Raw genomic sequence first — 42639 nt, forward strand, 5'->3', positions numbered from 1 at the left:
GGGCATCGAGTGCGTGTCGTCCACCACGCTCATCGCGAACCTCATCGAGGAGGAGGCCCTCCTCGGCAGCGTGTCGGTCGTCTCGTCGCTCACCCACGGCAACGTGGCTCTCGCCGAGGTGGTCGTGCCGCGCATGCGCCGCTTCTCCAACGAGGATGGCGTGCTCATCGAGGAGATCCCCCTGCCGGCCAACGCCCTCATCGCGGCGGTGGCCAACGGCAGCGATGTGGAGGTCGCCAGCGCCGAGACCTTGCTGTTCCCCGGCGACAAGGCTATCGTCATCGCCGATGAGGACGTGCTCGACGACGTGCGCCAGGCGTTTCGGAGCCTGTAGGTGCCTGCTTGCCAGCGACATAGGACGCCGGGCGCGGGAGCGTCCCCCGTTCGGCAGGCGGCACGCGCCCTCGTCGCGGCCTGCGCTCTTGCCATGGTGTGCGCCTTGGGGCTGCCGCACGCGGCGTGGGCGGCCGATTACCGGTGCGCCGAGGTGGATCTGGTGGCCCATGTGGAAACCGACGGCGCGGTGTCTATCGTCGACCAGCGCATCTTCGAGTTCGAGGGCTCCGAGCGCGAGACGCTCAAGTGGCTCTACGAAGGCTTCCCGGACGACTCCTCGCTCACGGTGGAGCGGGTGCGTATGGCGCCGGTGGACGCGGACGGCGCGCTCACCGAGGAGTGGATCGACCTTCCCGAGACCACCTTCCAGCTGGCCTGGCGCGACGGCGGCGGCCCCGAGGGCGACGCCTGGGCCTACGACCGCTTCCAGCACCGGCTCTACGCCTTCGTGGAGAACCTGCCCGGGCGGGTGGTGTTCGAGGTGGCCTATCGGGTGGAGGGCGCCGTGGTGGCCTACGACGATGCGGCCGATTTCCAGTGGCTCTACGTGCCGCGCGACTACGCTGTGGCCCTCGACAACGTGACGGCCGAGGTGGTGCTGCCCGTGGGCGCCGACGATACGGTGCGCCCGGGCGACAACGTGTACGCCTGGGGCCACGGGCCGGCCGACGGCAGCGTGGACATCGCGCTGGACGGTTCGGTCACCTTCACCGACCCGGAGGTGCAGCCCTCCCTGTTCGCCGAGGCCCGCGTGCTGTTTCCCGTGGAGTGGCTTGGCAACCTGAGCGACGAGGCGCGCCTGGCGAACCAGGGCAACCCCCAGTACTACTGGACGCCCAACTACGAGGCGGAATGGGTCGACCGCGACGCGTACCGCTCGATCATCCGCCTGCGGCTCGTTATCGGGCTTTTGGCCGTGGCCGCCCTCGTGCTCGTCGGCGCGCTTGTCGTCTACGCCCGCTGGGGGCGCGAGCGGCCGCCGGCCTTCACCGACGACTACTGGGACGGCCTGCCCGACGAGCGCTTGGCGCCGGCGGTGATGGGCCGCCTGTGGCGGTGGAACCACGAGAGCCCCGACGACATGGTGGCCACGGTGCTCGACATGGTGCGCCGGGGCGCCCTCACCGTGCGCCGCGACGACGACGGCCGGCCCCGCGCCCTCGTGCTGCTGCCCGACCTGACGGTCACGGCAGCCGGTCCCGCTGCGGGCCCGGCGGCGCCGGCCGCGGACGCCGCCGCGGCCGGCGATGCGGCATCTGCCGGAGATACCGCCGCGGCCGATGCCGACGATGCCGCCGCAGCCGAGGGCGCCGCCGCGCGCTCCGACGCCGAGTCGGCGCTCGACGGCGCCACGCTGCGGCTGCTGCGCACCCTGGCCGAGGGCGCCGAGGAGGTATCGGTGGAGCAGCTCGCCGCCTTCGCCCGCGCCAACCCGGCGGAGTTCCTCAGGGCCGAGCAGGCCTGGCAGCTGAGCCTCACCGCCCTGGTGGAGCCCTACGGCTTCTTCGACGGCGGTTCGCGCCGCGCCCAGCGGGTGGTGCTCGTATCCGCGGCCCTCCTGGCGGTGCTGGGCGTTGCGGCCGTCTTCACGCTCGGCTGGCTGCCGGGCGCCCTCGTGCTCGCCGCTGCCGCGGCCACGGCCGTGCTCGGCAACTACACCATGCGCCGCTCCGTGGAGGGCAACGACATCGTGGCCCACGCTAAGGCCCTGCGCAACTGGCTGCGCGACGGCGGCGTGCGCGACGAGCCCTACCGCCCCGAGCTCGTCATCTACGCCTACCTGTTCGGCGTTCCCGAATACGCCGAGGAAACGGGCGCCACGGTCACGGGCCAGCCCGTCGCCGCCGGTGCTATCATTCCCGTAACCCCGGCGGCCGTCCTGGGCTACCTGGCGCCGCGGCTCTCCCGCGCCCTCGGCGATGCCCTGCGGGCGGCCCACCACCGCGCCGAGGTGTCCTAGCCGCCCCCGCCTGGCGACGCCACGCCGCCTTCGACCCTTCGAGAGAGGAAGCCCCATGAAAGAGAAGTCCTTCGAGCCCGGCCGCGACAACATCGTGCTCATCGGCATGCCCGGCGCCGGCAAGTCCACGTTGGGCATCGTGCTGGCGAAGATCCTCTGCATGAATTTCGTCGACGCCGACCTGCTTATCCAGCAGTCCTGCGACAAGTCGCTCCAGCGGCTCATCGACACGCTGGGCCCCGACGCCTTCCTCGAGATCGAGAACCAGGTGCTCTCCGAGATGAGCTTCGAGCACTCCGTCATCGCCACAGGCGGCTCGGCCATCTACAGCGAGGCGGCCATGGAGCACCTGGGCCAGATCGGCCGCGTGGTGTACCTGAAGATCAGCTTCGAGGAGCTGAAGGCGCGCCTGGCCGACTTCTCCGAGCGCGGCGTGGTCATGAAGGGCGGCATCGGCATGAGCCTGCGCGACCTGTACGACGAGCGCCTGCCGCTGTACGAGAAGTACGCCGACATCACCGTGGACGTGAACGACCTTTCCATCACCGCCGCCGCCCGCAAGGTAGCCGCCGCCCTGAAGTAGGCCTCGCTTCTGCGTCGTGGCTGCTTCCCTTTCGAGTCGCGGCCGCTTCTCGCTATCAGCCTGTTTGTGGGGAGGGGTTAGGGGTGTCGTCGCGCGAGAGAGCTTGGATGAGCTCGGCTTTGCTGTGGACGCCCATCTTCTTGTAGGCGTTCTCGATATGGAACTTCACGGTTCTCTCCGATAGAAAGAGCAGCGCGGCTGCCGAGGCTCGCGTGTGACCCTCGAGGATAAGCCCCACTACTTCCTTCTCCCGTTCGGAGAGCCCATATTCATCCATGCGCCTCAGCCGCTGGTCGCGCGGGCTCTCGGGGTCGGTTTCGGGCTGAGCGGGGCTTCCTTCGACCTCCGCAGAGGTGCTCTTTTCCGTGCTCGGCCCTCCGCCTGCACGGGCAGGTGCGCTGCTGGCCGCGCCGGGATCTTTTTCCGACTCCAGGAAGAGCCTGACGCCCGGCTCCCACAGGATGGGGGTGTAGCTGCGCGACAGGCCGGGGAGAAGCAGGAGCTCGCACGAAAGCAGCGGGGCCACGATGTAGACGACCTGCAGGATGCACGGCGCCGTGGATTGGATGATCATATCGGCGGCGATGGCCGCGAAAATGGCCACGGCTACGGTGATGGCCATGGCCTTCTTGGTGGTCGCGCGAAGCGAGAAATACAGCGAGAGAAGCACCGCGGCCGCGCAGAAGGACACCAGCGGCACGGTAACGGGGATGAGGACATCGTAATTGCTCGGGTTGAGGAGCGCGATCTGCGCAAGGCAGAGCACCGATCCCCCGAGGGAGGCGCCCCCGACAATTTCGGCCTCCGCGACGCCGCGCCTCGTCGCCGGCATCAAATCGAATACCAAGAGGGCGACTATCAGCCCGAGACACTGCAACAGCACGATGCTCAGAAGGCCGGCGCTCAGCAGATCGTACTGGCCCAGAGCAAACGAACTGCCGAAAAGCCAGAGGAACACGGTGGCTAGGGCGAGGCAGTTACAGATGCTGGGAAAACAAGATTGTGGAGTTGTTCGCTTGCAATTCATCAGCCCATAGTGTAGCAGATTTATTCACAAGTAAGAATAATTTCTTGATCACGTCGGCTCTCTGAACTGGCGAAACTTGAAACTGTCCATTATGGACAGGCGTAAATTATATTCATCTGAGTATAATGCATTGCCAAGATGCAACCATTCTGTAGTGAAACGGTTGCCCCGCAGCGCAGTGCCGCGTAGCGGGGTGTCTCACGCGTTTGGTAGACGTTGGAATGCGCAGCGCGGTGGAAGCGCGCTAGGAAGCAAGCAAGGAGAAAGGAAGCGACATGGCACATGTGCGCGGAGGGTTGAGAAGATCGCGGGAGGAGGTGAAGCACCAACTCGTCCGCACGGGATGCGCGGCTGCGGCCTTGGTATCGCCGAGGCTCTTGCGCGTGTTCCTCGCGGCGTTGCTGTGCTTCTCCCTGGTTCCCCTGTCGGCCCTGCCCGAGAAAGCCTATGCGGCGACCCAGGAGACCTACTATTCCCACGGGACCATATCCCAGACGGCCCTGAACTCCGAAGGCGCCGATCTGGGTACCGACATTACGCTGAACGTCGGCGAGTCCGTCGATATCGAGATCTACCCTTACCAGCATGTGCAGTATAAAGGCTGCAATATGGCTAGGTGCATGGAGTATGGGTGCGACGACGTCGACCCGATGTACACCGGAGGCAAGTGCTTTACGGAGGGCCTCGGCTGCTCTTGCGACCAAACCCCCGTCGTGCGCACTGCGAACGTAAGCACCGAGGTAAGCGGCGAAGCCGATGTCGTGTCTGTGGGCGAGGTGCGCTACGACGCCCTTACCGCGAGCGCGAACACCTTGGGCCACATGTCGAAGGCCAGCATGGCCGTGAGCGCCGTGAAGGCCGGCACCACCTCCGTTACCGTGACCACGGCCATGAAGAACGCTGTTAACGACGAAGTGTCCATGTGGAATCCGTGCACCAAGACCTACCGCATCACGGTGGTCGACCCCGCCGCCGAGGGCGGCGCGGGCGAAGGTGACGGCGACACCGGCGACGGCTCCGGCGATTCCGGCGACGAGGGCGACGCCGACGACGGGGAGGATGACAGATCCGTCATCGCCGGCGATTGCGAGATAACCGAGGGCGGCACTTATTCCTTTGCTTCCAACCTCACCAGCGCCACCGTTTCCGTCAAGACCACCGATCCGGTGGAATTTGTCGGCAACGGCATCGGCGGCGGCGCCATCAACTACGTCACCATCGACAGCGTCGTCGCGGGTGCCGACATCACGCTTAACGGCGTGGTGATGTACAACGCGAACGATCATGCTGCCAACTCCCTGAGCTTCACGGGCGCTGGCAACACGCTCACGCTGAAGGGGCAGAACCAGCTGCAGGTGTGCTATAACAACGGCGACGACAAGGCGCTGGTTCACGTTCCCAAGGGTGCGTCGCTCACTATCAACGGCGATGGCGAGCTGTACATGATGAAGCACTCCTACGGTGCTGCCGGCATCGGCGGCGACCAGGGCGAAGCGTGTGGCGATATCACGCTGAACGGCCCTCGCGTTTACGCCACGGGCGTGAACGGCGGCTGCATTATCGGAGGCGACAGCACGACGCAGCAATCCGGCAAGTTCTCCTTGAACGCCGGCGAGCTCGCCGTGCATCCCGCGAGCGGCCAGCCGGCGCTCTGCGGCTTCAGCCAGGTGGCCCTCAACGGCGGCGTCCTGAGCGTCGTGATGGGAGACGGCTCCAGCACGAACGTGGCTCCGGCCATCTGCGGCTACGACAACAAGGGCGCAGGCACCCTCGTCTTCAACGGCGGACTGGTGCGCATGCAGCCCGCAAGCAACTTCGATGTGGCATCCGTCGACAACGGCGGCAACGCGACCAAGCCACTGTTCATCAACCCGGCGGAGGTCGCCGGTGCTGCTGACGCCTACCAGATCAGCCTCGACGGCAAGCAGGTCTACTCGGGCGACATGGTGGTCTCCTTGCACAAGGGTTCTGCCGACGATGCCTTCGCCACCAACCCGAATACCTGGTCGAAGGCACTGAGCACGGAATACTACCTGCTCGTCACGCCTGAGAGCCACACCATCGATGTGAACGGAACGACGCTCTACGTTGCCTATGAAGAGGGCACCGGCTTCACCACCAGCACCGAACCGCCCGCATCTGACGAACCGGGGGACCCGGCATTGGTGGACGGCGCGTACGTTCTGACCGACCAGGCCGACCTCGTCTGGTTCGCGGCCAAGGCCCAGGAGGTTCCGACGGCGAGCGCCGTGCTGGCCAACGACATCGCCCTGGAGGACGGCGTCCTCCCGAATCTGGCGCCGATCGCCGCGAACGTGTCGAACGCCGAAAAGGGCTTCGCGGGCACACTCGATGGCGCGGGCCATGCGATCCTGGGCGTCGCGGGCTTCGCGAACGCAGCCTATCCGGGCCTGGTGGGCGTCCTCTCCGGTGGCACCGTCAAGGACCTGGCCATCAAGGGCGCGGGAGAGCCCGTCACTGTCGCAGGCACGGCGGGCGTGTTCGTGATCAACTCCTACGGCGGCGCCATCGAGGGCTGCACCAACGAGGTCTCCCTCTCAGGCGCCAAATCCATGGCCGGCATCCTCTACAGCGCGAACAGGGACACCAAGGTCACCGGCTGCGTCAACAAGGGGAGTCTGCGGAGCACGTACACAAGCGGACTCGTTGGCGGCATCGTCGCGACCAACGCGGTCACCACGGCCGACCAGGCCCTCATGATCGAACGCTGCGTGAACGAGGGCGACGTGTCCGCCGCGTATATGGGCGGCGGCATCGTGGGCAAGAACGGCGGGGTGCTCGCTGTCTCCGAGAGCTGCAACCTGGGCTCCGTCTCCGACAGTTCCAAGCGCACCTCCAACCAGGTGATGCACATCGGTGGCATCGTCGGCTGCCAGCAGTCGACCAGGGCCACGTCCATCACGGACTGCTACAACGCAGGCGACATCAGCGTGGCGCTCTCCACTTCGACGATGGCCATCGCCGGCGGCATCATCGGGTATGCGCAGACGGGCAGCCCTGTCGTCACGGACTGCTTCACCACGGGAGCGGTGAACACGTTCGACGGGTTCGCCGGCGCGTCGGGCACGTTCACTGGCAAGGCGCAGAACGCCAACATGGCACCCGCTGCGGAGAACTCCTACTACCTCGCGGGTGTCGGGAACGGCGCGATGGCCGGGGCCGACCTGGAGGGTGCTTCCGCCGTCTCCGCGGAAGAGCTCCTTTACCTTGCGGGCGCCCTGGGCGATCCGTTCGTGAACGACGCCGTCACGGGCCACCCGGTCTTCTCCTGGCAGCCCCACGAGGAGCCCGGCTCTTCCGAGGGAATGGATCCCGGCGTCAATGTGACCACGAGCTCCCTGCGCTTGCGCCACAACGGCAACGGCGACGATGAGCCGAGCTGGGCGAACATCGGCCTCGAGGGCGCCACGCCCGAATGGGCCGCCGCGGTCACGGGCATCAAGGTGACCTCCGCCGCCGACGAGTCCTATTCGGTGCGGGTCGCCCGCGCCGATGCGGCGGGGACCAAGCCCGCGGGCGGCCTGTTCTCCTTCAACAGCGACGAGGCCCCCACCCGGATCTCGATCGGGCGCAACGCGTCCAACCCGGTGTTCGTGGTGAACCCCGGCGAGGGCGAGCCGTTCGACGTGGCGGGCATGCGCGGCACCACCACCTACCCGCAGTCGCAGGTCTACACCGTGACCGTCGAGGCGGAGGGCTACGAGCCGGTGACCGCGGACATCACCTTCTACACCGGCTCCTCCGACACCTTTACCATCTGGATCGTGGAGGAAGGCGAGGACGAGCCCATGGAGGTCGCGGTCCTCTCTGCGGAGGACATCGCGGACATGTCCTCGTTCGCCAACGGCTCCTCCCAATGCGGCATGACCGGCTTCAGGACCTTCTCCGCCGTGGGCGCGCCGGTGGCCGACCTCCTCGATTCCGTCGGCATCGAGTACAGCGAGGACGACGCCTTCAAGCTGCAGACCACCGACAACTTCGGCTCCACGTTCACCTACGACCAGCTGTTCGGCGAGCGCTACTTCCTGCAGTCGGTCTACGACGACCCGGAGGTGGCCGAGGTGTACAACCGCCTGGCCTCCGACGCCTCCGCCGGCTCGGACACCGAGCTGCGCCGCCTCCTGGCGAGCAAGGCCAAGGAGGCCGGCACCGTCGCGCGCCCGATGATCTCGGCCAACTACGCCGAGACCATGATCTCGGGCGAGCAGGTGGGCAACACGCCCGTCCCCACGGAGGGGAACACCTTCGTCGACGCCCTCACCGGCGCCGAGAACCAGTACCGCTTCACCTACGGCATCGCGCTCGTGCAGGAGGACGAGACCGTCACCTTCGTCACGGGCGACGGCGCCACCGAGGTGGCCCCGCAGAAGGTCAAGAGCCACCTCATGACCTCCACGGAGAACACCACCATCAAGTCCACCTACTGGAACAACGGCATCATCATCTACCGCGGCCAGGGTTCTGCGCCTGCGGAGAGCGACGCGGCCGACGCCATCGCGAAGCCGGCCGACCCCACCCGCGAGGGCTACGAGTTCGCGGGCTGGTACGCCGACGAGGCCTGCACCGATGGCAACGAGTTCGACTTCGAGGCCAACGACGGCACCGTGGACGAGGACACCACCCTCTACGCCAAGTGGGTCGAGGTCGAGAAGACGCCCGATTACGGCACGCTTCAGATCGCCGTCGATAACGGCAACGAGGGGTACCAGTACGTGGCCACGTCTATGGGGCGCAACCCGGCGGCCCAGGTTGGCTTCGGCCTCGTGCCGAGCTTCGTGGGAGGCACCGAGGAGGCCGACAACGCCGCGCGCAAGCAGGCCATGACCGATTGGGCCGCTGCGGTGACGTCGGTGACGGTTGCTCCGGTGAGCGCTGAAGGCACCGTTGCGGGCGACGCCATCGAGCTGACTGCCAAGGAGCTGAGCGAGTGGGTTTCCGAGCTTCGCGACCCTGCCACCGATGTGCTGCCCTACTACAGCCTCACCGCGCCGGCCACTACCGGCAAGGTAACCATCAACGTACCCATCCAGCTGTTCGGCGCGACCAGCACCGATGCCTACAAGTCGCTGCAGCTGACCATTAAGGCCGACGGCTACGACGACGTGGAAGGCGTCATGAACTACCGCCACATCGGCGCCTCCGAGCTGACCGTCCGCGTGAAGGACGCCGCCGACGGCGCGGTGACCAAGTCGATCACCCTGTCCGAGGAAGACCTCAAGGCGCTGCCGGTGCAGCACGAGATCGAGACCTCCGCCAACTGCGGCATGGCGGGCCTGCGCTCCTACATGGCCGAGGGCGTGTACCTGACCGACGTGCTGAAGGCCGCGGGCATCAACTTCACCGAGGGTATGGATATCTACATCCGCACGACCGATATGGCCACCACCAACGACGGCAATGGCGGCACCGAGGATGCCTACATGGGCTCGGCATGCTTCGACTATGCCACGCTCATGGGCGTGGAGCGCTACCACTACCCGGCGATGTGGGACGCCACGCCCCGCGACGAGCTGGACGGCAAGAGCATCTACGAGATGCTGGCCGCCGACCGGGGCGCCTGGAAGTATGGCGCTAACGACACGCTGGCCGCCCTGATCGGCGAGAGCGCCCAGAAGGTGGAGAGCCCGGTTATCGCCTGGGCTTGGAACGAGGGCATTGTGGCCTGGGATGGCACGAACCCGGCTGCCCAGGACTGGGGCGAGAACACCTACAACCCCTACACGTCGCACGAGACCTTCCGCTTCCTGTTCGGTATGAAGCGCAACGCCGACGGCAGCATCGCCGACGACAACACCACGTTCAGCAACACCTACGGCGTGTTCGGCATCGACATCATCGCCAACGGCAACTCCACCGAGCTGCCCGACGAGCCGGTTGATCCCGACGAGCCCGTCAACCCGGACGATCCGGACGAACCCGTCAACCCGGACGATCCCGACGAGCCCGTTACCCCTGAGAATCCGGACGAGCCTGCCGGCCCCGAGGATCCGACCGATCCCGAAAAGCCCGCTGCCCCGGGTCAACCGGCCGGCCCGACCGATCCGGACAAGGGTGACGAGGGGGATGCCAAGGATCCCACGCCGACGCCGGCCCCCAACGGATCTCAGAACATCGTTTACAACTACTACACGACCAACAACAACACGACGAACAGCACGACCAACAACAGCACGACCAATACGACGACCAATAGCACGACGAGCCGCACGAGCGGCGGGGGCGGCCTCGTGACGGCCGCTCCCACGGTGGCGCTCCCGCTGGCCGACACCGCCCCCGCGGCCGACGAGCTTGCGCAGGGTGCCGAGAGCATTCCCGAGGCCCCCGCGACGAGCGACGCGGTGGCAAGCCGGCCGGAGAAGTCCGACCGCGAGTCTGCCATCGCTGACGACGAGGCCCCGCTGACGTCCACGGACGCCGGTGCCGCCTTGGGCGCCTCCTGGATAGACTGGTGGCCGCTGTACGTGGCTCTGGTGTGCGCGGCTGCCATCGCGCTGCTGGGAGTGCTGCTCATGCGCCGGAAGCAGCGGCAGCGGGAAGACCAGGCGTAACCGCCTGGCACGAAGAGATGCGCGGGCGGGGCGCAGTCCCGCCCGCCATAGCGGGTACGCGAATCGCAACCGGAAGGGACGGCGTCTCTTCCGGTTGCGTGTCACATTGCTTGAGAAGGGTGAGGTGAGTGGAAATGGCCAAGCGGCCGCAGAGAGGGACCGCTCTCGCTTTGGCGCCTTTGGTGCTGGCGCTTGTCGTCAGCCTGGCGCCGACGAGCGCGTGGGCCTATTTCAACCGGGGAAGCGTGGGCGTGAGCGTGGGCGTTGCGGCGCTTACGCTCTCGGCGGGGGAGACGGCGGACGTCACCGTGTCGCTCACGCCGGCCTCCGACGACCAGACCGAGGGCTGCGGCATGCCGAAGTGCCCGCAGAGCTGCGCCAGCACGTGTACCGACGAACTCGGTCAATGCCGTTGCGCCGGCGCCGACCTTACCACGTACTACCCCAGCGCCAAAGCCGTATCGAGCAACTCCAACGTTGCCATGGCCGTCTGCGATGCGGGGCAGGTGCGCATATACGGACGATCGGAGGGAACCGCCACCATTACCGTGGTGGGGTCGTTGCGCCAGTTCAATGATGGCGAGGCTGCCATCGAGGTGAAGGTGGAAGGCGGTGATGCGGCGGCGGCCGAGAGCGCTGCTCCCGCCGAGTTCTCCGCTATGCCCGAGACGGCCGACCTGAGCATCGACGATCGGCAGGATTACGTCGAGAAGACGGCGATGGGCCGCCCCATATGTTTCGTTCGCATCGGCGGCAGCGAGCAGCCCGATGCCGTCTTGGCGTCATTGGCGGGGGTTGATGGCGAGGCGACCTTCTGGGAAGGCGACACGCTGCACCAGCCGGATTACTCGGTCACCATTTTGGGAACCGATTGCGGCGAGCAGGACGCGCGGCAGCTGGGCGGCCTGTCGACCGACAACTTCGCCTTGCAGGTGACGACGATGGCAGAAGGCCCGCTCATGCAGTCGCTGACGGGGCTCGACGAGTTCGTCGTAGTGGGCTTCGCGGAGGACGCGGTGCTGCCCTGCGCCGCGACCGTGTACGCGAAGGCCCAGGGCGCCATCGCCGACGAGGCAGCCGTGGCCCTCTACCGCTACGACGAGGGAGCCAAGCAGTTCGAGCGCGCGGACGCCTCGGCCGAGGTCGTTGGCGGATATGTGAAATTCCAAACGGCCGAACCGGGCCAGTACGTGGTATCGACCCACGATCTGACCGCCGAGGCCAACCGGGCCGTTAGCGTCGGGGTTGGCGCATCCGATGACGCAGGAGCCTCCGCAGTGAACGTCGGGGGCGTGGTGGCGGCTGCGGCAGCGGCCGTGGTCGTCGCGGTGGCCGCCGTGGCGCTGGTGCGCCGAAGCAAGAGGAAGGGACGCTCATGAGCAGGGAAGCAAGGCGCGCACGTGCGCGGATGGGACGCAAGGTCGCGATGGGCCTGCTGGCGATCGTCATGGCCGTGGGGCTGCTACCCGCCACCGCCCAGACGGCCCATGCGTACTTCAACTTCGGAACCGTGGGCGTGTCGCTCGGGTCGAGCAGCGTGTCCGTGCTGAAGGGGGCTTCCGCCGAGGTGAGCGTTTCGGTGACCCCCTCTTCTGACGACCAGACGCGCGGCTGCGGCATGGCGAAGTGTCCGCAGGTGTGCTCGAGCGAGGGAGCTATCGAGGCCGGGTACAACTGCTTCGACACCAACGGGCAGTGCACCTGCGCCGGCGCCGAGTACTCCACGTACTATCCGTCGTTGTCGGCCTCTTCGAGCAACTCCGGCATCGCCACCGCCTCCATCAGCGGATCGACCCTGGTCATTACCGGGAAGAGCGAGGGCGTAGCCACCATCACCGTTAACGCATCGCTGCGCCAGTGGACGAGCGCCTCGGCCACTATCCAGGTAACCGTCAAGGGCAACTCCACGACGGTGGAGGGCGCCGGATCCGGCGGCTCCTCGTCTTCCGAGTCGGGCGCATCGGGCTCCTCGGGTGCGAACGCGGGCGCCAGCACCGGCCCTTCCGGCCCTTCCGGCTCCTCCGCCGGCGGCGACGCAACGGGCGCCTCCAATGCCAGTGGCGCATCGGGCGCTTCCGGCGGCAGTACGGGGACGTCCACCAGCAGCACGAGCTCGTCGAGCACGACGGATGACGCCAGCACAACCGGTACCACGAGCGTGACGGCACCCATCATCGACAGCATTCCCGAAGAGGCCGTATACACCGAGTCGCGCGACGACGCGCCCAACGAGCAGGTTATCGAGACGGTCGCCGGCACGGTGTACGTAGCCGAGTGCAACGCGTACCTGGACGCCACGGCTATGCTGGCGAAGGCGAAGGGGACGAGCGATCAGGTGGTTCTTTGGTCGGGCGTGTCATCCACCCAGCCAGACTACTCCTGGACCTTCTACGGCGAGGACATTCCCGACAACATCGAGGAGCTGTCCTTCGACCCCACCATTGCCATCTCCAAGATGGGGACGGGCTACGTCGCCAACCTCATGGCCCAGGCGCAGGACGGCATCGTGATGGACTTCACCCACGAGGGCGAGTTGCCGTGCAAGGCCTCGCTGTACGTGAACGTCGATGCCGCCTTCAACGATGGGCAGAAGGTCTCGCTGTACTGCTACGACGATGAGGCCCGCGTGTTCGATCCCGTGCTCGGCGACATCGAGGTCATCGGCGGTTATGCCACGTTCCTCATCGATCACTGCTCCACATGGGCGTTCTCGACCGACGCCCTTGACAGCTATGCCCAAAACGAGGTGAACACCCCGGGCGCGGCCCGCGGGACGAGCCTCTCGGTTTCCGAGACGCCCTCATGGGTGGTGCCCCTTTCGGCTGGCATCATCGTCGTGGCCGCGGTCGCTCTGGCGGCTCTGCTGATGGTGAACCGCCGCCGCGCGACTGCCGGCGCCCCCGGCACTGGAGAGGCGTCGCCGGCCGCGGAGGCGGCCGGGGCGGGGGATCACGAGTCGACCGAGGAGGTGGGCCGGTGAGGCGCGTCCGCACCTATCGCGGGGCGGCTCTGATCACCTGCGCGTTGGCGCTCGCGACCCTGCTGTCGCTTCCGCTGGGCGCCCCGGGGCTTGCCTGGGCCATGGGGGGCCATGCGACTTCGGAGATGGCGGACTCTGCGATGGCCTCCATGGACATGGAGGAGGGCTCGGGGGCCTGCTGCACCGTTGAGGAAGACCCTGATGCCGAGCAGCTCGGCCTCATGCCGCACCTCTTCCGGCTGACCGGCTGGACAAGCGAGGCCGAGGACGGGCTGCCCCTGGAGGGGGTGGGAGCGTTCTTCCCCAGCTTGCTTTCCTGCACCACCACGCCCCAGGCGATCCAGGTGGGCAAGGAGTGCAGTATGGTGGATGTGTGCGGCTTCGACCCCTGCACCTGCGGAAAGCCGGACGCCTGGGGGCATTGCGCCTGCGGAGGCTTCCAGGAAGAGACGCCCGTGGTGACGATCTCCGTGGACGATCCGGATATCGCGCGCGTCCAGGAGGCCTTCGGCGCCACCTGGCTTATGCCGGTGAGCCCGGGCGTCACCACGGTCTCCATCGAGGCGTCGCTTACGCATTACCGCACGGCCACCTACGAGTTTCAGGTGGAGGTGGCCCCCTTCGGGCCCGTGGACGTCTTGTTCATCGTGGCCGGCCTCGTGGTGGCCGCGGCGCTGTGCGGCGGGGCGGTGCTGGGAGCGCGCGCCCTCGTGCGCCTCGGGCATCAGATGGTGCGCAGCCGGAAGATGTGGGCCGCCCGCGGCCGAGAGCTGAAGAAGGAGTTTCCCTTGACCTGGAACGCCAAGCTCAACGAGGAGCGCAACCGCGAGACGACGAGGCGCAAGCGGCAGCGTCGCCGCGTGGCATCGCCCTTCCTGCACGATCTGCTGTTCTCCTTCAGGCAGGCGGCGGCTGTGCTGGTGGCCGGCCTCGTCCTGTTCGCGGTGCTGGTGCCCGTGTCCACCTCGGTGGTGAGTGACGTGTCGGTGTTCAACGTGAACTACACCCATGAGCAGCTGAAGTACCAGTTCTACGCCCAAGATTTGGCCGGCCTCATCAACGCGGCCGCCGTCGCCTTCGGGGCGGTGCTCGCCGTAGCGCTCTTCCGCTTCGTTCTCCAGAAGCGCTCGACGACGGCCTTCTTCTCGGTGGGCCTCTCGCGCGTGAAGCTGTTCCTTTCGCGCGCCATCGCGGGCATCGTGTGCATCGCGGCGGCCATCGGGCTGCCCTTCGCCGCGTCACTGCTGCTGAATGGCATCTCGCTGGGGCTGTACGACGGGTGCGTGGCCGAATGGGCGTTCACGACGGTGGGCTATATGCTGGTGGCAGCCTGCTCCTTCGCACTGGCCTCCGTTGCCTGCGTGTGCGCCGGCACCCTGTTCGAGAGTGTCATCTTCGCCACGGCGCTTCTGCTGGGCGTGACCGCCGTGCTGTGGAGCGTGGGGGAGGTGGCCCGGCTGCTGCTCGTGGGCAACGCCCAGGGCGCCTTCCTGTACGGCCAGGCGATCGAGGTGGCGCCGTCGCTGCTGGACGGCCTTTCCGCGATGAACCCGGTGCTGTTCTTCCAGGATTTGGGCGCCGAGCACCAGTTCTTTATGGCGCTGCACCCCGTGTACTACCCTGAGTTGGGCCCGTGGTGGCTGCTGGGCGTGTGGGCGTGCGTGGTGCTCGCCCTAGGGGCCGGGGCTCTGGTGCTGTTCTGCCGGCGTCCGGGCGAGCAGGCCGAGATGGCGGGCAAGTCGCCCGTGCTCTCGCTTTTCTCGGTGGCCATGGCGGGGCTCGCGCTGTTTGGCTGCGCCATCGCCCTGCTGGGTGCGGTGGACCCGTCCGTGGCCGTTGTGGTCGGCTTCGCGCTGTTTGCCCTGGTGTCACTGGTGCTCCTGTTCGGTCCCCTGCGCGGGCGCACGCCGCGCCCGGTCACCCTCGGCTGCGTGGGCGGCGAGCTGGTTGCCATGGGCTGCGTGGTAGCCGTGGTGAGCGCCGGGGCGTTCGGGTATGCCGGCAACATTCCCGTCACCGACGAAGTGGAGGCGGTGGAGTTCTCCTACGACGGCTCGCCGAGCTACCTGGTCAGCGGGTTCTCGGGTATATCGGGCGGCAACGCCTACTACTACACGTCGAGCCGGGTCTACACCGATGCCTCCTCGGTGGACACGGTGCGCTCGATTCACGAGCAGCTGATCGGCACCGCACGCCAAGCGCGCGAGACCGATTTCATCGACTTCGATCAGACCGTCGTGCCCTATGACATCGTGATCCGCTACCGTCTGAAGAGCGGCGGCGAGGTCGTTCGCTACTACGACCAGGCGAGCGTGGGCGAGCTTGCGGCCATGCTGTCCCTCGACAACGACGAGCAGATCCACCAGTTGGAAAGCGCCGTCATCACGGGCAGCGCCGAGGGTATCTCCGACGAGGCGCTGGCTTCTTTGGCCGCCTCGCCGTCGATGCCGGCGTACGCGTCGGGGGCTATCTACGCGGCAGACGGCATCCTCAACCGTATTGTGCCGGTGACGACGGACGACATCGGGAGGGCCGAGCTCCTGAGCGCCATGGCGAGCGATCTTTCGCGCCTGCCGGCCAGCGAGCGATACTTCCCGACCCAGCCCGTGCGCGCCGCGGTCATGTTCACCTTGTCTCCCGAGCTGGACGTGGCGTCGTTCGGCTACTCGTTCAGCAACGCCGTGTCCTACGTCACCGACGAGTGGACCGAGACGGTGGCATGGCTCGAGGAGGCCGGCGTTCTGGATCAGCTCGCCGAATCGGTCGACCCGCGCGCTATCGAGAAGCTCACCTTCCAGCTGGACGACCCCTATGCGTCCATCAACAAGGTGACCCAACCGCAGAGTCGTTTCTTCATGGGCTATCGCAGCGGCGAGGCCGACCAGTACTGGGTAACCCAGGACTACGGCGCGCTGAAGACCTACACCGACCAGGCGAGCATCGAGGCGGTGCTTCCCAAGCTGCGGCTCGGCTACTTCATGGACGGCGGCTATCTGGTAGAGGCGAAACTGCGCGGCATCGATTCCTACGTCTATTTCTACCTGCCCGCAGCCGACGTGCCCGACGACTTCTAGGAGCGGGGCGGGCCGCGGCTGCGGCAGGACGACCATGCAATGCGACGAGAAAGGCCGGTATGATTCAGGCAACGGGCATAGGCAAGCGCTTCGGAGCGCACCAGGTGCTGGACGATATCTCGCTCACGGCCCCCAACGGGCAGGTGTACGGGCTTGTCGGCTACAACGGAGCCGGGAAGACCACGCTGTTGAAGATCATAGCGGGCGTGTACCGCCCCGACGCCGGCACGGTGCTGATCGACGGCGTTGACATGCACGCCGACAGCGTGAGCCACGACTCGCTGTTCATCGTGGCCGACGAGCCGTTCTTCTTATCCCAGGCAGATCCCGAGACGATGCGCGCGTTCTACCGCGGCTACTACCCGCTGTGGTCGGACGAGGTGTACGAGCGCCTGCTCGGGCTGTTCGACCTGGATCCACATGCGAAGATCGCGGGCTTCTCGAAGGGCATGCAGCGCCAGCTGGGAATCCTGCTCGGGTTCGCCACGGGCGTGAAGACCATGCTCCTGGACGAGAGCTTCGACGGCCTCGATCTTTCCAAGCGAAACCTGCTGAAGCGCCTGCTGAGGCAGTACGCGCGCGAGCGCGATGCGAGCGTGGTCCTGTCGTCGCACAACCTGCGCGAGCTGGAGGACGCAGTGGACAACCTGGGCATGATCAAGGGCGCTCGCCTCGTGTTCAACGGCAGCGTGGCGGAGGTGCACGAGCAGTACCCCGATGCGTCGCTCGAGGAGATCTTTCTCAGCGAGGGAACGGGGCGGGAAGAGAGCATCGATGGCATTTTCTCGTAGGTTGCGCCGGAAGGGGGCGGTCCTTGCCGCCGTGGCCCTTGCCGGCGCCTTGGCCCTGGGCGGGGTGCCCGCGGCGTTCGCGGAGAGCTTCGTCGAGGAGGTTCCCGACGGCGTGCTCTCCATTGTAGGCGTGAGAACCGAGGCTCTCGGGGAGGCGCGCGAGGCGGCGGCGGGCGAGGAGCTGCGCCTCGGCTGGTTCTGCGCGCGCGAGATGACGGTGGACACCGATCCGGCCACGGCCGAGCTCGGGGTGAGCTGCGGCATGGACTGGATGTGCGGCCTAGACCCGTGTTTGTGCGGGTCGTCCGACAGGTGGGGATCGTGCTCGTGCAACGGCCTGGAGGAGCGCGCGCCAGAGGTGGCGTGCACGTCGTCGGACGAGTCGGTGCTCCGCGTGGAGGCCGAGAGCGGCCGCATTCGGCTTGTGCCCGTCGGCGACGGCGAGGCGGTGCTGTCGCTTGAGGCGTCGATGAGCCATCATACGCCGGCGAGCGCGGAGGTGCGGGTGCGCGTCGGCGGCATGGAGGCGGCGGAATGGGCCTGGGCGTCCTTAGCTGCGGCTGCGATTGCGGTTGCAGGAGCCTGCGCGGCGCTCATAGCCCGGCAGGTGCGGAAAAGGGCCGCTGAGGCACCGGCGGCGGCCGGCGGGAAGGGGGATGACGATGAGTGACCGACCGGCGGCGTCCTTTCGCGGGCGCCCAGCCGTTTCACCGCGCAGCGCGGGGACGGCTGTGGGGCTGGTGCTGGCGTTTGCGTTTGCCCTGGCCCTCGGCGGCTGCGCGGGCGCGAAGGTGACCGATACGTCGCCGACGATGGTCGCGGCGTCGTTTTCGGCGTCGAGCTCTCAGTCCGAGGCGACGCAGAGGGCCGAGATCAGGCTCGACTTCGATCAGCCCGTCACTGTGGACCAGAACGTCCTGGACGACTTCGAGCTGCTGGTGAACGGTGCGGCGCCCGATCCGTCCACGGTGGCGGTGGAGGCGCGCGGCGACGCCACCGGCATCACCATTGCCATGCGTCCGAGCCCGGAGGCGAAGGGCGTGGGGGCCGGCGCGTACTTCGCCCTGTACCAGGCCGACGTATCGCTCGCGTCCAAAGACGCGGGAGGCGCGCTGCCCTCCATCAGGGGGGCCGATGGGTCGGCCGCCGTCATGGCCGATGTCGTTCGCGGGGTATTTCCCAGCGGCGCGGTGCTGGAGGTGACCGACCAGACGGCGGGCGACGCGGCTGCCGGACGGTGCGCCGCCGCCACGTTCGTCATCACCTCGCCGGCCACCATCCGGGCGATCACCTGGTTCTCGCCGGACGGCGGCCAGACGAAGGTGCTGAAGCACAACCACACGTTTGCCAGCCAGACGGCCCAGGAGTTCGCCGCCGATCTAGCGAAGGCGGTGAACTCCTGCTCGGGCGCGGGGGTTGTGGCGACGGCCCGGGGAGATGAGGTGACCTTGCGCGCCTCGTCTCCTGTGGACGGACAGGTGCTCGAGCCCATATTTGTGGAGGGCATCGGGCAGACCACGGGCGCCTTCGACGCGAGCGATGCGGAAGGGTTCCGCTGATGGCGGCGCTTCGATGGCCGGGGCCGTGCTCGGGGCGCGTAGTGCCCGAATCGGAAGGCCGTCCGGCTGCGTCCGGCAGCGCCGAGGCGGTTCGGGCGGCCGTGGGGCGGCAGCGGGCGCGGAACGCGGCCGTGGTCGCGGGGCTCGCGCTACTGCTGGCCGCCATGGTGGCTCTCTCGCTGGCCCTCGGGCGCTACGAGGTGGACTTCGGCAGCGTGGCTGCGGCCGTGGCGGCTCTCGCCAACCCCGACGCGCCGGCGGCCGAGGAGGCGATGCGTCACGCCGGCGTGCTCTTCACGCTGCGCCTTCCCCGGGTGCTTGCGGCGCTGCTGGTGGGCACGGCGCTGTCGGCTGCAGGCTGCGCGTACCAGGGCATATTCAAGAATCCCATGGTGTCTCCCGATCTTCTGGGAGCATCGGCCGGCGCCTGCTTCGGCGCGGCCGTGGGCATTCTGCTCTCCTTCGGCGGCCTGGGTATGGAGATCAGCGCCTTCGCCTGCGGGGTTATCGCCGTGGCGGCCAGCTGGGGACTTTCGTCGGTGCTCGCGCGCCGGGTGGGGAACATTCTGGTGCTCGTGCTCTCGGGCCTGGTGATCGGCCAGCTCTTCCAGGCGTTCACCTCGGCGGTGAAGTTTCTGGCTGATCCGAACTCGCAGCTTCCCGAGATCACGTTCTGGCTCATGGGCGGCCTTTCGAATGCCGACGAGTTCGACGTGGTCGCCCTGGCGGTCGCCCTCGCCGTGGGGTTGGCAGGGCTTTTCGCCCTGCGCTGGCGCATAAACGTCATGGCTCTCGGCGACGAGGAGGCGGCCTCGCTGGGGGTGAGCGTGAAGCGCACGCGCTTGGCGGTAGTCGGGTTCGCGACGCTGCTCACCTCGGCCTCGGTCGCCGTCGCGGGGATGGTCGGTTGGGTGGGGCTCATCATTCCCCACCTGGCGCGGTTTCTGGTCGGCCCCGATCATCGGGTCCTCCTGCCCGCCTCGGTGCTGCTGGGAGGGTCGTTCCTGCTGGCGGTGGATGACGTGTGCCGCTGCATCTACACCACGGAGATTCCCCTGTCCATCCTGACCGCCATTATCGGCGCGCCCCTGTTCGTGTACCTGGTCTGGCGGCAGAGGGGGCAGCGATGAGCGCCGCCCGCGCCTGCGTGTCCGGCACCTCGTGCGCCCCGGATGCGCGCGGTCCTCTGCTGGCCGTGAGGGAAGTGGCCTGCGGCTACGAGGGCGCCGCGGTGCTCCAGGACGTGTCGTTCCAGCTCGAGGCCGGGACGTCCACCGTGCTGCTCGGCCCCAACGGCGTCGGCAAGACGACGCTCTTCAAGACCATCCTGGGCTTTCTGCCGCGGCTGGGCGGGGAGATACTCGTCGACGGCCGCAGCGTCGACGAATGGGGACGCCGCGAGCTCGCGTGCCTGGTGGCCTACGTGCCGCAGGCCCACGACACGGCCTTCGGGTTTACCGTGCACGACCTCATCCTCATGGGGCGCACGCCGCATCTGGCGGGGGCCGCCGCGCCCTCGCGCGACGACGAGCGGGCGGCTAGCGCCATGATCGAGCAGATGGGCCTGGGTCATTTGGCCCAGCGGCCCTGCACGTCGCTCTCGGGAGGCGAGCTGCAGATGGCGCTCATCGCCCGGGCGCTGGTGCAGCGCCCGCGCATCTTGATGATGGACGAGCCGTGCGCGAACCTGGACGTGGGCAATCAGGCGATCGTGCTCTCGAAGGTTCGAGAGCTGGCGGATGCCGGGCTGTGCGTGCTCGTGACGTCGCACGATCCCAACCACGCGCTCGTTCTGGGCGATCGCGCCATCGGCGTGTTTCGCGGCGGCGAGGTCCAGAGCGGCCCGGTGGCCGAGATGCTGACCTGCTCGGTATTGGAGCGGCTGTACGGCGTGCCCGTGGGCATGGGCCGGGTGCACGGCATGGACGGCCGCAGCGCGCCGGTATGCGCCCCGCTGATCGGCAGCCCAGCCCCGGTGCGCGCGGGCGGGGAAATCGAGGCGAACAGAGGAGGGAACCTATGATCGATACGATGGCGGCCCCGGGCGCCCCCCTTTCCCGGCGGCTCTTCCTGAAGGGGGTGGGCGCCTGGGCGGTGGCGTCGCTTATGGCGGGGGCTTCTGCCTCGCTTGCCGGCTGCGATTTCAGGTCGTGGTCTGCCGCAACGGTGGAGGTGGAGGACATGCTCGGCCGCAGGGTGGCCGTTCCCGAGGTATGCGCCCGCGTGTTCTGCACGAACCCCATCGGCACCGCGAACGTGTACATGTTGTGCCCCGACAGGCTGGCGGGATGGAACTTCAAGCCCGCGGGCGATAACCAGAAGTACCTGGAGGCGTCATCGCTTGAGCTGCCGTCGCTGGGCGTGTGGATGGGCGCGGGGGCGGTGCCGAACGCCGAGGAGGTGGCGGCCCAGAGCCCCGATGTGCTGCTCTGCTTCTGGACGTGCGACGAGGTGGGGGGCACCATGGCCGACGATATAGCGCAGACGACCCGGATCCCCACCCTCCTGATCGACTACGATATCCGCTCGACGCCCGCGTCGTTCCGCTATCTGGGGCGTCTGCTCGGATGCGAGGAGCGCGCCGAGCTGCTCGCATCCTACTGCGAGGACAAGCTCGCGCAGATCGCGCGCATTGCCGAGACGGTGCCCGAGCAGAATCGCAAGAGCATCTTCTTGGCCCAGGGCGCCGACGGCCTGACGACAGACCCGGTGGGTTCGATGCATGTGCAGGACGCCCTGGACATCATAGGCGTGACGAACGTCGCGGACATGCCGGGCACCGAGGGCCAGGGCATGGGCATGCCCACGGTGAACCTCGAGCAGGTGGTGGCATGGAACCCCGACGCCGTGCTCGTGGCCGAGTTCAACATGTCGGATGCGGAGAGCTCCGATATCTACCATGGCCTGTGCCAGGACGTCCACTGGGCAAACGTGCCCTGCGTGGCCGCCGGCGAGGTGTATCGCATACCCCAAGGGCCCTTCTCGTGGTTCGGACGGCCCCCCTCCGCCGCTCGGCTGCTCGGCTGCACGTGGCTTCTGAAGGTCCTCTACCCCGACCAGGCGGTATCTGTCGACATGCGGAGGGAAGTGGAGGACTTCTATGCCCTGTTCTACGGGTTCACCGATTTCGATGACGACCTCATGGAGCGGTTGTTGGGCCCAGCCGAGGGCATGGGCTGACGGTGTTGCCCGCGCGGACTTCCGGCTCTGCGCAGACTTGAGGGAAAACGCGGCCGCTGCGTTGGAAGCGGCAGGGGGAGCTCCCCCGGTAAGAGCGAGAAACAGAAACGAGGAGACGCAATGAACTACGTAAGATTTTCGGACGCGCGCATCGATCAGATCATCCAGGAGGATCTGCCCTATATCGACCTGACCACCCTGGTGTGCGGCATCGGCGACATCCCGGGCCGTATCGAGTACTTCACCCGGGAAGACTGCGTGCTCGTGGGCGCGCAGGAGGTGTCGCGCATAGCCGAGAAGCTGGGGGCGCGGACAATTTCATGCACCCCGTCCGGCACGGCGGTGAAGGCGGGGGACGTCTACGCTGCCTTCGAGGGCACGGCTGAGCAGCTGCATGCCATGTGGAAGGTCTGCCTGAACGTGTTCGACCACCTCTCGGGCATCGCCACGAAGACGCGGGGTATGGTGGACGCCGTTCACGCCGTGAATCCGCGCTGCGAGGTGTTCACGACGCGCAAGAGCATGCCCGGCGCCAAGGATCTCACGTTGAAGGCCATCCTGTGCGGGGGCGCCTACCCCCATCGCCTGGGACTTTCCGAGACGGTCATCGTGTTCTCGCACCATCGGACGTTCCTCGGCGGGTTCGACGGTTTCGTGGAGGCCCTCCCGCAGATTCGCACGAAGTGCATCGAGAAGAAGCTGTATGTGGAGGCGAACCCCGAGGAGGCCGTCGTCCTGGCGAAGACGGGCCTGGTGGACGGCATCCAGCTGGACAAGCAGACCCCCGAGCTTCTCAGCGATCTGGTGCGCACGTTGCGCAGCATCGATCCGCGTCTGACTCTCGTGGCCGCCGGCGGCATCAATCCCCAGAACGCCGCCAACTACGCCGATACGGGGGTGGACGGCCTGGTGACCACGGCGCTGTTCACGGCCAAGCCGATCGACATGAGCGTGCGCATGCAGAAACTCTAGGACGGCCGCGCGTTCGCGCGGGGCGTAGGCAAAATATCCTTCCAACCTCGCAGGGCTTTAGTTGCCTGTAGTGTAGAATACGGGTCATGAATGGCGCGCCGGTAGGGGCCGGCGCGCGGTGTCCAAGAGGCCGTTTTCCTATCGCGAATCTTGCGTGTCGCGGGCAGCGTGTCCGCGACGGTAGCCCGCAGGAGGGCGCCGGCGCGCGCCGTGCTCGATTCGCGCGCAGAAAGACGTGCCCCGACTGGGAAGGCATGCCGGCCGCAGGGGCCGCGCGCCTTTCGGAAAGGAAGGGTCCATGACCGAACTGAATGACCTGCTCGTCGCCTGGACGGGCGAGATCGACTCCTTCATGTACACCTACATCCTGGTGATCCTGCTGGTGTTCGTGGGCATCTACTTCACCATCCGCACCAAGGGCGTGCAGATCCGCTACATCAAGGACATGTTCACCCAGCTCACCGAGAAGAAGCACGTCGAGGGGCAGAAGTCCATCTCGTCGTTCCAGGCCCTCATGGTGTCCACTGCCTCGCGCGTGGGCACGGGCAACATCGCCGGCATCGCCACGGCTGTGGCCACCGGCGGCCCGGGCGCCATCTTCTGGATGTGGCTCATGGCGCTCATCGGCGCGGCGTCGGCCTTCATTGAGTCCACCCTGGCCCAGATCTACAAGATCCGCGGCAAGGAGGGCGAGTTCCGCGGCGGCCCGGCCTACTACATCCAGCAGGGCCTGGGGCAGCGCTGGCTTGGCATCATCTTCGCCTGGGCGCTCATCCTGTGCTTCGCCTTCGGCTTCAACGGGCTGCAGGCCTTCAACATGACCTCGGCTCTCGAGTACTACATTCCTGACTACGCCACCAACGGCACGGCCATCGGTGTGGGCATTGTGCTCATCGTGTTCACCGCCTTCGTCATCTTCGGCGGCGCGAAGCGCATCTCCATCATCACCTCCATTATCGTGCCCATCATGGCCATCGCCTACATCGTGCTGGCCGTGTGGACCACGGTGACCAACCTGGGTGAGCTGCCGGCCGTGTTCGGCACCATCTTCCAGTCGGCCTTCAACTTCCAGTCCATCGCCGGCGGCTTCGCGGGCTCGGTGGTCATGCTCGGCATCAAGCGCGGTCTGTTCTCCAACGAGGCCGGCATGGGCTCGGCGCCGAACGCCGCCGCCACCGCCAGCGTGTCGCACCCGGTGAAGCAGGGCCTCGTGCAAAGCCTGTCGGTGTACATCGACACGCTGCTCATCTGCACCTGCTCGGCCATGATGGTCATGATCTTCTGGGTGCAGGATCCCACCGCCGCCCAGGCCCTGAACGGCATGCCGCTCGTGCAGCTGGCCGTGGCGAACTCCGTGGGCGAGGTGGGCATCCACTTCATCACCTTCGCCATCTTTGCCTTCGCGTTCTCCAGCCTCATCGGCAACTACTTCTACGCCGAGACCAACTTCCGCTATATCTTCAAGAACACGAAGTGGGGCATGGTGGTCTTCCGCGTGCTGTGCCTGGCCGCCATCTTCTACGGCTGTGTGAACAGCTTCGATCTGGCCTGGAACCTGGCCGACATCTTCATGGGCTTCATGGCCATCATCAACCTTGTGGCCATCCTGCTTCTGGGCAAGTGGGCCCTCGCGGCGCTCGACGACTACACCCGTCAGCGCAAGGCGGGCAAGGACCCGGTGTTCTTGGCCTCCAGCGTGCCCGGCATGCCGGCGTGCGAGTGCTGGACCACCGAGGATCTGCCGAGCTACGGCGAGAATCCAGTTGAGGAGTACATCGAGGAAGCCGCCAACTTCGAGACCGAGGGCCTGAAGTAAGCTCGCTCTGGGCCGTATCCCCGCGACGGGATCCGAAGCGCCCGCATTCCGCGAGAAGGTCCGAAGTGGCCGCATCCCGCGGTCGCATCCCGCGGCAGGCCTGAAGTGGCCGCAGCCCGCGGCCGCGGCCCGTGAGAAGGCCTGAAGTGGCCGCAGCCCGCGGTCGCATTCTGCGGCAGGCCTGAATCGGGCTCTTCGCTCGAGCGAAGATACGTTTTCTGACCCTTGAGGGGCCGCTGGACGGCGCGAAAGCCGTTCGGCGGCCCCTTTTCGCGTCTCCGCGTGAGCGGACATGCGGTTTTTGACCCGGGGAGCCTCTTGACGTGCCGCAAGGGGCGTGCCCGGGGCCAGTTTGCGCTGCTTCGCTCAACCGGACGCGCGGTTTTTGGCCAGGAACGGGCGAAAACGTGTCGTAAGGGCGCACTCGGGGTCGGCTTGCGCTGCTTCGCTCAACCGAACACGCGGTTTTTGGCCAGGGGAACGTGAAAGCGTGCCGCAAGGGACGTGCTCGGGGCAAGTTTGCGCGTCTCCGCGCGAGCGAACATGCGGTTTTTGGCCAGGAAAGCGGAAAAGCGGCTGCTCATCCCCTGGGGCGGGGTGGCGTGCTATACTTTTTCCGAACTAAGACGAGGGGCGCAAACCCGGCAGTACTCGTGCTGCGAGCCTGGGGAGGCGGGGCGCCCGTTAAGAAGGCCGAGGGATGCCATGATCGATATTCCGAGCCCGGCTGTTGCCATTGTGGGGCGGCACAATTCCGGGAAGACGACGCTCATCGAGCGGCTCATCGCTGAGCTGGTGGACCGGGGCTACGACGTGGGCTCCATCAAGCACCACTCCCATCGCGGCTTCGACATCGACTACCCGGGCAAGGACTCCTACCGCCATCGCGCCGCCGGGGCCTCTGAGACGGTCATTGCCGCGCCGGGCCAGGTGGCGCGCATGAAGACCATCGAGGGCGAGGTGGAGTGCAGCGAGCTGGTGCGATCGATGCCCGGCCACGACATCGTGGTGGTGGAGGGCTACCGCAAAAGCGGGCTTCCCACCATCGAGATCATGCGCCAGGCCAACGCCGCCGACGCCCACACCGCCGAGGTGTTCCTAGCCGCTGCCCAGGCGGGTGAGCCCCTCGGCGCCGACCACGTGCAGCTCGGCCGTGCCGAGAGCCCCTTCGCCGCCGACGAGCGCGAGAAGATGCCGACGGCTGCTACGGTGGCCGTGGTCACCGACATTCCCGCTGCCCGCGAGGCGGCGGCCCTCTACGGTATCCCGGCCATCGGCCTGGAGGACACGGCGGCGCTGGCCGACTTCCTGGCCGAGCGCTACGTGCGCCCGCGGGTGTCGGTGGTCATCCAGGCCGGCGGCGAGTCACGGCGCATGGGCCGCTCGAAGGCTACGGTGCCCTTCGCGGGGCGTCCCCTCATCTGCCGGATCGTGGAGCGACTGGCCCCCGTGGCCGACGAGCTCATCATCACCACCAACGAGGCGCCAAACCTCGAATTCCTGCACGAGATGTATCCCGACCTGGGAATCCGCCTCGTGCCCGACGCCTACAACGAGCGCGGGGCGCTGCCGGGCATGTACACGGCGCTCTCGGCGGCCCGCAACCCCTACGTGGCCGTGGTGGCCTGCGACATGGTGTTCGCCAGCGCGCGGCTCGTAGTGGCCGAGGCGCTCGCCATGCACGAGAGCGGCGCCGATGTGGTCACCCCCCACAACAAGCACGGTTTCGAGCCCCTGCACGCGATGTACCGCAAGGACACCTGCGCGCCGGTGGTGCATCGCCGCGCCGAGGAGGGGGAGAAGCGCGTGCAGAGCTTCTTCTCCGACCCCGCGATCACCGTGCTGCCCTTCGCCCAGGAGCGCGTGCTGGAGGTGGAGCCGCGCGGCGGCTGCTTCATCAACGCCAACACTCCCGAGGACTTGGCGCGCATCGAAGAATCTTATCTGGGAGAATAGCCGAGAGGACGAACGCCCCATGCCCAACTTGAACGACATCATGGAGATGGTGGACGCCCTGGAGACCAAGGCGGTCATCACGGTGCCCACCCGCTGCGTGGCCGTGCGCAACCGGCACTCCACCTGCCAGAAGTGCATCGACGCCTGCCTGGCCGACGCCATCCACATCGAGAAGAACGAGCTCGAGATAGACGCCGGCGCCTGCGTGGCCTGCGGCGCGTGCATCGCCGTGTGCCCCACGAGCGCGCTCATCTCGGTGGATCCCATGGAAGAGGAGCTGGCCGCCGCCGTGGCCGCCACCACCCCTGCCGCCGACGGCGTGACGGTCATCGCCTGCGCCCGCAAGGCGGCCCGCCAGGTAGGCGACCCCGACAAGTACGCCGTGGTGCCGTGCCTCGCGCGCATGGACGAGCAGCTCGTCGTGGAGCTGGCGGCCCGCGGCATCACCGACATCCAGCTGGTGGACGGGGTGTGCTCCACCTGCAAGTACCGCGGCGCCGTGCCGGCCATGGACGACACCGTGGCCTCGGCCCGCGAGCTTCTGGCCGCGGTGGGCTCCGACGCCGTCATTACGCGCACCTCCGAGTTCCCCGAGGCCGTGCGCGTGGCCGACCTGCAGAAGGCCGTGGGCGCGGCGCGGCGCGAGTTCTTCACCTCCACGGGCCACTACGCCAAGGACGTGGCGAAGTCGGCCGCCGAGAAGATGGTCAATGACAAGCTCAAGCAGCTGAAGCTGCAGAAGGAGGAGCAGTCGCTGCGCGACAAGCTCGGCGTGAAGAACGGCGCGGGGAAGATGCCCACCATCAACGCCGAGCGCAACCTGGAGATCTTAGACGCGATGGCCCGCATCGGCGAGCCGGCGGAGGAGGAGATGTTCACCCGCGTCTTCGGCGATGTGGAGGTGGACGCGGAGAAGTGCTCAGGCTGCGGCATGTGCGTGATGTTCTGCCCCACCGACGCCCTGCGCAAAAGCCTGGACGTGCACCCCGACAAGGACCGCGCCTACATGGAGTTCTCCATGGCCGAGTGCACCCAGTGCAACCTGTGCGCCGACGCCTGCCTGAAGAAGTGCATCGAGGTGGTGCCCGTGGTGTCCCTGGCGGAGCTCTTCGACTTCGAGCCGCGCCTCGTGGAGATATCGGCCTCTAAGAGCGGCAACAAGCTTTTTAACCGAAAGAAGTAGGCGGCCTGCGCGAGCCGTGCTATACTCAGCAACACTTTCGGTACTTTAGTACGGTAGAGTCATAAAGCGAAGGGACGAGGCCGTCCCGGGAGAGGCGGGGCGCGCCCCGCGACGACGATAGGGGAGGAACCTATGAAGAAGATGACGAAGTTCGCGGCCGTGGCCGCGGCGCTGGCCCTGGGCGCGGCGCTTCTGGCCGGCTGCTCGGGTGCGAGCGATGCCCCCGCCACCGACGGCGGCTCCGATGCGGCGGCCACGCCGGCAGCCGATGCCCCCACGCTCATCGTGGGCCTCGACAACGCCTACCCGCCCTACGGCTTCATCGGGCCGGACGGCAACCTGACCGGCTTCGATATCGACCTGGCCACCGAGGTGGCCGCCCGCAACGGCTGGAACCTGGAGCTTGAGGCCATCGATTGGGACGCCAAGGACGTGCTGCTGGGCCAGGGCACCATCAACTGCATCTGGAACGGATTTACCATGGAGGGCCGCGAGAACGACTACGCCTTTTCCGACCCCTACATGCTCAACGAGCAGGTCGTGGTGGTGCGCGCCGACTCGGGCATCAAGAGCCTGGAGGATCTGGCCGGCAAGAACGTCATGACCCAGGTTGATTCCGCCGCCCTCGACGTGCTCCAGGACGAGGAGGGCCAGAAGGCCCTGGCCGACACCTTCGCCGGCGGCGCGGCCCAGACCATCGGAGACTACAACAACGCCTTCATGCAGCTGGAGTCCGGCGCGGTCGACGCGGTGGCGTGTGACCTGTCCATCGCCGACTACCAGATGGCCGCCAAGCCCGACATGTTCGTGAAGTTGGAGCCCCTGTCCACCGAGCACTACGCGGTGGGCTTCGCGAAGGACGGCGATGCGGCCATGATCGATGCCGTGAACAAGACCCTGAAGGAGATGTACGACGACGGTACCATCGAGAAGCTCTGCGAGAAGTGGGGCGAGTACGGCATCACTATCGACAACTGGGTTCTTGTTGATTAATGGCTTCTGCCATTAATCAACGCCGATGCTGCGGTTCCGACAGGCACCTGCCTCTGCACTTCAAGGCTTTCCTTCGCGGCACGAAGGCCGCTCAGCCGCCTTTCAGCGCAGATCCAGGCACCTGTCGCAACCTCGCTGACTTCCTTGGGCGCGTCCCGGAGTTGGTGGATTTAATTTAAGGGAGGGCGAAGTCCGGTGGGGCTTCGCCCTTCGTGGCGCTCGGGTGCGGTATCATGGGCGCTCGGGCACAGGCTGGCAGAGAGAGGAAGTGGGCTGGTGGAATTTCCCGTTATGATGGGCATCCTCATGGAGGGCTTCGGGCTGACGGCCCAGATCTTCGTCATCACGCTCATAGGCTCGCTGCCCTTGGGCGTCGTCATCGCCCTGGCCCGCATGAGCCGCTTCAAGCCGATAGCTTGGATCGCCCAGCTCTACATTTCCATCCTGCGCGGCACGCCGCTCATGCTGCAGCTCATGGCCATCATGTTCGGCCCCTACTACCTGCTCGGCCTGAATTTGGGCAGCGACTGGAAGTTCTGGGCCTGCGCCATCGGCTTCATCCTGAATTACGCCGCCTACTTCGCGGAGATCTACCGCTCGGGCATCCAGTCCATTCCGCGCGGTCAGTACGAGGCGGCCACGGTGCTCGGCTACACCAAGGCGCAGACCTTCATGAAGATCGTGCTGCCCCAGGTGGTCAAGCGCATCCTGCCGGCCATGGGCAACGAGATCATCACGTTGGTGAAGGACACGTCGCTGGCCTTCGTGCTCGGCATCATGGAGATGTTCTCGGCGGCCAAGGCGCTCGCGGCCAGCGAGGTGTCCATGGTGCCCTACGCCATCGCGGCGCTCATCTACTGGGTGTTCTGCCTCATCATCGAATTCATTCTGAACCGCGTCGAGAAGCGACTCGACTACTACCACGACTAGGGGGCGTCCATGGGAAACGCTGTTGTTGAACTCGCCCACGCCAAGAAGGCCTTCGGCGACAACGAGGTTCTGAAGGACATCTCGCTCACGGTGAACAAAGGCGACGTGCTGGCGGTTATCGGGCCGTCGGGCGGCGGCAAGTCGACGCTTCTGCGCTGCATGACGCTGCTGGAGACGCTGGATGCGGGAAGCCTCGCCTACGGCGATCTGGTCGTGTGCGCCGAGGGGGCCGACGGGCGCTCCGTGTACGGCGACAAGGCCACCATCGCGAAGGCGAAGACCCGCTACGGCCTGGTGTTTCAGAACTTCAACCTGTTCCCGCACTACACCGTGCTGGAAAACGTCACCGACGCGCTCATCTGCGTGCAGAAGGTGCCGAAGGACGAGGCGCTCGCCCGCGGCCGCGAGCTTCTGGCTCGCATGGGGCTCGCCGGCAAGGAGTCCATGGTGCCCTGCGACCTGTCGGGCGGCCAGCAGCAGCGCGTGGCCATCGCCCGGGCGCTGGCCATGAACCCCGACGTGCTCTTCTTCGACGAGCCCACGAGCGCGCTGGACCCGGAGCTCACCCGCGAGGTGCTGAAGGTCATCCGCGATTTGGCGGCCGAGCACATGACCATGGTCATCGTCACCCACGAGATGGGCTTCGCCCGCGACGTGGCCGACCAGATCCTGTTCATGGACGGCGGCGTCATCGTGGAGCAGGGCCCGGCCAGCGAGGTCATCAACAACCCCCGCCACGACCGCACCCGGGCCTTCCTGGCGAACTACGACCGCGACTAGCGGCGCGCCATGACGGTCACGTTCTACTTCACGCGCCATGGGGAAACCCAGTTCAACGTGGAGAACCGCGTGCAGGGCTGGTGCGATTCCCCGCTCACGCCGAAGGGCATGTACGACGCCTACCGCCTGGGGGCAGGGCTTGCCGACGTCGATTTCGTGGGAGCGTGCTCCAGCGACGCCTCCCGGGCCCGCGAGACCCTCGCCATCGCCCTGGAGTCGCGGCGCAACGAGCGCATGCGCCGTCACGGCGAGGACCCGTCGTTTCCCGTGGGGCCGACGGTGCCCATGCGCGAGGACGAGCGGCTGCGCGAATGGTGCTTCGGCGATTTGGAAGGCGAGCCCTCGCGCCGCTTGCGCAATCGGCTGTTCGACCTGTTCGGCGACGATATTCCGCGCCACGAGCAGAACCGCCGCCTCGACGAGATCGCCGACTACCTGAGCGACACCGACCCGGCCCATCGCGCCGAGGACTTCGCCTCCATCACGGCCCGCATCGAGGGCTTCCTCGACGACTGCGGGCGCTCGGTGGAGAAGCGCGGCGGGGGCAACGTGCTCGTGGTGTCCCATGCCATGCTCATTCGCGCCCTCGTGTTCCTTTACGCCCGCGAGCGCGTGGCCTCGCCCGCCAAGATCGAGAACGCCTCCATCACCAAGGTGGTGTGGAACGACGGCGCCGTGTCGGTGGGCCCCATCGGCACCACCGCCCACCTCCACGCCGTCCGCTAGGCGCGCAGGCCCCGCGCCGGCTTGGGAGCCCTTCGTGTGGGCGCGCTCCGCTGCGAAATCCTCCCGTTGCCGTTGGCAATTCGTTATCTTCTTGCTGAAAAGTCGTATACTTGGAGAACCTCTCTGCAAAGGGCCGGCATCGGTGTGCTCTGCGAGGGGCTTGAAAACTGAGACGGAGAGATGCAATGAAGGCACACATGCTTAAACGGAGAACGCTTCGCTGCATTACGACGGTTGCGCTGGCCGCAGGGCTCATGCTGCCCGCCACGGCCACGATGGCCTACGGGGCAAACGCAACGGGAGAAGCGTCTGAGACGGGGTCGTCCCCCGCAACTGAAGAGATCGCGCCGAACGCCGCCGGCGTCGCCGAGGCCCTGACCGCCGGCATCGCCACGGCGGCCGCGGAGCCCCGGGCGGCCTGGACGGGTACCTACGACCTCGAGGTCGTAGGCGGCACCGAGGGCGTCGACTACGAATTCACGACGGTGAGCTACAGCCGCCGTGCCCATACGGGTACGGCGACGTTGTCCGATCTCGCGAGCATTCCCATGCTCGTCGTGAAGACGGACACGCCCCTCACCGTTGCCAACAAGAGCGGCGTGGCCCATGCCACGACGGGCATCCGCATCGAGAAGGGTGTGGACGCGCACCTCACCTTCGACGGCGTGAAGATCTCCGCGCCGGTGCCCTGCGACATCGTCACGAACTCGAAGAACCCTCGCACCACCGACAAGACCCTGGCCGGGGCGGCCACCAAGCTGCATCTCACCTTGGCCGACGGCAGCGAGAACGAGCTTCTGGCGGTTGCCCAGTACCACGCGCCCGGCCTGCGCTGCGGCGAGGGCTCCGAGCTCTACATCGACGATGCGGTGGCCAACGTCGATGCGAGCGGTGCCGCCATCACGCCCGTGAACGGCCTTATTCCCGAGGGCACCGTGTACACCGACAAGGCAGGGAACCGCCGCACGGCCGCCGCGAAGGACGGCTCCAACTCCATGAGCAACCTGGAGAGCGACGACCCCGGCAGCCTGCTGGCCCAGGGCGGCTACCGTGTGGCCGGCATCGGCAGCGGCTCGGTGGAGAATGCGGGTCTCATGGTGTTCAACGGCGGCGACATCACGGCGAAGGCCTGGGCCCTGAACGGCGACCCCCTTCTCAACGACGCGGCTCAGATCAACTGGGACTACAGCGACGGCGCCGGCATCGGCAGCGCTTACGCCGGGCACGGCACCCAGATGGTCTTCAACGGCGGCACGGTGGATGCCTACGGCTCCTACCACGGATCGGCCATCGGCGCGGGCATTTGGTCCCACAGCCCCAATACCAGCACCGGCGACGGCAAGAACAACTGGGCCTACCGCACCTATCCCTTCGACGACGCCATTTACTCGGGCCTCACCGTGGGCGGCCAGAGCGGCACTGCCGCAACGCAGACGCTCTGCGGCGACATCACCATCAACGGCGGCTTCCTGAAGGCCAAGGGCGGCTTGCACGGCAACGCCTTCGGCCAGGGCTGCGGCGGCACGGCTAAGGGCTGCACCATCCTCATCACGGGCGGCACGCTGCTGCCGGCTTCCGAGAGCGGCATGTACGACATCGGTGGTACGGGCGGCGACGTTATCATCACGGGCGGTTCGGTGAACTGCACGAAGGACGCGGCCGGGAAGTACAAGTTCAACGGCAACGCCGGAGTGGGCTTGGCCTACGGCAACCCCGAGAAGACCTTCAAGGTGGCGCTCACCACGACGAACGTGAAGTCGAAGATCGACTCGCTGGCGGTGGCCAACGACCCCTCGCTCTTAGGCACCACCGACCCGGGCAAGGCGTTCTACAACTCCCGCATCGAGAGCTGGGAGTTGCTCATCAACAAGTTCAAGGAGATTCCCGTCGCCCAGCCCGACGGCACCACCTATAAGTATGTATACGGCTCGCCGTCGCGCCTGGACAACTGCCTGCTGTACCTGTGGCTGCCCGAGGGCATCAACAAGGACAACCGCATCGATGTGAACTTCGGCTACAAGGTGGGCGACGATGTGGTCACCTCCAACACCACCCAGCCGCCCACCGGCGACAGCGGCGAGGTGTCCCAGCCGCGCGAGACCGAGGTGTTCAAGCTGCCCGAGGCGTTCACGAGCAACCTGAGCAAGTACTACGACGGCGAGAACCTGCCCGACGTCGGCGTGAAGAAGAACGACCCCTCCACCCACATCGCCGTGGACAACCCCAAGGGAGGCGCGCTCACCGACCCCAACCTCATCACCTACGACGCCCAGCGCTACGACTACCAGGGCGGCTCGTCCATCGAGAGCGCCGTGGGCGCGAAGAGCATGCCGTCGGACAGCGGCATCTTCTACGTGGAGATCATCTCCACCGAGTACGCCAACACGGATGGCTTCAAGGAGACCTACTGGGCCCATGCCGCCACGGGTTGGGCCACTATCTCGCCGGTGAACTCCAAGACCGAGCTCGTCCCCACTGAGCCGGTGAAGCTGACCATCGACGGGGAGGAGCGCGCGTTCTCCGGGCCCGAGTGGGTGCAGGACGACAAGGATTCCGAGGACTACAACACCGCGACGAACAACCACCTCGTGGTGCCCGTGGACATCACCAGCTGGACGCTGCCGAACGGGGACGTGGTCGATGGCTCGAACATGTCGAAGAAGACCTGCAAGGCCCCGATGGGACGCCTGCAGCTCTACCTCGACGACGAGCCGGTGGGCGCGGCCTTCGGCGGCGTCATCGACTTCGACCGCGACGCGGTGGACGCCGGCACGGCCCAGAACGTGAAGGTGGTCGTCGACGGCGAGGGCCGCGAGCACACCATCGCCTACTTCAACCTCACGCGCTCGCAGCTGGAGGGCTTCGGCTTGCAGGACAAGTCCGAGGCTGACAACAAGCACGAGGTGTCGGTGTCGTTCACCACGGTGGACCCCGACTACGAGCCGCCCGCGCCGGCCGCCGTGCCACAACTCGCCTCCGAGGAGGGGAGCGGGGCCATCGCCCTCACCCGCGCGGCGCTCGCCGCCACGCGCGAGGCGGCCGCGCTGCCCGATTCCGCCTACCGCAACTACTACGACTCCCGAAGCGACGCGGTGGAGGTGACCATCCAGCTGACCGAGCCCGACTTCCGCCTGTACAACGAGAACGGCACGGGCTACATCCCCAACGGCGAGGGGCTCGCCGACAGCGAGAAGGAGGCCAACGACAAGCTGCTGAAGCTGGATGCCGACCACAGCAAGGCGTCCTACGAGGTGCAGGTCGCCGACTTCCGCGACGGCGCCTCCCGCGCCGCGGTGCCCGACTGGTTCCCCGCCTTCGTGCAGACGAACTCCATCGGCGACATCGAGTTCGCCAGCTCGAACACGGGCGTGGTGTCCATGGTCCCCAACGCCTTCACCACCAACCGCACCTACGAGCCGAACAAGACCGACTACGGCGTGGGCGCCAAGGCGCGGGTCGTGTCGGCGGGCAAGACCACCATCACGGCCACCATCAAGGGAACGGGTGCCTACAGCAGTCTCACGCGCAGCTTCGATCTGTACGTGTTCCCCGATCTTGACACCGAGCCCGAGCTGGCCATCAGCGAGATCTCCCGCGACACCACGCGCGCCGACGGCACCATCCGGCCCAACGACGTGCTGCGCTACACGACCACGGTGACGAACACCACGGCCGACTCGGCGTGCCTGAACCCTGTGTTCACGGTGAGCGTGCCGGCCGACACCGAGTTCGCGGGCCTGACGGTGACCGACCCGGAGGGCAACGTGGTAAGCGACGTGGCCTATCGCCTGGAGGGCGATACCGTGGTAGTGGACAGCCTGCCGGCGCTGTTCGGCGGCCAGTCCTACCGCGTTGCGCTCGATGCGAAGGTGAAGCCCCAGGTGGTGGGGAAGAGCCCGGCCGATCTGGCCCTGCGCAGCGAGTCGAGCGCCACGGGCGTGTGGGGCATCAACCCCGACGCCTTCGAGTGGGACACGCGCATCAACACCGAGACGGGCGAGCCGGTGGAGGAGGTCGAGGCCTTCGCCGATCCCACCTCCCAGGAGCCGGAGGGCTCGAAGGACCCGGAGCCCGAGCCGCCCGCGCTGCCGGACGATCTTATCGGCGAGGGAGACGTCATCGTGAAGGTCGGCGACTTGGAAGACCCCGAATCGCCCGATGAGGTCGCCAAGGAGATCGACGAGCAGATCAAGAAGAAGCTCGAGGAGGACCCGGACGCCGACCATGTTGACATCCCGGTCGTCATCGAGCGGCCCGACCCCGACAATCCCGGCGGCGACCCCATCCGCGAGGAGGTCATCGTCACGTTGCCCATTCCCGACGGCTACCGGCCCCCGGCCGTAAACCCCGACGACCGCGACGACCACGACCTGGTGGTCGTGCCCGACGACGTGGACCCGCGCCCGAACGGCGACATCACCACGACGAAGACGGCCGAGAACGTGACCCCGGGCTTCGCCGTGCGGCCCAACCAGGCCGTGGCGCTCGTGGGCGACACGGTGCGCTACACCATCACGGTGGCGAACTCGAAGCCCGGCAGCGCCTACTACGACGTGCTGGTGAAAGACCCGTTGCCGGCGGGCCTGGCCTACGTGCCCGGCTCGGCGGTGGTGACCGACGCGGCCGGCGTCGAGCATCGCGACTTCGAGGCCGACTGGGACGCCTCCTCGCGCACCATCGGCTTCTGCCTCGGCGACATCTACGGCGAGCAGGCGGCCAGCGTCACCTTCGAGTGCACGGTCATCGGCGAGGCGCTCTCGGGTGAGGGCACCTTGGCCAACGTGGCCACCGCGCTCGGCACCCAGCCCTCGCAGACGGTGCCCGCGCCCGACCCCGACAACCCCACGACCGGCCCGGTGGACATCAAGCGCGACCCGATCCCGCCCGGCCCCTACAACCCCGAGGACCACGGCACCACCTGGGACGACAAGGAGAAGGAGGTCATCGAGGGCATCAAGGACATCTTCCCCGACATCCCCGACGACGAGGAGATCGTGATCCCGCCCTCCGAGCCGGCCACCGTGGGCGACCCGTCGCCGTCCGACCCGAAGCTCGTCGACGACGAGGAGGGCCCGGCCGATATCACGTTGGCGAAGACCGCTCTGAACCTCGACCGCGACGACGGCAGCACGCACGTGGGCGACACGGTGCGCTACGCCATCGTGCTGGGCAACACCAAGGAGTACTCCATGTGGTACGACGCGGTCATCCGCGACGAGGTGCCCGAGGGGCTCGAGGTGCTCGACGGCAGCATGACGCTCGTGGACGCCGCGGGCGCCACCCACGAGGTGCCGGCGAGCTGCTACGACGTGAAGACGCGCGTGCTGGCGGTGTCCTGCGGCGACTTGCCGGGAGGCGCCAGCGTGACGCTGACCTTCGAGGCGCTCGTGACCGAGGATGCCCTGGGCAAGGACGTGGGCAACACGGCCACGGCCTACGGCACGCTGCCTTCCGCTCGCGAGCCCGGCGGCATGGGCTCTGCGCCCGGCGGGCCCTTCGTGCCGGCCGAGGGCTGGCCGTCCTACGTGGAGGGGCGTCCCGGCGTGAGCAACCCCGATCCGGTCTACCCGTCTGAGGACGTGAACGCCGCGGGCGGCATCCTGCCCGACGACCGCGAGGACGGCGGCGCCGCCACTGAGGAGAAGACCCATCGCACCCTGCTACACCTCGCGCAGACGGGGGATGCGGCCCGCGGGTCGCTCATGGTGGTGCTCGCCTGCACCGCCGGCTGCATGGTGATCATCGCGATGACGCGCATGCGCCGCAGGGAGTGAGGGCCCGGCGCCTTCCGCCTGAACGTTGAGCGGAAGGCTTAAGGTTTTGACCAGCGGAATCGGCTGAATTCCGCTGGAACCCCTGGTTTTTCCCGAGGGTTGGCGCGCCTTTGGTTACAAGTGGCGCGATTCTGTTGAAAAAGCGTTAGGTTGGCGTATACTTCACGACACCTATACCGAGAACAGGCCAGCTTCCGCGGTCTCGGGCCGCTGGCTGGCGAGGTGGGAGCAAGCAATGAGAGATAACGTGCGAAAGTCGAAGCTGTTTCGTTGCATCCTGGCGGTGACGCTGGCGGCAGGTCTTGCCCTGCCGTCCATGGGCGCCTTCGCCTACGGGGAGCCCAACGCGGCGGCTTCCGATTCCCTTGAAGTGAACGACAAGTCCGCAGGCGATGCGGTCGACGGGGCCGCTGAGGGCGCTGCGCCCTCCGATGTGACGGATGCGGGCGTCTCCGCGGGCGACGGCGCCGCGGCCGAGCCCGATGCTCCGGATGCCCCGGACGCCCCCGAGGGCGCCGAAACCGTCACGGGGGGGTGCCTCCAACGCTGACGACGCCGCAGCCGAGGGAGAGGACGCGCCCACTGCCGCCCCCGCGGCCCAATCCGACGACGGCATCGCGGTAGCGTCCGAGGAAGGCGAGCCCGCGCCCCAGGCCGACGGCGACGGCTTCACCGACTACGGCGGCCTTTCCATCAAAGGCGGCACCCCCGGCACCGACTACGCCCTGGAAACGGTGACCTATGCGCGCGTCGGTCGCGGAAACAACGAGACGGCCCAAATTCAGAACGGTCGCGACATCGTTGTGTCTGGCAGCGCGACGACCACCATGTCGTCCCTCGTCATCAAAAACGACGGCACCTACACTATCAAGAATACCAACGGCGTGGCCACCGCCGCCTCGACGGCAATCTACATCAGTCCGGGAGTGAAGGCCGACATCACCCTTGCGGGCGTGAACATCACGGCCCAGCTGCCGTTCAATATTGCCACGAACAGCACGCAGAACTCCACGATGACCGTGGAGGTGTCGGGCGATGAGATTAAGGACAAGACGACCGTTCACCTCACGTTGGCCGATGGGACGGTGAACACGCTGCGCTCCTCGCACGCGTCGGCTACGAGCCAGACGGACGGCAACAACCAGTTTCCCGGCTTGCGCTGCGGCGAGGGCTCTGTGCTCGTGGTGGACGACGGCGTGCGCAATGTGGACGTGAAGGGCAACCCCATTGTTCCCGAGCAGGGCATGATTCCCGCCGGGGTCACTTACGTCGATCGCAACGGCGATACCGTCACCTCGACGGGCGTCGGCAAGGATCTCGTATCGAGCCTGTCTAATCTCGAGAGTTGGGATGTGGGCGAGCTGTATGTCTACGGCGGCGTTCGCTCGGCGGCTATCGGCGGCGGACCGGTAGAGAACAGCGGTGACATGACCTTCAACGGCGGCAACATCACCGCCACGGCCAACGATCCTCGGGGTGATGGTTCGGGTTGCGGCATCGGCGGCGGTCATGCCGGCGGAAGCACGACCACTACCATCAACGGCGGCCACATCATCGCGCTCGGGTCGCTCCATGGCGCCGGTATCGGCGGGGGATGCACGTACACGGGCGGAATGAGTCGCAGCAAGGTGACGATGCCCCTGCGTGACGCGTTGCTCTCGCGCCAGGCCAACCACACGATTGCCGGCGATATCACCATCAACGGCGGTTTCGTCGAATCGAAGGGCTGGCAGCACAGCAACGCCTTCGGTCAGGGCTGTGGAGGCTCCAACGAGGGACGCATGATTCTCATTACCGGCGGTACGCTTCTGCCTTCGGCCGATTCGAGCCAGGAAGCTGGATTCCAGGACATCGGCGGCAACAAGGGCTACGTGGTCATCACCGGCGGCTCGGTCTTCTGCGGCAAGCGCGGCAACCAGTACAAGTTCCAGGGGAACGACAATGACGGCAAGGCCTACGGTGCCCTTCTGCCCGACGGCACGCCCGACAAGACCAACAAGGTCGGCATGCTCACCGTGGATGTGAAGTCGAAGATCCAGGCCATGGCCGACAAGGAGGGCGTGACCCCCAACTTCAACGCACGGCTGGAGTCGTGGGAGCTTTTGATCGACAAGTTCCTCACCGATCCCCTCTATGGCGCTCCCTCCAACCTCAACGACGGCAAGCTGTATCTCTGGCTTCCCGACGGCACGAACTCGGAGCACCAGATCGACGCGAACTTCTCCTATTACATCAACGAGAACCCGACGGCCAGCGACAAGCCGCTCAGCTCCAACACCACGCTGCCCGTAGGGTCGACCGACAACTTGGCCCCGGGCCAGAACCCCATCGCGAAGGAGTGGGAGACGTTCGAGCTCGACAAGGATTTCGTGGCCAAGACGTGGAGCAAGTACTACGACGGCGAGGCACTTCAGAAGATCGATGTGAAGCAAACGCCGATTCCCGTGGACAATCCCGCAAACGGCTTGCTAGACAACAACGAGAAGATCAAATACAACTACCAGCAGGTAGACGAGAACGGAGTTCCCATCAGCGCGGCCACCACGGGCACCTCGACGCCGGCCGATGCGGGGCATTACGACATCGAGGTGCGTTCCGACCAGTACGCCGCTAATACCACCTTCGCCCAGACCTACTGGGGTCATGCGGCTACGGGTAGCGCGGTCATCTCCCCGGTGATGTCGAAGACGTCGTGGGAGCTGACCGAGCCCTTGAAGCTGGAGACGACGGATGCCGACGGCAACAAGGTGGAGAAGGAGTACACTGCCCCCACCTGGGCCCAGGACGAGAACGCAGGCAACTTCAACACCGCCACCAACAACCACTTGGTGGTGCCCGTGGACGTGACGAGCGACAAGCTGCCCTTCGGCGACACCTATCCCAACGGCTCCGATATGTCGAAGACCACCTGCAAGGCGCCCACCGGCCGTTTGCAGCTGTACATCGACGGGCGCGCGGTGCCCGAGCGCTTCGGCGGCATCATCGAGTTCACGCGCGAGGATTTGGAGGACGAGAACTTCAAGAGCGCCTGGATAAAGACCGATGCCACCGGCCGCGAGCACACCATGGCCTACTTCAACCTGACCCGTGGCCAGCTGGAGGCCTTCGGTTTGGAGGACAAGTCCGACGAGGGCAACCAGCACCACGTGTACGTGGAGTACACGAGCGCGAAGGCCGGCTCCGACCCGCGCGACGAGGCCGCCGCCGGCGCTGCCGTGGCCTCGGCTTTGGCCGCATCATGGGCGTCGAGCCGCGCGAGACGTGGAAGCCCGCCCACAACGACTCCGCCTACCTGAACTACTACGAGTCGGCCAACGAACTCACGCCCGTGGAGATCGAGCTGGCCACGCCCGACTTCCGTCTCTTCAACGAGAAGGGCACCGGGTACGTGCCCAACGGCGAGGGGCTCGCCGAGGGCGATCAGGCGGCCAACGACGCCAAGCTGAAGCTGGACGATGCGACCGAGCGCGACTGGACGGACGCTGCGGGCGCCGTGAAGGGCAAGGAGGAGCAGACCGACGTGTCGGAGTTCCGCGACGTGGTGGACGAGAACACTGGCGCGGTGACCGAGGCGCGCCAGGACTGGTTCCCGCTCTACGTGCAGACCAACTCCATCGGCGACATCGTGTTCACCAGCTCGAACCCGGGCGTCATCCAGATCGAGCCCAACGACTTCACCACCAACCGCGAGTACGTGGACGGCAAGGTCGACTACGGCGTGGCCGCGGCCGCCAAGGTGGTGTCGGCCGGCAAGACCACCATCACGGCCACCATCAAGGGCACCGGCGCCTACAGCAGCGTGACCAAGAGCTTCGACGTGTACGTCTTCCCCGACCTGGCCAAGGAGCCGAAGCTGTCCATGACCGAGACGGCCTACGACACGAGCCGCGCCGACGGCACCATCCGCCCCGGCGACGTGCTGCGCTACATCATCACGGCCACGAACGAGCGGAACGACACGGCCTGCATCAACCCGGTGTACGAGCTGGGCATTCCCTCCGACACCGAGTTCAAGGCGCTGACCATCATCGACCCCGAGGGCAACGAGGTCCAGGCCGACTACGAGGTGAAGGACGGCAAGGTGGTCGTGGCGAGCCTGCCCACCCTGTTCGGCAACCAGTCCTACCGCTTCAAGATGGACGTGGAGGTGAAGCCCGACGTGGTGAACAAGAAGCCCGGCGAGAAGGCCGACTTCCTGAGCCACTCCGAGGTGTCGGGCGTCTACGGCATCAACCCGGATGCCTTCGATTGGGACAACCGCATCGACGCGGTCAACGGTGTGAAGGTGCAGCCGGCTGAGGCCGAGGCCAACCCGACGCTGCCCGACTCCAACCCGGCGCCGGCGCCCGAGCCCGAGCCCATCGTGCCCGATCCCGACACGGCCACCGAGATTCTCGGCGGCGATCTGCTCGACCCGGATCCGGACGACCCCGACAACCCGACCGACCCGGACAATCCGGACGACCCCGACACGCCGAAGAAGCCCGGCGTGACCGTGGGCCCGGTGAAGCCCGGCTCGCCCTTCGACGAGGCGGTGGAGGCCGACCCGGACGATCCGAGCAAGCCGGCCGACCCGACCGACCCGACCGACCCCGACGCGCAGCCGCCCAAGCAGCCCATCAAGGAGGGCGACGTCATCGTGAAGTTCGGCGACAAGGACGATCCCGAGTCGCCTGACGACATCGCCAAGGAGCTCGACGAGCAGATCAAGAAGAAGCTCGAGGAGGACCCGGACGCCGATCACGTGGACATCCCCGTCGTCATCGAGCGGCCTGACCCCGACGATCCGGACGGCGACCCCATCCGCGAGGAGGTCATCGTCACGGTGCCCATCACCCCCGAGATGCGCCCCGATCCGGTAGACCCCGACGATCGCAACGACCACGACCTCGTGGTGGTTCCGGCCGACGTGGACCCGCGCCCGAACGGCGACATCACCACGACGAAGACTGCCGAGAACGTGACGCCCGGCTTCGCGAGCCGCCCGAACCAGTCCGGCGCGCTCGTGGGCGACACCATCCGCTTCACCATCAAGGTGGCGAACTCCAAGCCTGGCAGCTCCTACTACGACGTGGTGGTGAAAGACCCGCTGCCCCAGGGTTTGGCCTACGTGCCCGGCTCGGCGGTGGTGACCGACGCCGCCGGCGCGCAGTACAAGGACTTCGAGGCCGATTGGGACGCCGCGGCGCGCACGCTCGGCTTCTGCCTGGGAGATGTGCCCGGGCTCACTGAGGCGAGCGTTACCTTCGAGTGCACGGTGACCGGCGAGGCGCTCTCCGGCGACGGCAGCCTGGCGAATGTGGCCGTGCCGCTCGGCAAGCAGCCCTCGCAGACGGTGCCCAAGCCCGACCCCGACAAGCCCACGACCGGCCCGGTGGACATCAAGCGCGACCCGACCCCGCCCGGCCCCTACAACCCCGAGGACCACGGCACCACCTGGGATGACAAGG

The 42639-nt window shown here is 66.9% G+C and carries 25 protein-coding genes and 1 pseudogene; 25 read left to right on the top strand and 1 reads right to left on the bottom strand.

Annotation, left to right across the window (positions count from 1 at the left end):
- From Q5064_RS07565 to Q5064_RS07575, 3 genes are all read left to right on the top strand, one after another.
- The coding region (locus Q5064_RS07565; protein WP_302963538.1) for a TrkA C-terminal domain-containing protein at positions 1-334 on the top strand (334 nt) is incomplete at its 5' end.
- 105 nt (positions 335-439) lie between these two features.
- A complete protein-coding gene (locus tag Q5064_RS07570) occupies positions 440-2296 on the top strand; it encodes a DUF2207 domain-containing protein (RefSeq protein WP_302963540.1) in 1857 nt (618 codons plus the stop codon).
- Positions 2297-2351: 55 nt separating this feature from the next.
- Entirely contained in the window at positions 2352-2879 is a 528-nt protein-coding gene (locus Q5064_RS07575) for a shikimate kinase (RefSeq protein ID WP_302963542.1), read from the top strand.
- 55 nt (positions 2880-2934) lie between these two features.
- Here Q5064_RS07575 and Q5064_RS07580 read toward each other — a convergent pair whose 3' ends face one another.
- The gene (locus Q5064_RS07580; protein WP_302963544.1) at positions 2935-3711 is read right to left on the bottom strand and encodes a response regulator transcription factor; all 777 of its coding nucleotides are present in this window, start codon (positions 3709-3711) and stop codon (positions 2935-2937) included.
- Between the two features lie 470 nt (positions 3712-4181).
- Between Q5064_RS07580 and Q5064_RS07585 the strand changes: the two genes are divergently transcribed.
- The 22 genes and pseudogenes from Q5064_RS07585 to Q5064_RS07690 all read left to right on the top strand — a co-directional run.
- Entirely contained in the window at positions 4182-10475 is a 6294-nt protein-coding gene (locus Q5064_RS07585; RefSeq protein ID WP_302963547.1) for an InlB B-repeat-containing protein, read from the top strand.
- A gap of 134 nt (positions 10476-10609) precedes the next feature.
- The gene (locus Q5064_RS07590; RefSeq protein WP_302963549.1) at positions 10610-11854 is read left to right on the top strand and encodes a hypothetical protein; all 1245 of its coding nucleotides are present in this window, start codon (positions 10610-10612) and stop codon (positions 11852-11854) included.
- A gap of 29 nt (positions 11855-11883) precedes the next feature.
- Positions 11884-13455, top strand: a complete 1572-nt coding sequence (locus Q5064_RS07595) for a hypothetical protein (RefSeq protein ID WP_302963551.1) — start codon at positions 11884-11886, stop codon at positions 13453-13455.
- A complete protein-coding gene (locus Q5064_RS07600; RefSeq protein WP_302963555.1) occupies positions 13452-16529 on the top strand; it encodes a hypothetical protein in 3078 nt (1025 codons plus the stop codon). The genes Q5064_RS07595 and Q5064_RS07600 overlap by 4 nt, the downstream gene beginning before the upstream one ends.
- 59 nt (positions 16530-16588) lie before the next feature.
- Positions 16589-17320, top strand: a complete 732-nt coding sequence (locus Q5064_RS07605) for an ABC transporter ATP-binding protein (protein WP_302963558.1) — start codon at positions 16589-16591, stop codon at positions 17318-17320.
- The gene (locus Q5064_RS07610; protein ID WP_302963560.1) at positions 17304-17990 is read left to right on the top strand and encodes a hypothetical protein; all 687 of its coding nucleotides are present in this window, start codon (positions 17304-17306) and stop codon (positions 17988-17990) included. The genes Q5064_RS07605 and Q5064_RS07610 overlap by 17 nt, the downstream gene beginning before the upstream one ends.
- Before the next feature lie 61 nt (positions 17991-18051).
- Positions 18052-18879, top strand: a complete 828-nt coding sequence (locus Q5064_RS07615) for a hypothetical protein (RefSeq protein WP_302963561.1) — start codon at positions 18052-18054, stop codon at positions 18877-18879.
- Between the two features lie 41 nt (positions 18880-18920).
- Positions 18921-20009: an iron ABC transporter permease gene (locus tag Q5064_RS07620; RefSeq protein ID WP_302963563.1), complete on the top strand. Its 1089-nt coding sequence runs from the start codon at positions 18921-18923 to the stop codon at positions 20007-20009.
- Positions 20006-20902, top strand: a complete 897-nt coding sequence (locus tag Q5064_RS07625) for an ABC transporter ATP-binding protein (RefSeq protein WP_302963566.1) — start codon at positions 20006-20008, stop codon at positions 20900-20902. The genes Q5064_RS07620 and Q5064_RS07625 overlap by 4 nt, the downstream gene beginning before the upstream one ends.
- On the top strand, positions 20899-22059 hold the full coding sequence (locus Q5064_RS07630) for an ABC transporter substrate-binding protein (protein ID WP_302963568.1): 1161 nt from the start codon (positions 20899-20901) through the stop codon (positions 22057-22059). The genes Q5064_RS07625 and Q5064_RS07630 overlap by 4 nt, the downstream gene beginning before the upstream one ends.
- A gap of 120 nt (positions 22060-22179) precedes the next feature.
- A complete protein-coding gene (gene modD / locus Q5064_RS07635; protein ID WP_302963569.1) occupies positions 22180-23031 on the top strand; it encodes a ModD protein in 852 nt (283 codons plus the stop codon).
- A gap of 298 nt (positions 23032-23329) precedes the next feature.
- Positions 23330-24847, top strand: a complete 1518-nt coding sequence (locus Q5064_RS07640) for a sodium:alanine symporter family protein (protein ID WP_302963572.1) — start codon at positions 23330-23332, stop codon at positions 24845-24847.
- 705 nt (positions 24848-25552) lie between these two features.
- Positions 25553-26803, top strand: coding sequence for a molybdopterin-guanine dinucleotide biosynthesis protein B (gene mobB, locus Q5064_RS07645; protein WP_302963574.1), 1251 nt, complete (start codon positions 25553-25555; stop codon positions 26801-26803).
- 19 nt (positions 26804-26822) lie between these two features.
- Positions 26823-27986 (top strand): 4Fe-4S binding protein, encoded by a 1164-nt coding sequence (locus tag Q5064_RS07650; RefSeq protein ID WP_302963576.1) that lies wholly within the window; start codon positions 26823-26825, stop codon positions 27984-27986.
- A 132-nt stretch (positions 27987-28118) separates the two neighbouring features.
- A complete protein-coding gene (locus Q5064_RS07655; RefSeq protein WP_302963578.1) occupies positions 28119-28979 on the top strand; it encodes a transporter substrate-binding domain-containing protein in 861 nt (286 codons plus the stop codon).
- Between the two features lie 276 nt (positions 28980-29255).
- On the top strand, positions 29256-29909 hold the full coding sequence (locus Q5064_RS07660) for an amino acid ABC transporter permease (protein WP_302963581.1): 654 nt from the start codon (positions 29256-29258) through the stop codon (positions 29907-29909).
- Positions 29910-29918: 9 nt separating this feature from the next.
- Positions 29919-30689, top strand: a complete 771-nt coding sequence (locus tag Q5064_RS07665; protein WP_302963582.1) for an amino acid ABC transporter ATP-binding protein — start codon at positions 29919-29921, stop codon at positions 30687-30689.
- Between the two features lie 9 nt (positions 30690-30698).
- Complete coding sequence (locus Q5064_RS07670; RefSeq protein WP_302963584.1) at positions 30699-31415, top strand: histidine phosphatase family protein; 717 nt, start codon at positions 30699-30701, stop codon at positions 31413-31415.
- A gap of 197 nt (positions 31416-31612) precedes the next feature.
- Complete coding sequence (locus Q5064_RS07675) at positions 31613-37189, top strand: isopeptide-forming domain-containing fimbrial protein (protein WP_302963585.1); 5577 nt, start codon at positions 31613-31615, stop codon at positions 37187-37189.
- Positions 37190-37424: 235 nt separating this feature from the next.
- Complete coding sequence (locus tag Q5064_RS07680) at positions 37425-37739, top strand: hypothetical protein (protein WP_302963587.1); 315 nt, start codon at positions 37425-37427, stop codon at positions 37737-37739.
- Positions 37681-40485, top strand: a complete 2805-nt coding sequence (locus tag Q5064_RS07685) for a hypothetical protein (RefSeq protein WP_302963589.1) — start codon at positions 37681-37683, stop codon at positions 40483-40485. Before Q5064_RS07680 ends, Q5064_RS07685 begins: the two co-directional genes overlap by 59 nt.
- Positions 40428-42639, top strand: a pseudogene (locus Q5064_RS07690) (hypothetical protein); the annotation flags it as partial. The gene Q5064_RS07685 and the pseudogene Q5064_RS07690, both read left to right, overlap by 58 nt.

It is taken from the genome of uncultured Adlercreutzia sp., from assembly GCF_958431955.1.
GTDB lineage: Bacteria > Actinomycetota > Coriobacteriia > Coriobacteriales > Eggerthellaceae > Adlercreutzia.

Bases quoted from the DNA above. Each gene is read 5' to 3' on its own strand.
- Q5064_RS07575 (WP_302963542.1), top strand. From the start codon at position 2,352: ATGAAAGAGAAGTCCTTCGAGCCCGGCCGCGACAACATCGTGCTCATC.
- Q5064_RS07580 (WP_302963544.1), bottom strand. From the start codon at position 3,711: ATGCCGGCGACGAGGCGCGGCGTCGCGGAGGCCGAAATTGTCGGGGGC.
- Q5064_RS07585 (WP_302963547.1), top strand. From the start codon at position 4,182: ATGGCACATGTGCGCGGAGGGTTGAGAAGATCGCGGGAGGAGGTGAAG.
- Q5064_RS07590 (WP_302963549.1), top strand. From the start codon at position 10,610: ATGGCCAAGCGGCCGCAGAGAGGGACCGCTCTCGCTTTGGCGCCTTTG.
- Q5064_RS07595 (WP_302963551.1), top strand. From the start codon at position 11,884: ATGGGACGCAAGGTCGCGATGGGCCTGCTGGCGATCGTCATGGCCGTG.
- Q5064_RS07605 (WP_302963558.1), top strand. From the start codon at position 16,589: ATGATTCAGGCAACGGGCATAGGCAAGCGCTTCGGAGCGCACCAGGTG.
- Q5064_RS07610 (WP_302963560.1), top strand. From the start codon at position 17,304: ATGGCATTTTCTCGTAGGTTGCGCCGGAAGGGGGCGGTCCTTGCCGCC.
- Q5064_RS07625 (WP_302963566.1), top strand. From the start codon at position 20,006: ATGAGCGCCGCCCGCGCCTGCGTGTCCGGCACCTCGTGCGCCCCGGAT.
- Q5064_RS07630 (WP_302963568.1), top strand. From the start codon at position 20,899: ATGATCGATACGATGGCGGCCCCGGGCGCCCCCCTTTCCCGGCGGCTC.
- modD (WP_302963569.1), top strand. From the start codon at position 22,180: ATGAACTACGTAAGATTTTCGGACGCGCGCATCGATCAGATCATCCAG.
- Q5064_RS07640 (WP_302963572.1), top strand. From the start codon at position 23,330: ATGACCGAACTGAATGACCTGCTCGTCGCCTGGACGGGCGAGATCGAC.
- mobB (WP_302963574.1), top strand. From the start codon at position 25,553: ATGATCGATATTCCGAGCCCGGCTGTTGCCATTGTGGGGCGGCACAAT.
- Q5064_RS07650 (WP_302963576.1), top strand. From the start codon at position 26,823: ATGCCCAACTTGAACGACATCATGGAGATGGTGGACGCCCTGGAGACC.
- Q5064_RS07655 (WP_302963578.1), top strand. From the start codon at position 28,119: ATGAAGAAGATGACGAAGTTCGCGGCCGTGGCCGCGGCGCTGGCCCTG.
- Q5064_RS07665 (WP_302963582.1), top strand. From the start codon at position 29,919: ATGGGAAACGCTGTTGTTGAACTCGCCCACGCCAAGAAGGCCTTCGGC.
- Q5064_RS07670 (WP_302963584.1), top strand. From the start codon at position 30,699: ATGACGGTCACGTTCTACTTCACGCGCCATGGGGAAACCCAGTTCAAC.
- Q5064_RS07675 (WP_302963585.1), top strand. From the start codon at position 31,613: ATGCTTAAACGGAGAACGCTTCGCTGCATTACGACGGTTGCGCTGGCC.
- Q5064_RS07680 (WP_302963587.1), top strand. From the start codon at position 37,425: ATGAGAGATAACGTGCGAAAGTCGAAGCTGTTTCGTTGCATCCTGGCG.
- Q5064_RS07685 (WP_302963589.1), top strand. From the start codon at position 37,681: ATGCCCCGGACGCCCCCGAGGGCGCCGAAACCGTCACGGGGGGGTGCC.